Origin of the sequence: Pontibacter sp. H249 (assembly GCF_037892465.1) — a bacterium.
GTDB lineage: Bacteria > Bacteroidota > Bacteroidia > Cytophagales > Hymenobacteraceae > Pontibacter.
Genome location: NZ_JBBKTR010000001.1, coordinates 346,029 through 403,699 on the forward strand (window position 1 = coordinate 346,029; position 57,671 = coordinate 403,699).

The 57,671-nt window shown below is 46.7% G+C and carries 43 protein-coding genes, 1 tRNA gene and 1 pseudogene (2 of these 45 cut by a window edge); 17 read left to right on the forward strand and 28 right to left on the reverse strand.

What is annotated here, in order from left to right; all coding sequences use genetic code 11:
* Positions 1–368: the 5' portion of a serine hydrolase domain-containing protein gene (locus tag WG943_RS01405; protein ID WP_340406338.1), read on the reverse strand. The gene continues 688 nt to the left of window position 1, outside the view; the window shows 368 of its 1,056 coding nt (coding positions 1–368); the start codon lies at positions 366–368; the stop codon falls past the left edge of the window.
* A 210-nt stretch (positions 369–578) separates the two neighbouring features.
* Between WG943_RS01405 and WG943_RS01410 the strand changes: the two genes are divergently transcribed.
* Positions 579–887 (forward strand): putative quinol monooxygenase, encoded by a 309-nt coding sequence (locus tag WG943_RS01410; protein ID WP_340406339.1) that lies wholly within the window; start codon positions 579–581, stop codon positions 885–887.
* On the opposite strand, the gene WG943_RS01415 is transcribed toward WG943_RS01410, so the two are convergent.
* The 3 genes from WG943_RS01415 to WG943_RS01425 form a co-directional block, all read right to left on the reverse strand.
* Entirely contained in the window at positions 884–1,660 is a 777-nt protein-coding gene (locus tag WG943_RS01415) for a TIGR02757 family protein (protein WP_340406341.1), read from the reverse strand. The two genes, WG943_RS01410 and WG943_RS01415, sit on opposite strands and share 4 nt — an antisense overlap.
* A gap of 131 nt (positions 1,661–1,791) precedes the next feature.
* On the reverse strand, positions 1,792–2,787 hold the full coding sequence (locus WG943_RS01420) for a DPBB and LysM peptidoglycan-binding domain-containing protein (protein WP_340406343.1): 996 nt from the start codon (positions 2,785–2,787) through the stop codon (positions 1,792–1,794).
* Between the two features lie 19 nt (positions 2,788–2,806).
* Positions 2,807–3,577: a DUF4905 domain-containing protein gene (locus tag WG943_RS01425; RefSeq protein ID WP_340406345.1), complete on the reverse strand. Its 771-nt coding sequence runs from the start codon at positions 3,575–3,577 to the stop codon at positions 2,807–2,809.
* A 98-nt stretch (positions 3,578–3,675) separates the two neighbouring features.
* On the opposite strand from WG943_RS01425, the gene WG943_RS01430 reads away from it, so the two are divergent.
* From WG943_RS01430 to kdsB, 5 genes are all read left to right on the forward strand, one after another.
* Positions 3,676–5,028, forward strand: coding sequence for an NfeD family protein (locus WG943_RS01430; protein ID WP_340406346.1), 1,353 nt, complete (start codon positions 3,676–3,678; stop codon positions 5,026–5,028).
* Positions 5,029–5,161: 133 nt separating this feature from the next.
* Entirely contained in the window at positions 5,162–5,503 is a 342-nt protein-coding gene (locus WG943_RS01435; RefSeq protein ID WP_340406347.1) for a hypothetical protein, read from the forward strand.
* Positions 5,504–5,580: 77 nt separating this feature from the next.
* The gene (locus tag WG943_RS01440; RefSeq protein ID WP_340406349.1) at positions 5,581–5,919 is read left to right on the forward strand and encodes a hypothetical protein; all 339 of its coding nucleotides are present in this window, start codon (positions 5,581–5,583) and stop codon (positions 5,917–5,919) included.
* A gap of 71 nt (positions 5,920–5,990) precedes the next feature.
* Positions 5,991–6,698, forward strand: a complete 708-nt coding sequence (locus WG943_RS01445; protein WP_340406350.1) for a DNA alkylation repair protein — start codon at positions 5,991–5,993, stop codon at positions 6,696–6,698.
* 52 nt (positions 6,699–6,750) lie between these two features.
* Positions 6,751–7,488: a 3-deoxy-manno-octulosonate cytidylyltransferase gene (kdsB, locus tag WG943_RS01450; protein WP_340406351.1), complete on the forward strand. Its 738-nt coding sequence runs from the start codon at positions 6,751–6,753 to the stop codon at positions 7,486–7,488.
* A gap of 454 nt (positions 7,489–7,942) precedes the next feature.
* Here the strand turns inward: kdsB and WG943_RS01455 are convergent, their stop codons facing one another.
* From WG943_RS01455 to gap, 4 genes are all read right to left on the reverse strand, one after another.
* A complete protein-coding gene (locus WG943_RS01455; RefSeq protein WP_340406353.1) occupies positions 7,943–8,290 on the reverse strand; it encodes a translation initiation factor in 348 nt (115 codons plus the stop codon).
* A 64-nt stretch (positions 8,291–8,354) separates the two neighbouring features.
* Positions 8,355–9,248, reverse strand: a complete 894-nt coding sequence (locus tag WG943_RS01460) for a diacylglycerol/lipid kinase family protein (RefSeq protein ID WP_340406354.1) — start codon at positions 9,246–9,248, stop codon at positions 8,355–8,357.
* A 118-nt stretch (positions 9,249–9,366) separates the two neighbouring features.
* Positions 9,367–10,218 carry a universal stress protein gene (locus WG943_RS01465; protein WP_340406356.1) on the reverse strand — a complete coding sequence of 284 codons (852 nt, stop codon included), beginning with the start codon at positions 10,216–10,218 and terminating at the stop codon, positions 9,367–9,369.
* Positions 10,219–10,414: 196 nt separating this feature from the next.
* The gene (gap, locus tag WG943_RS01470; RefSeq protein WP_340406357.1) at positions 10,415–11,407 is read right to left on the reverse strand and encodes a type I glyceraldehyde-3-phosphate dehydrogenase; all 993 of its coding nucleotides are present in this window, start codon (positions 11,405–11,407) and stop codon (positions 10,415–10,417) included.
* 179 nt (positions 11,408–11,586) lie between these two features.
* On the opposite strand from gap, the gene WG943_RS01475 reads away from it, so the two are divergent.
* Positions 11,587–11,661, forward strand: a tRNA-Glu gene (locus WG943_RS01475).
* A 460-nt stretch (positions 11,662–12,121) separates the two neighbouring features.
* On the opposite strand, the gene WG943_RS01480 is transcribed toward WG943_RS01475, so the two are convergent.
* A complete protein-coding gene (locus tag WG943_RS01480; protein WP_340406358.1) occupies positions 12,122–13,963 on the reverse strand; it encodes a sensor histidine kinase in 1,842 nt (613 codons plus the stop codon).
* Positions 13,964–14,006: 43 nt separating this feature from the next.
* The gene (locus WG943_RS01485) at positions 14,007–15,032 is read right to left on the reverse strand and encodes a universal stress protein (protein WP_340406537.1); all 1,026 of its coding nucleotides are present in this window, start codon (positions 15,030–15,032) and stop codon (positions 14,007–14,009) included.
* Here WG943_RS01485 and WG943_RS01490 point away from each other — a divergent pair.
* Positions 14,964–15,128 (forward strand): hypothetical protein, encoded by a 165-nt coding sequence (locus tag WG943_RS01490; protein WP_340406538.1) that lies wholly within the window; start codon positions 14,964–14,966, stop codon positions 15,126–15,128. The genes WG943_RS01485 and WG943_RS01490 overlap by 69 nt on opposite strands.
* 95 nt (positions 15,129–15,223) lie before the next feature.
* Here WG943_RS01490 and WG943_RS01495 read toward each other — a convergent pair whose 3' ends face one another.
* From WG943_RS01495 to WG943_RS01535, 9 genes and pseudogenes are all read right to left on the reverse strand, one after another.
* Positions 15,224–16,327, reverse strand: coding sequence for a porin (locus WG943_RS01495; protein WP_340406359.1), 1,104 nt, complete (start codon positions 16,325–16,327; stop codon positions 15,224–15,226).
* 238 nt (positions 16,328–16,565) lie between these two features.
* Entirely contained in the window at positions 16,566–17,213 is a 648-nt protein-coding gene (locus tag WG943_RS01500; protein WP_340406360.1) for a K(+)-transporting ATPase subunit C, read from the reverse strand.
* A gap of 92 nt (positions 17,214–17,305) precedes the next feature.
* Complete coding sequence (gene kdpB / locus WG943_RS01505; RefSeq protein WP_340406361.1) at positions 17,306–19,357, reverse strand: potassium-transporting ATPase subunit KdpB; 2,052 nt, start codon at positions 19,355–19,357, stop codon at positions 17,306–17,308.
* 122 nt (positions 19,358–19,479) lie between these two features.
* Positions 19,480–21,177, reverse strand: coding sequence for a potassium-transporting ATPase subunit KdpA (gene kdpA, locus WG943_RS01510; protein WP_340406362.1), 1,698 nt, complete (start codon positions 21,175–21,177; stop codon positions 19,480–19,482).
* Positions 21,178–21,201: 24 nt separating this feature from the next.
* Positions 21,202–21,306, reverse strand: a complete 105-nt coding sequence (kdpF, locus tag WG943_RS01515; protein ID WP_340406363.1) for a K(+)-transporting ATPase subunit F — start codon at positions 21,304–21,306, stop codon at positions 21,202–21,204.
* Positions 21,307–21,320: 14 nt separating this feature from the next.
* A complete protein-coding gene (locus WG943_RS01520) occupies positions 21,321–21,671 on the reverse strand; it encodes a DUF7674 family protein (RefSeq protein WP_340406364.1) in 351 nt (116 codons plus the stop codon).
* Between the two features lie 18 nt (positions 21,672–21,689).
* Positions 21,690–21,791 (reverse strand): annotated as a pseudogene (locus WG943_RS01525) (hypothetical protein); the annotation flags it as partial.
* Between the two features lie 185 nt (positions 21,792–21,976).
* Positions 21,977–23,332, reverse strand: a complete 1,356-nt coding sequence (locus WG943_RS01530) for a sigma-54-dependent transcriptional regulator (RefSeq protein ID WP_340406365.1) — start codon at positions 23,330–23,332, stop codon at positions 21,977–21,979.
* Between the two features lie 685 nt (positions 23,333–24,017).
* Positions 24,018–25,511, reverse strand: a complete 1,494-nt coding sequence (locus WG943_RS01535) for a M61 family metallopeptidase (RefSeq protein WP_340406367.1) — start codon at positions 25,509–25,511, stop codon at positions 24,018–24,020.
* Between the two features lie 1,198 nt (positions 25,512–26,709).
* Between WG943_RS01535 and WG943_RS01540 the strand changes: the two genes are divergently transcribed.
* Positions 26,710–29,985, forward strand: coding sequence for a S41 family peptidase (locus tag WG943_RS01540; protein ID WP_340406369.1), 3,276 nt, complete (start codon positions 26,710–26,712; stop codon positions 29,983–29,985).
* A gap of 362 nt (positions 29,986–30,347) precedes the next feature.
* Here WG943_RS01540 and WG943_RS01545 read toward each other — a convergent pair whose 3' ends face one another.
* On the reverse strand, positions 30,348–33,836 hold the full coding sequence (locus tag WG943_RS01545) for an ABC transporter permease/M1 family aminopeptidase (protein WP_340406371.1): 3,489 nt from the start codon (positions 33,834–33,836) through the stop codon (positions 30,348–30,350).
* Positions 33,837–33,931: 95 nt separating this feature from the next.
* Complete coding sequence (locus WG943_RS01550) at positions 33,932–34,858, reverse strand: ABC transporter ATP-binding protein (RefSeq protein WP_340406373.1); 927 nt, start codon at positions 34,856–34,858, stop codon at positions 33,932–33,934.
* Positions 34,859–35,118: 260 nt separating this feature from the next.
* Between WG943_RS01550 and WG943_RS01555 the strand changes: the two genes are divergently transcribed.
* Together WG943_RS01555 and WG943_RS01560 are read left to right on the forward strand one after the other, a co-directional pair.
* Positions 35,119–36,156 carry a sensor histidine kinase gene (locus WG943_RS01555; protein WP_340406375.1) on the forward strand — a complete coding sequence of 346 codons (1,038 nt, stop codon included), beginning with the start codon at positions 35,119–35,121 and terminating at the stop codon, positions 36,154–36,156.
* Positions 36,125–36,853 (forward strand): LytR/AlgR family response regulator transcription factor, encoded by a 729-nt coding sequence (locus WG943_RS01560; RefSeq protein ID WP_340406376.1) that lies wholly within the window; start codon positions 36,125–36,127, stop codon positions 36,851–36,853. Before WG943_RS01555 ends, WG943_RS01560 begins: the two co-directional genes overlap by 32 nt.
* Before the next feature lie 98 nt (positions 36,854–36,951).
* Here WG943_RS01560 and WG943_RS01565 read toward each other — a convergent pair whose 3' ends face one another.
* The 4 genes from WG943_RS01565 to WG943_RS01580 form a co-directional block, all read right to left on the reverse strand.
* Positions 36,952–37,170 carry a hypothetical protein gene (locus WG943_RS01565; protein ID WP_340406378.1) on the reverse strand — a complete coding sequence of 73 codons (219 nt, stop codon included), beginning with the start codon at positions 37,168–37,170 and terminating at the stop codon, positions 36,952–36,954.
* A gap of 192 nt (positions 37,171–37,362) precedes the next feature.
* Positions 37,363–38,886: a calcineurin-like phosphoesterase family protein gene (locus WG943_RS01570; protein ID WP_340406380.1), complete on the reverse strand. Its 1,524-nt coding sequence runs from the start codon at positions 38,884–38,886 to the stop codon at positions 37,363–37,365.
* Between the two features lie 99 nt (positions 38,887–38,985).
* Positions 38,986–40,428: a SusD/RagB family nutrient-binding outer membrane lipoprotein gene (locus WG943_RS01575; RefSeq protein WP_340406381.1), complete on the reverse strand. Its 1,443-nt coding sequence runs from the start codon at positions 40,426–40,428 to the stop codon at positions 38,986–38,988.
* Between the two features lie 69 nt (positions 40,429–40,497).
* On the reverse strand, positions 40,498–43,686 hold the full coding sequence (locus WG943_RS01580; protein WP_340406382.1) for a SusC/RagA family TonB-linked outer membrane protein: 3,189 nt from the start codon (positions 43,684–43,686) through the stop codon (positions 40,498–40,500).
* Positions 43,687–44,123: 437 nt separating this feature from the next.
* Here WG943_RS01580 and WG943_RS01585 point away from each other — a divergent pair, with 437 nt between their 5' ends.
* From WG943_RS01585 to WG943_RS01595, 3 genes are read left to right on the forward strand one after another with little or no spacing between them, the layout of a single operon-like run.
* Complete coding sequence (locus WG943_RS01585; RefSeq protein ID WP_340406383.1) at positions 44,124–44,966, forward strand: UDP-2,3-diacylglucosamine diphosphatase; 843 nt, start codon at positions 44,124–44,126, stop codon at positions 44,964–44,966.
* Positions 44,963–45,949 carry a glycosyltransferase family protein gene (locus tag WG943_RS01590; RefSeq protein WP_340406384.1) on the forward strand — a complete coding sequence of 329 codons (987 nt, stop codon included), beginning with the start codon at positions 44,963–44,965 and terminating at the stop codon, positions 45,947–45,949. Before WG943_RS01585 ends, WG943_RS01590 begins: the two co-directional genes overlap by 4 nt.
* A gap of 50 nt (positions 45,950–45,999) precedes the next feature.
* The gene (locus tag WG943_RS01595; RefSeq protein ID WP_340406385.1) at positions 46,000–47,382 is read left to right on the forward strand and encodes a GH1 family beta-glucosidase; all 1,383 of its coding nucleotides are present in this window, start codon (positions 46,000–46,002) and stop codon (positions 47,380–47,382) included.
* Between the two features lie 161 nt (positions 47,383–47,543).
* Here WG943_RS01595 and glgX read toward each other — a convergent pair whose 3' ends face one another.
* Positions 47,544–49,673 (reverse strand): glycogen debranching protein GlgX, encoded by a 2,130-nt coding sequence (gene glgX / locus WG943_RS01600; RefSeq protein WP_340406386.1) that lies wholly within the window; start codon positions 49,671–49,673, stop codon positions 47,544–47,546.
* A 511-nt stretch (positions 49,674–50,184) separates the two neighbouring features.
* Between glgX and WG943_RS01605 the strand changes: the two genes are divergently transcribed.
* Both WG943_RS01605 and WG943_RS01610 read left to right on the forward strand, forming a co-directional pair.
* A complete protein-coding gene (locus tag WG943_RS01605) occupies positions 50,185–52,860 on the forward strand; it encodes an FG-GAP-like repeat-containing protein (RefSeq protein WP_340406387.1) in 2,676 nt (891 codons plus the stop codon).
* Between the two features lie 294 nt (positions 52,861–53,154).
* Entirely contained in the window at positions 53,155–53,286 is a 132-nt protein-coding gene (locus WG943_RS01610) for a hypothetical protein (RefSeq protein ID WP_340406389.1), read from the forward strand.
* A 67-nt stretch (positions 53,287–53,353) separates the two neighbouring features.
* Here WG943_RS01610 and WG943_RS01615 read toward each other — a convergent pair whose 3' ends face one another.
* A complete protein-coding gene (locus WG943_RS01615) occupies positions 53,354–54,271 on the reverse strand; it encodes a lytic transglycosylase domain-containing protein (protein WP_340406391.1) in 918 nt (305 codons plus the stop codon).
* 498 nt (positions 54,272–54,769) lie between these two features.
* Here WG943_RS01615 and WG943_RS01620 point away from each other — a divergent pair, with 498 nt between their 5' ends.
* Positions 54,770–56,161 carry a hypothetical protein gene (locus WG943_RS01620; protein WP_340406393.1) on the forward strand — a complete coding sequence of 464 codons (1,392 nt, stop codon included), beginning with the start codon at positions 54,770–54,772 and terminating at the stop codon, positions 56,159–56,161.
* A 135-nt stretch (positions 56,162–56,296) separates the two neighbouring features.
* Here WG943_RS01620 and WG943_RS01625 read toward each other — a convergent pair whose 3' ends face one another.
* Positions 56,297–57,671, reverse strand: the 3' portion of a protein-coding gene (locus WG943_RS01625; protein WP_340406394.1) for an acylase. 836 nt of this gene lie beyond the right edge of the window; 1,375 of the gene's 2,211 nt are visible here — the last part of the coding sequence; the start codon falls outside the window, past its right edge; its stop codon occupies positions 56,297–56,299.

Here is a 57,671-nt window from a genome sequence, read left to right on the forward strand (position 1 = left end):
CGGTTTTCTGGCACAAAATTCTCATAGTCTGGTAAGCCGGAAGTATGATTGATCAGCTGTTTTATACTTATGTTGCCACTCAAATGCGCCAGCTCAGGAAAGAAATCGCTCAGTTTATCTTCATACTTTAGCAAGCCCTGTTGCTGCAGTAGCTGCACACACATGGCTGTAAATTGTTTAGACACAGATGCCAATCGGAAATTAGTAGCCGGAATAATGCGTTCTCCTTTTAAAAGATTGGCTAGCCCTATGCAGTTTTCATACAGCACCTCTCCTGCTTTGGCTACAAGTATGGCTGCTCCGGGTTGGTTATCGGAGTAGCAGGTGTTTAGATGAGCGTCTAGTGCCTGTGCAAGTGAGTTTGCCATGTGGTGGTGCTTATACTTTTTGCTAAAGTATAAAATAATAGGTTGCTATACTTTTGAAGAGCTTAAATCAGTCCACTATATTTAACATAATAAACACACTAAGCATATAATTCTTTTTTTTCCTCTACAACTTGGGTTTGCTTATTTGCAGCACGATTTAATTTAAATATATTCAGGTCTGGTAAATAATTCTAAACCTATACTTTATACATGCAAAAATACGGTTTACATGGAAAGCTTCAGGCTCAGGAAGGCAAAGGCAATGAGTTGGCCTCTATACTGCTGCAGGCATCAAAGCTTGTATCAACAGCAAAGGGCTGTCACTTATACTTAGTTAGTAAGGATGCGCAAAACTCTGACAGTATCTGGATAACAGAAGTATGGGACAGCAAAGAAGACCACGACAACTCGCTGCAACTTGACGGTGTTGGATCCCTTATTTCTCAGGCTATCCCATTGCTGGCAAGCAAACCAGAAAAAGGGCTAGAGTTGGAGGTGCTTGGTGGTTTGCCAGCTTAAAACTTCTCTTCTATCCCCAGTCCGAAAAGAGCATAATCATACTTTACAGGATCAGTTGGGTCGAATACCCTGAGGTGTTCTGTTAACTCCTCGGCAGTTTGCCAATCCATGCCTTTGCGGGTAATCAGGCCCAACTTACGTGCCACGCGTTCTACGTGCACATCGCAGGGGCACACAAGGTCGGCAGGCTGCATGATGTTCCAGATACCGAAATCTACGCCGTTGTTGTCTTTGCGCACCATCCAGCGCAGGTACATATTAATGCGCTTACAAGCCGATTTACGTGCAGGCGTGGAAATGTGCTTTTTAGTTCGGTGCGGTGCATCCTCCAGGCTAAACACCAAGTCGTGGAAGTATGATAATCTGTCTTTCTGTGCTTTTATCTCATTGTGCACTCCGGTAAAAGCCGTTTCCAGGCTCTCGTGCTGGCTGTAGTACCACCTGAAAAAGTGCAGCAGGTATAGTAGGTCGGTATCGTTAAAAGTGCGGTGCTTAAAACCTAGAAAACGCGTCAGGTCTTGCTCCTGGTGGTTCAATATAAAGTCGTGCGGTGCATTATCCATCAGGTTCATCAGCTTTAGGCAGTTGTTGATGATGGTTTTGCGCTGCCCCCACGCCAGTATCGAAGCGAAAAAACCACTTATCTCTACGTCCTGCTTTTTAGTGAAACGGTGCGGTATAGAAACAGGGTCGTTTGGAATAAAGTTGGGCTGGTTATACTTTTCAACTCTATCGTCGAGCAAAGCTTTTATGGCAGCGTAATCTTGTTTCATGTGGTAAAATACGGGGATTTGGAGAATTGTTTACCTTCCTCCTAAAAACATGAGGGAGCAGGAGGAGGTAAAAAAAGCGCCTGAACATTACTGCCCAGGCGCCTCTTTATAACTTTATACTTTAGAAGCCCTTAAGGCATATAAGATACTTCTACTCTAAATTTTTGATCTACTGCTCCCAACTTCTGGTATGCCTTTTTAGAGATACGCACAATCACTTTATCATTGGCACCTGTGTCAGGCAGTTTACCAATTACACGCACGTAAACCACGTTGTTGTTCATGGCATTTTTCACCTGCATAATGGTACCAACAGGGGCTGTTTTATGTAAAGCAAGGTACTTGTTTGTGTCCGCCTTGGGATCAAGCATCTCGGCCATGCCACTTTCGATAATCTTTTTTACGCCTGAGGCTGTGCTCTCTGTTTCCTCTTCTTCAACACGCTCGTTGGCTGCTACAGGAGCAGTTGTAGGAGCAGTAGTGGCGGCAGGTACGGCAGCAGTAGTGGCAGTTGGTGTGGCAGTGGTGCTAGCAGATGCCGTTACCGTTTCAGTAGGTTTTGCCTTCGTCATTTCATCATCAGGCTCTGGCGTATAAACAGGTTTCTTGGTTGGGGTTGCTATACCTTTGCCTACAATAAGCTCAGCTCCTACACTAATATCATTGTCCTTCAGGTTGTTCCAACGCTTAATATCCTCTACACTAATGTTGTGCTGCCGCGAAATTGAGAAAAGTGTTTGCTTTGGCTCTACAGTGTGCAGCTTATTGCCGGCAGTATTTACAGTGTAAGTACGATTACTGGCAGCCGGAGCAGCCTGTACCGTTTTGGCCGTAGTTGCCACAGCTGTAGATATTGTTTTATACTTACGCGGTATCAGTACAATTTCGCCTACTCTTATAGAAGACTGCACATGCGGGTTTGCCTCCACTATCTGCGCAATCGGTGTGCTATATTTCCTGGAAAGTGCGTATAACGTTTCCTTCGGCTCTACCTTGTGCTGTACAAACAGCTTTCCGTTTTTGCGCTCCACACCAACCGAATCACGTACAGCTGTTACCCCAAAGGCATTAGCTGAAAAAGAAAGCAAGGGTGCTACTACAAGAGTAACTAGTAAAGATCGAACCATGGCTAAAAATTGTACTATGCTAAATTCTGTATACCTGTAATATCTGCTTATCTAGCAGCAAGTATAAATTGAGGTTAAAGATAAAAAAAGTATCTGAACCTATGCCACTTAATCCGCTGCCAAGTTTAACTTTTAACGATAAACCGCCATCTAAATCATATACAACCGCAAAATTATCTAATTCACCTGTGTTTGTATATTCATAGTAGCTTATTACAATACAAGAGCTTGTTTCGGTGTATTCTACTGCTTTTACTGGTGCCGCTCCAGACTGTGCCTTTAGAAAATTGCACACATCTTCAAAGTATGGCTCCCCTTCCTTATACTGCACCGGGTACACACAACCAGCGTACCTGCTGCGGCTGAACAAGGTAACGTTCTTCGCCGCCTCCTGTTGGCTTATACCTGTACCCAATATACTTCCAGTTCTGGCATCTACAACAGTAAGCGCATCCTCAGGGGCATCGGCTTTATAAACCAGCAAGCCATTTTCTGAGAAGCCATAGAAAGCCTCTTTCTGCAGCTCCCACTGCACTTGTCCTGTTTCAGGTGCCACTGCGGTTATCCCTTTGTGCTGCCCTGTTTTGCGGTCGCCGTAGCCATGCAGGTACACCAGGCCGTACAATGCATCCTCCAGCCCCTGCCACCAGGCTTTAGAAGGATTAAGATTCAGGCTACTTAACTTCAGGTCAGCTGCATCCAAAGTATAAAAATACGCCATGAGCAGGTCCGGGTCACGTACCTCCAGGGCCAATTGATTGTTAGCAGTATCTATGCGGATACGCCACACCGGCGCCTTAAAATCGTATGAATAGAGTAAAGAAAGTATAAGCTTGTGTTTTTTTGTTATCTTATTGCCAGATTGAACCTCAACCGGCCCCCTAAATTATGAAAACCTATCCAAAGCATTTACATACAGTATTCTTTTGCATGCTCTGCCTGCTGCTTAGCCCCCTGCTGCTGCTGGCCCAGAACAAAAAGCAAAAGGTATTTATAATGGAGATCAAGTCTGAAATTGACCCACGCACCAACCGCTACACCGAACTAGCATTTAATGAGGCTACGGCTATGGAGGCAGATCATGTGTTGCTGGTACTGGATACTTTTGGAGGCGCCCTGAACGATGCCGACGAAATACGCACGCGCATACTAGAGTACCCGAAGCCGGTGTATGTGTTCATCAACAAAGATGCAGCCTCGGCTGGTGCCCTCATCTCGCTTGCCTGCGATAGCATTTACATGGCTCCTGGTGCCAACATTGGTGCTGCCACAGTTGTAGGTGCCGACGGTCAGGCGGCACCGGGTAAGTACCAGAGCTACATGCGTTCTATTATGCGCTCTACAGCAGAGGCCAACGGCCGCAACCCGCGTATGGCAGAGGCCATGGTAGAACCAAGCGTAGACAGCACCCTATCTGCTGGTCAAGTGCTCAGTTTAACCACATCAGAGGCTATAAAGTATGGCTTTTGCGAAGGTGTGGCCAACACAGAGCAGGAGGTTCTGGCAAAACTAAACCTGGCTGATGCCGAAATTATACGTTACCAACTAAGCACCACTGATAAGGTGATTTCTTTCTTCCTGAACCCGTTTCTCAGCGGTATACTTCTGCTGATCATCATAGGTGGATTATACTTTGAGCTGCAAACCCCAGGAATTGGTTTTCCGTTGGCAGCAGCTGTGGTGGCTGGTATTTTATACTTAGTGCCTTATTACCTCAACGGCCTTGCCGAGAATTGGGAGATTCTGCTTTTTGGGGTAGGCATTATACTTATCCTGCTAGAGATTTTTGTAATACCTGGATTTGGCGTGCCGGGCATTGGCGGCATTGTGATGGTGCTGGTGTCGCTGGTGCTGATCATGGTAAATAACCAGAACTTCGACTTTACCTTTGTGCCTTCCGAACAGTTAATGAAAAGCCTGATCTCTGTAGTGATTGGCATGGTGGGTGCCGCCGTTTTTATAGCCCTCTCCTGGAACAGGTTAGTAGGAAGTAAGGCTATGCAGCGCCTGGTGCTAAACACTACTTTCCAAAGCAACGAGGGCTACCGTTCTGCCAATTTTGCAGAGCAGCTTATCGGTAAAACCGGTATCGCCCACACCCGCATGATGCCAAACGGACGCGTAATGATTGATGACATATTATATGATGCACAGGCCCGCGATGGATTTATTGAAAAGGGTGAGCCAGTGCAGGTAATAGATCAAAGTACATTCTCGCTACGGGTGAAGAAGGTGGGTTAAATAATTATGAATGATGAATTGGAAATTATGAATTAAAAGCTGCAGTTGCCCTGGCGTTTTTTTCAGATAAACATAGCGCACTTTGCGGTTAGTAAATAATAGTACACCTAAAGCGTCTAACTAAAAACCATACATGAAACTAGCACCCATTTTTCTAACCTTACTAGCAGCCTTTACTATGTCAGCTTGCCAGAACACGAATCAGCCTGAAAACGAGGGCATCACTACCACTGCCACCTTGCTATGGAGCGGTGAGATTGCTGCGGATGGCTGCGGCTTTGAGATTGAAATAGACGGTAAAAAATACCTGCCGGAAAACGAAGATGCCATACCAGCAGCCTTTAAAGAAAACGAAACATCAGAGGTAAAATTAACTTACTTGCCCCTGGAGAACCAAATCGACCGCCGTTGTGGTATGCTGCCGCAGCCACGTGTGATGGATGCAGTAAAGGTTATCTCGGTTACAGCGCTCTAAAAATTTCTGTAACACCTTGCAACCAAAGCTGTTTTTAAGGAATCTTCTTTATAAAATATAAACAGCTTTACCCCTACATGAGAAAATTAAACGCCCTGTGCCTGTTGCTGATTTCTTTATTTGTGTTCAGCTCGTGCGAGAAAGAAGACGAAAGCTATACTACTGAAACAGTTGACGCCGTTTTAAAGTGGTCGGGCAACTATGCCGTGGATGGCTGCGGCTTTTTTCTTGTGGTTGGGGAGCAGCAGTATAAATTCGTTAACGAAACCACTATACCTGAAACCTATAAAGAAAGTGGCTGGGACGGTACTGCAGTAGAAGTTAAAATGATAAACTACAATAAAAAGATAATGGCAGGTTGCCAGGTTCCTGTTGAGGTAAACTCTGCCAAAATTCTGGAGATACGTAAAAAGTAATAACTGTTTATTTGTGTAAGCAGCCGGGCCGAAGTATATTGGGACAATACTTCGGCCCTTAATTTTTGTGTATGACCACAGCAGATATTATGCAGCAGCTTGCTAGCCTTGGCAGCGAAACCACCAAGAATACATTTCTGAAACATGGTGCCAGAGAGCCTTTCTTCGGCGTAAAAGTAGGTGACCTAAAACCCATCCAAAAGAAGCTAAAAAAGAACCATACTTTGGCTATGGAACTGTTTGCCACTGGAAATTCTGATGCTATGTACCTGGCTGGCCTAATTGCCGACGAGAAAGCCATGACCAAAGAAGATCTGCAGCTATGGGCTGAACAGGCTTACTGGTATATGATCAGTGAGTATACTGTAGCCTGGGTGGCAGCAGAAAGTCCTTATGGTTTTGAGCTGGCCAAGGAATGGATACAGTCTGATAACGAAAGGCTTGCTACTGCCGGTTGGGCCACCTTATCCAACCTGGGAGGCATTAAGCCGGATAACGAACTGGACCTGGATTACCTGAGCCAGCTACTGGACCATGTGCAGCAAAACATACATAACAGCCCGAACAGAGTGCGTTATACCATGAACAGTTTTGTGATTGCTATGGGCGCCTTTGTTCCAGCCTTAACAGACAAAGCAAAGGCAGTAGCAGCAGCCATAGGTAAAGTAGAAGTATACATGGGTGAAACCTCCTGCAAAGTGCCTGTTGCCTTGCCATACATCGAGAAAGTAGAAAAGATGGGCCGCCACGGCAAGAAAAAGAAAATGGCCCGCTGCTAAAATTCCTGCACTTGCGTACCTTTGGCAAGTATAAACTTAACCACTACAAACTATGGAAGTACTCGGAATTATACCCGCCCGCTACGCCAGCACGCGTTTCCCTGGCAAACCGCTAACCGATATTAACGGCAAAAGTATGATACAGAGGGTATACGAGCAGGCTAAAAGCGCAAACCTGGCAGAGGTGCTTGTTGCCACCGACGATCAGCGTATTTTTGAGCACGTGCAAAGCTTCGGGGGCAAGGCCGTCATGACGGCAGAACACCACCAAAGTGGCACTGATCGTTGCTTTGAAGCTTACCAGCGGTACAACCAGCCTTTCGAGTACGTGATAAACATACAGGGCGATGAGCCTTTTATCAAACCAGAGCAGATAAACCTGGTAGCTAACTGCTTCCGCAATCCACAAACCCAATTGGCTACTCTGATAAAGGAGATCGAGTCTCCGGAAGAGCTGTTCAATATAAATTCTCCGAAAGTAGTCATCAGCAATACAGGAGACGCCTTATACTTTAGCCGTCAGCCTATCCCCTACTGCCGCAACGTACCCAACGATATCTGGCACCGCCAGCACACCTATTACAAGCACATCGGTATTTACGGTTATCGTGCAGACATCCTGGAGCAAATTACACAGCTTCCACCATCAGCACTGGAGCTTGCCGAGTCGCTGGAGCAGCTGCGCTGGTTAGAAAACGGGTATAAAATAGCCACTGCCATCACAGAGTTCGAAACGATTGGCATAGACACTCCTGAAGATCTGGAGAAAGTTAAAGGGTTTGGGAGTTAAAGAGTTGGAGTGGTGGGAAATGTAGAGAAGCAATATTTTGCGTCTTTTTCTGCCGTGAGTTCAACGATAGAGAAACTTGTGGTATGGCAACTCCTCTCAAGAGGTAGGGTTGTTTCATGCTGTAAAACAACAGTCCATGGTGCGAGGGTCCACCCTCGTGACTAGCTATAGTGTGGGCCTCTGGCCCAGTCGAATCGCAGATTCAACATTATAGGAAGACTCGGAAATAATTTCCGCGCCAGAAATGAGAAAAAGATACGTCCCCACTATCTAACAAAGTATAATTTCTGCTCGCGCAGAAAGCCAGTTGCAAACTGGCCTCATGTACAGCCAAGTTGCGCTGAAGCTAAACTTGCGGCATGGCATGTTCTTACTTTATCGCCTGCCGCAAAGTATTGCGTCTATACAGTTCCTACCTCTCTAACTCCCAAACCCTCAAAATCCCTAACTCAAATTATCCTCCTACACGTTTGGCTTTATAGCCAGCTGCCTGGAGCGTTTGCATAACCTTGTCTCTAAAGTCGCCTTGTATCAAAATCTCACCATCTTTAGCTGAGCCACCTACACCGCATTTGTTTTTAAGCATTTTACCCAGCTCTTTCAGGTCATCATCGGTGCCTATAAAACCTTCTACCAGTGTTACCTGCTTACCTCCTCTCGACTTTTTGTCGAGCATCACTTTCAGGTTCTGCTGCTGTGGCGGCAGCGTTTCCTGCTCCTGCTCGTTTTCATATTCGTAGTTAAAGTCAGAGTTGGTAGAGTATACTACTCCCTGGCGGCCTTTTTTATTTTTGTCTTTCATCTTCTTATTGTTTAGTCAAAATGAGAAACTCCTATTTTACCTGAATCAAATTTCTCCTTGCTCATCAATTTATACTTTTCGGCACCAACACTTTCAGCGAAAGCGGGTTCATGTGCACCTCAAATTCCGATGCTTCTCCCATAAAATCACCGTCCGCGTGATACATCATAGGCCTTTCGGCACTTACTTTTACGTGAGTTGTTTTAAAGTATTCGGCGCTGTCAGCATTGGCTAATTGCTTGGTAAGCATGCAGTAGCTCAGGTTTAGGGCTTTAACTAAGTCTAACGTACGCACCAGGCACACATCCAGCAAGCCATCTTCTATATCGGCGAGGGGTGCAATGTAGGCGTTGTTGCCGTACTGGGCGGCATTGGCAAAGGCCATTACATAGCAGTCTGTCTCCAAGGTGTTATCGTTGATGATGGCCTTAACAGGCATGTGTTTATACTTCAACACCTCCTTCATCACCAGTTCTACATAAGTTTGCAGTCCACGCTTTTTATTGCCGGCAAAAACAGAACTGATGTAAGCATCAAACCCGATGCCTGCCGTTGTGAAAAATGGGTGGTTGTTTATACTTCCGCTGTCTATGTTTACCACATGGCCTGTGTTCAGGGTTCTGATAGCGGCATCGAGGCTCATGGGTATCTTCAGGTGCCGTGCCAGGCCATTGCCGGAGCCTTTCGGTAATATGCCCAAAGCCGTCTCAGAATGTAAAAGTCCTCGTGCCACCTCGTTTACTGTACCGTCGCCGCCCACCGCCACTACCAGACCGTAACCCTTGTCAGCAGCCTCTTTAGCTAGTTGTGGGGCATGGCCTGCAAACTCGGTATATACTACCTCATGCTTATACTTTTTGGAGTCCAGCAAAATTTCTATTCGGTCAGCAACATTTACCCGGCTTTTAGTGCCTGATGTAGGGTTGATAATAAACCGGATGTGAGAAGGTGTAGGCATAATTTGCATTTATGGGCAATGCTGTAAAATTACCTTTTCTGGGCTACAAACAAAAAAGCCTGCCGCAAACAATGCAGCAGGCTATACTTTATACTTTCAGGAAAGGGCTGGTTGTACCTTACTTCAGGCTGAATGTAAGCACAGGTATATTGGTGTGATTTACCAAATCCTCAGCTATACTTCCGCTTAGCAGGTGCGCCAGTCCGGTTCTGCCATGTGTGGCCATCATGATCATATCGGCACGGATATCCTCGGCAAAGTGCAGAATTCCATCTTCTTCCATTACATCGTTGTATACATTTATAGTATAGTTCTGTAGGCTGTACTTTTGAGCTGTATGCTCCAGCTTTTCTCTAATGTTGCTGCTCGACTCAAAAGCGCCGGGTGTGTTAATATAAACAAGATGAATTCTGGCTCCGAATAGCTCCTGAAAAGCCTTGAATTTATCTACTGCATGCCTGATCTCACGTTTAAAGTCAGAGGCCAGCACTATTTCATTTACTACAAAATCAGTGTCTCGCTGTTTAACGGTTAGTACGGGGCACTCTGCAGTACGCACTACTTTCTCTGTATTAGAACCCACCAAAAACTCATCTAACCCACTTGATCCTTTAGAGCCCATTACCACCAGATCAACAGCATCTTCTCTTATGGTTCTCTTAATTTGGTTGATTGGCCTGTTCACCTCTACCTGCTGCACCACATTTACACCGCTATGGTCAAAAGAATCAGCCAGTTTAGCCAAATCCGCTTTTGTTTTTTCCAGAAGCTGCAACACATAAACATGCTCCATGTTGTTAGGCTGCATGGTAAGATCACCGGTTGCACTGAAACCAGAACCATACGGCACCTCTACTGCATGCAAAAGTTTGATTCCGGCACCTGTTTTACGCGCAATGGCTATGGCTATTTCATAGGCATTTCTGGCTTGTTCCGAAAAATCGGTGGGCACTAATATTCTTTGAATCATTGGCTTAGGTTTTAGTGGAATATTAAGTTACAAAAGTATCTTCATACTTTAATGTAATTTATGACATGTATTAGTTCTAAGGCTGATTATTATCAGTTTATACTTTATACAGCTTTAACCAGTTGCTATATCCCTTAAAATACAAAGGCCCACCCCTTTCAGGGCAGGCCTTGTAATTTATACTTTCAAGCTAAGCTTAGCCAATTCTGGCAATAAGGTCAGCAGCTCTGTTAGAGTAACCAGCCTCGTTATCGTACCAGCCTACCACTTTTACAAGTGTCTCGTTAGCTGATGTCATCTCCGCATCGAAAATGCAAGAGTGTGGGTTGCCGATGATATCGATAGAAACGATCGGATCTTCAGTATACTCAAGGATACCTTTCATTTGGCCTTCAGCAGCCTTCTTCATGGCAGCATTGATCTCCTCTTTCGTAGCAGCTCTTTTCAGAACGCAAGTAAGGTCTGTAAGTGAGCCGGAAGGAATTGGAACGCGCATTGCCACGCCATCCAGTTTACCTTTCAGGTGAGGCAATACAAGACCGACTGCTTTAGCAGCGCCAGTTGATGTAGGAACGATAGAGTAAGCAGCAGCACGCGCTCTTCTCAGGTCGCTGTGCGGTGCATCCTGCAGGTTTTGGTCAGCAGTGTAAGCGTGTACAGTAGTGATATAGCCTTTCTCGATACCAAATGTATCGTCAAGTACTTTAGCCATAGGCGCAAGGCAGTTTGTAGTGCATGATGCGTTCGAAACTATTGTCTCTTCGCCTGTCAGTACATCTTCGTTTACACCTAATACAACTGTTTTAATATCTCCTTTGGCAGGAGCAGAAATTACTACTTTTTTAGCGCCAGCCTCCAAGTGGCCACCAGCACCTTTTTCATCTACGAAACGACCAGTAGACTCCAGCACAACGTCAACGCCAAGTTTGCCCCAAGGCAGGTTCTTTGGCTCGCGCTCAGCTGTGATCATAATTTCCTGTCCGTTTACAATAATTCCATTAGCAGATGCTTCTACAGTACCGTCAAAACGGCCGTGCACTGAGTCATACTTCAGCAGGTGAGCCAGCGTTTTAGTATCTGTAAGGTCATTGATAGCTACTACTTCAACATTCTCTTTCTGAAGCAGGGCCTTAAATGTAAGTCTGCCGATACGGCCAAAACCGTTAATTGCAACTTTTATTTTAGACATGGTATCTAAGTTTGAGAGTTTTTTATTTGATGGTGCGAAGTTACGATTACCCTAGTGTAAAACCAATATTTTTTTCCACTCTGGTTCCTAGCCCCTTACGTAATATCTGAAAAAAAATATGCGTTAAAGTTTTGCATGAATTAAAAGCGCCGTATATTTGCACCACAATTAGACAGAACGGCCCGTTCGTCTAGGGGTTAGGACGCCAGATTTTCATTCTGGTAACAGGGGTTCGATTCCCCTACGGGCTACCACAGTATAAAGCCGCTCCACGTCAAATGGGGCGGCTTTTTTGGTTTTCAGAGTAACAAAAAAGATTTTAAAGGTTGTTACTTATACGCTTCAGTTCTTTTCTCCCAAAAGTTTTTATTTGTATTACAGGAGCCCCCGCCATTCCTAGAAGGCCAGGCCATATCATCCTCTTAATTTCCTTTCCTTGGCTCTGCACATCAACTACAGACACACAAACAAAACCTATTGCAAAAGAAAAGCTCTTTTACACATTTCTTGGTCTTTATTTTATTGTGGTGTGGTTTATTTATTGGATAAGCTAAACCATCACATCAAAAGCACCTGTTACCCTTTATGATGCACATATTCATTCTCTTGGCAGGAAAAATAGGTCGTGGTAGTTCAGGAGACTTTTAGTGATACATTACCTTGTTATAATCCGGTAATCAACTCCTGTTAAGGGAATCAGCATGTACTGTCAAATCATTTGCTAACCTTTTGATGAGCCTCCGCATACATAGGTAACGAAACTATAAACGTACTCCCGGCACCCAGCTCGCTCTCCACCCAAATGCTGCCGCCCTGCGACTGAATGAATTCTTGTGAAATGGAAAGCCCAAGGCCGGAACCTCCCTTATACTGCTCCTTGCCGGGTATCTGCACAAACTTCTGGAATATCTTATTGTGGTTTGATGGATCAATACCCGGTCCGTTGTCGTGTACTTTTATCAGCACCTCATGCTCTTTGTCTTCTGTAGAAATGGTAATAACATCGCCTTCCGGTGAGTAGCGCACGGCATTGCTGAGAAGGTTGATGAGCACCCACGTAGTTTTCTCTACATCGGCTACCACGTCTGTCAGCTGGTTTTCTATACTTACCTCCAGCCGCAGTTGCTTGGGCAATAGCTGAAGGCTTATAACCTCCTCTGCGTAATGAATGATGTCAGCCACCTTTGCCTGCTGTACTTTTAGCTGAATATTGCCTGATTCCAACCGCGATACATCAATAAGCTCTCCCACTATTTTCTGTAGCCTGGTAGTTTCTTGCTTTAGCGTCTGGATAAGGTATCGTTGCTCAGTGTTCGTCTCTCCCACTCGCTGGTCCTGCAGCAGTTTTAAGCTATAACCCATAGAGGCCAGTGGAGTCTTAAGCTCGTGCGACACGGTGGCCAGAAAGTTCGATTTTGCCTGGTCCAAGCGTTTGAAATCACTCACATTGCGCAACGATACGATATAGCCTGTAAGCTCGCTTTGCTCCTTCAGCTCGTTGTAAGTCACAATTTCCAAGGTGCTTTTGCGGTAGTAGGCTTCCTCATTGCCTTGCGTTACGGCCAGCACGTGGTCATCGGCGGTTCTGCCAATCATAATGTCTTTCACCAACTCCCGGTAAAGATTGTTTTCATTCTCCAACTCCTGCGACTGGCGCCCAACTAGCTTCTTACGCTCCAAGCCCAGCAGTTCACAGGCCACAGGATTTGCTTCGATAACCAACAGGTTGTGGTCCAGTAGCAGAATGCCCTCGTCCAGGTGCTGCACCAGTAGTTCCATGCGCTTTTTCTCCGTCAGCAGCTCATTCAGGTTCGAGAATTCAAATTCTTTTAGCTTCTTGAGCATGCTGTTGTATACTTTAGCAACTTTACTAAACTCATCGCGTCCCTTAGTAGGCAGCTGTCTCGAGAAATCCTTCTGTGAGGCAGCCTGAATGGAGTCCACGATTCTGTTGATGGGTTTAGTGATGGCGGCTGGCACAGTGAGCAAAAAACCAAGGGTGAGCAGCAGGGCCACTGTCAGCGCAATCAAAGTATAGATTCTTGTCTGCTGTGCGATCTGCTGCGCCTGGTCGCTTTTGGAGATCATGGCATCCATGTTCATGCTGAGCATCTGGTCCAATTGGTCGCGCAGCAAACGGTAACGCGGCAACAGCTCCACGTAATAGGTATTTTCATCCACGTCACCATTTAGTAGCGCGCTGTAGCTCTGGAAACCTTCTGTCATGTCGTTCACCAGCTCTCCCTCACCCGGTTCGGTTACGTTGCCCTGCTCCTTGCGAAGGTTATCTTTAAACACAGCGATATTTTCGCGGATGACAATAGTGTTCACCTCAGGCGTTACATCAGAGAAAAGCAGCTGCTGCTGGGCAGTCTGCATCTTATCGAGCGAGGAAATCATGTGCTTCCCCACCTGCAGGGTATAAAGGTTGTCTTTCAGGATGTTGCTGGCCGCTTTATCCAGCTTGTTTACATTTACCACCGAATATACCCCAATCGCTAAAAGCACCACCAGAATGGTCAGGTATCCGAGGGTAATTTTTGTTTTTAATTTCATGACGTTATTTCCATGTGCAGCCGGAGCTGATGTATTTTTTCACTTATGCCTCTACACTTATCAGAAAAATATCCAGGTCCAGTTCCGAACCCGCAACCTTACGGATGATGCGGCGGGTCTGGCTCACCTTAAACCAGTCGCCGAAGCTTTTGCGCCCCGTCACGCCGCAGATGAGCAGGGTAGCCTGTTTCTCCCGGGCCACCTGCAGTATCTCCTGGGCCACGTTCTTTCCTTTCAGCCGAATGATCTGGGCGCCCAGTTGCGTAGCCAGCTGCAGGTTGTTGATCAGGTGCCGTTGCTTGGCCAGCCCAATCGTGTCTGTATTTTCCTCCGGCGTCTGCACATACACCACATACCACTTGGCCCGGAAGCGGTCAGCCAGGCGCGAGGACTTGCGGATAATCTCCTTCGCCGCCTTTTCGTTCGTGTTGATGCAGGCCACGAGCTTGTCCAGGTTTTTACGCGAGGCCGTTTCCACCTCAGAATCAATCCGCTGCATCAGGTGGTTAGACACTTCCCGCAGGGCCATCTCACGCAGCTGCAGGAGGTTATCCTTCTGAAAGAAGTTCTTCAGGGCCGCTTCCACTTTTAATTTATCGTAGATCTTGCCTTCTTTCAGCCTGTCGAGCAGCTCCTGTATCGTCAGGTCGATGTTCACGATCTCGTCGGCGGCTTTCACTACTTTGTCCGGCACCCGCTCCGTTACCTCCACCCCCGTTATCTTCTCGATCTGGTAGTTCAGGCTTTCGATGTGCTGGATGTTCACGGCACTAATCACGCTGATGCCGGCTTTAATGAGCTGCTCCACGTCCTGCCAGCGCTTTTCATTCACCGAGCCCGGCACATTGGTATGGGCCAGCTCATCCACGATCACCACCTCAGGCCTGCGCTGCAGCACGGCCTGCAGGTCCAGCTCCTCCAGCATCCGCCCTTTGTAGAAGATGGACTTGCGCTTCATCACCGGCAGTCCCTCCAACTGCGCTACGGTCTCTACCCTTCCATGCGTCTCCACGTAGCCGATGACCACATCCACTCCATGCTCCAGCAGTTCCCGCGCTTCCTGCAGCATGCGGTAGGTTTTGCCTACTCCCGCTGCCAAGCCAATATACAACTTAAAGCGCCCCTTCTTCGACTCCTGCAGAAGGCGCAGGAAGCGCTCCGCTGATCTGCTGTTACTAAGCTCCTCGCTGCTCATGTATCATTACCATGCTTTTACTATATGAGTACAGGCAGGTAAGTATACCTGCCTATACATCAACTTTAGAATTTTAGGGCGAATGAGGTAACCAGCAACAGGTTGTTGTCCTTTACTCCCTCCTCTCCCACGAATATCCTGTATTCGGAGTCGTAGCCTCTGGCCTCGAAGCGCCACAGGAAGTTCGGTGCGGGAATGTAGTCAAAGTTAAGCGAGGCGCTGGAGGTTTGGAAGCCGTTGGGGGTGCCGGTAGCGATGATGATCTGGTTTTCGTCGTTGTAGTGCTCCACGCGGCCCGCCACGGCAAACCGCTCGCTCAGACGGTAGCGCGCCAACAGCAATCCTGCGTACCAGCTTCCCTTCTCGCTGCTGTCCCACAGCTCCTGACGGCCGTAGTCTACGCTGCCAGCTATGTTAAACCTGTCGGAGAAAGTATAGGCGGCGTAAAAGTTGTGGAAGTAGCGGCGCTTGGCGTCCACCTCAACTAATTCATCGTCTTCCGGCGCCTCGTTGCCATAGTAGTTGTTGTAGCTCAGCGTCAGCTTATCCGTCGGCGTATAGCTGATGCCGAAGCCCAGCGACTTGGCGTCGTTCGTCTCCCGGATGTTCTGCCAACCGTTGAGCACCAGGAACTTCATCGTCACCTTGTCCGACACCTCGGCCGTCAGCTGGGCGCCAGTTTCAAAGTATGGGGAGTTCTCGGCCATCAAGGCGCGGGTATATATCTCGTTATTGATGGAGAAAGTGCTCTCGTAGCCGATGTGCGAAGGCAGGATTCCTGCGTCCAGCCATACACCCTCAGCTAATTTTACACCGGCGTTGGCCTGGGCGATAAGGCGAGTCAGTTCGTTGGGCTCGGCAGCGTAGTTGGACTGCACGTAGGTACCCGTGTGCAGCGCCAGCGTAGCCCGTACTTTGTCCGTGGCATAATCTGCCTGCAGGAAGCCCCAGTTCAGGTTAAACTCGTTGTGGCGGAAGGCCTGCGTGGTGTAGAGGCGGTCTTTGCCAAAAGGCTCAGAAAAATCATAGGCATAGTACACGTCTACACCGCCGCTAATTTTAAATGGCTTTTCCTCTTCTTGCATGCCCAGCGAGTCAATAGTTTGTGCATTGGCTGCAAAATTGATAAAAAGGTAAAGGGCTAAAAGTATTCCGAATAGATATTTCATTTGATTTATGATCTTGTTGTGAGCCGCATGGTTACGGCGATATGTTCTAACTCAAGTTGCGATCAATATTTTAACTGCAAAGAACCCACCCCTCCCCCCTCCAAGGAGGGGAATCTTTTTCAATTTTTAAAAGTCCCCTCTTAGAAGGGGTAAGTTGAGTTCTCAACGGTAGCCAAACGGTATGATGACTTTGTCGCAGCTTAAACTATATAAATACTTATTTTATAAATTAACTTATCTATGGCTGTGCGCTCAACTTATCCAGCGCCACATTCAGCTTTAGCACATTTACTTTCTCCGGCCCGAGCACACCTAAAAACGGTGCCTCTATCTGCGCCTGCACCAATGCGCGTACCTGATCTACCGGCAGATTGCGCTCACGGGCAACACGCTCAACCTGCACCAGCGCGCCCTGCGGCGACAGGTGCGGGTCCAACCCGCTACCGGAAGCAGTTACCAGCTCCGCCGGTACCTCCTCACGCTTTACTGTCGGGTTCTTCTCCAGAAAAGCATCTATTCTATCCTGTACTTCTGCCAGGTAATCTGGGTTGGACGGACCTTTGTTAGATCCTCCGGAGCCGCCGCCGTTATAGTCCACCGCCGATGGGCGGGAGTAAAAATAGCGATCTTCTGTAAAGGACTGCCCCACGTTCTCAAATCCTACCACGCGGTCGTTCACGACCACTTGCTTTCCCTCTCCGCCGTTCGGAGCCGCCACTTTGGCTATAGCCCAGATCGAAAGCGGGTACAGGAACACGAAGAAGCCAATGCACAGCACCGTCAGGACCAGGCTCTGCTTCAAAATGCCACCTGTTCCCTTTTTTTCAGGCTTAGGGCGCTGAACCTGTCTTTCTTGAATGCGGTTTTCTTTTACTTTAGTTTCCATGATGGATATTTTCAATTTTTGTACTTCTACTTTGTCTTGAAAGAGAGCCGGCTGAAAACCCCGGCTCCTTCTGTTTATTTTTGATCAAAACACTACCCCAGTCCCATGACTACCAGCAGCATATCAATAGCCTTGATGCCGACGAAAGGCACGAGCACACCGCCCAATCCGTAGATGAGCAGATTACGGCGCAACAGGGCGCTGGCCCCGATCGGCTTATAGGCCACACCACGCAGCGCCAGCGGGATCAGGATCGGGATGATGATGGCGTTAAAGATCACGGCCGAAAGTATGGCCGACTGCGGACTTCCTAGGTTCATGATGTTAAGCCCCTGCAAGGCAGGGATAAAGGCGATGAACAGAGCCGGCACGATGGCAAAATACTTGGCCACGTCGTTGGCAATGGAGAAGGTGGTGAGCGTGCCGCGGGTGATGAGCAGCTGCTTGCCAATCTCCACGACCTCTATCAGCTTGGTCGGGTCATTGTCCAGGTCCACCATGTTGCCAGCCTCCTTGGCCGCCTGCGTACCCGAGTTCATGGCCACGCCCACATCCGCCTGCGCCAGGGCCGGGGCATCGTTCGTGCCGTCACCCATCATGGCCACTAGCTTACCGCTGGCCTGCTCCTTGCGGATGTAGTTGAGTTTGTCCTCCGGCGTGGCCTCGGCGATGAAGTCATCCACCCCGGCTTGCTCAGCGATAAACTTCGCCGTCAGCGGGTTGTCTCCCGTCACCATCACCGTCTTCACACCCATCTTGCGCAGGCGCTCAAAACGCTCCTGTATGCCTGGTTTAATGATGTCCTCCAGCTGGATCACGCCCTGCACTTCTTCATTCTCGGCCACCACCAGCGGCGTACCACCGTTGGCTGCAATCTTCTCAATCGTTTCGGTTACAGAAGGATGCATCATGTACCCTGCATTTTCCGTCATTTTTCGGATGGCGTCGAAAGCTCCTTTGCGGATGCGGGTACCGTTTGGCAGATCAATGCCGCTGGAGCGGGTTTCGGCCGTAAACTTGATGAAGCTTACCTGGCGCATATCCGGCTGCGGCACACTCACCTTCAGTTCCTGCGCCAGCTCAACAATCGACTTGCCCTCAGGTGTTTCGTCAGCCAGAGAACTTAATACAGCCTTCTGGATAAAAGCGTCCTTATCCACACCCGGTGCAGGGTGAAATTTAGTAGCTTTACGATTACCGATGGTGATGGTGCCTGTCTTGTCGAGCAGCAGCACGTCGATGTCGCCGGCGGTTTCCACGGCCTTACCGGATTTAGTGATCACGTTGGCGCGAAGGGCCCGGTCCATCCCCGCTATACCGATCGCCGACAGCAAGCCCCCGATCGTCGTCGGGATAAGGCACACAAACAGCGCTATAAGGGCGGCAATCGTCAGCGGTGCGTTCGCATAGTCCGCAAAGGGCTTCAGCGTCACGCATACCAGCAGGAACGTCATGGTAAAGCCTGCCAGCAGGATAGTCAGGGCAATTTCGTTGGGTGTCTTCTGGCGGCTGGCGCCCTCCACCAGGGCAATCATCTTGTCCAGAAAGGATTCACCTGGGGCCGTGGTCACCAATACCTTGATCTGGTCCGAGAGTGCTTTAGTACCGCCCGTCACGGAAGAGCGATCGCCGCCTGCCTCCCGGATCACCGGGGCCGACTCGCCTGTGATGGCTGACTCATCAATAGAAGCTAATCCTTCCACAATCTCTCCGTCTGTCGGGATCACCTCTCCGGCCGTCACAACGAACACATCGCCTTTCTTGAGTTGGGAAGAGCTGATCTGCTTCACGTTTCCTTTCGCGTCGATCATGTTGGCAGGCGTTTCCTCGCGGGTCTTGCGCAGCGAGTCGGCCTGTGCCTTGCCACGCGCCTCGGCGATAGCCTCGGCGAAGTTAGCGAATACCAAGGTCACCAAAAGGATCAGGAAGATGGTGATGTTGTAGCCCAAACCTCCCTGTGAGGTATCCCCAGAGAAGAGCAGGTAGAGCGTGACCAATAGCATTACGAAGGTACCCAGCTCCACCGTGAACATCACGGGATTTTTGATCATTTGCCTTGGATCGAGTTTCACGAAGGACTCCGCCAGCGCCTGTTTAACCAGCGGCCCTTCAAACAATCCGGTTTCTTTATTTTTAGTTGTCATTTCTTTAGTATTTAAGACGCAGACACAAAATGTATTGCCACATATTAGCCGAAGAGGAACTCCAATAAGAATTTATCTCTACCTCATTCAAATGCCGTGTCATCTCTTTCATCAGTAGTTTTTTAGTAGATGGTAAAGTATTCTGCAATAGGGCCAAGCACTAGCGATGGGAAGAAAGCCAGGGCCGCCACCACCCAGATCACGAAGAAGACCATTAGGCCGAAGGTGGCCGTGTCGGTTTTAAGCGTACCGGCAGATTCCGGGATATAGCGCTTGCGGGCCATGATGCCGGCGATGGCCACAGGTCCGATGATCGGCAGGTAGCGGCTCAGTATAAGCACAAATCCGGTGGTGATGTTCCAGAAAGGTGTGTTGTCGCCGAGGCCCTCGAAGCCGGAGCCGTTGTTAGCCGCCGAAGAAGTATACTCATAGAGCATTTCGGAGAAGCCGTGGAAGCCGGGGTTATTCAGCCAGCCTACCGACGGGTCCTGCACATACACATAAGCGGCCAGCGCAGTACCGGAGAGGATGAGCAGAGGGTGCAGCAGCGCGATCATGATGGCGATCTTCACCTCCCGGGCCTCTACCTTCTTACCCAGGAACTCGGGCGTGCGTCCCACCATCAAACCGGAAATGAACACGGCGATGATGACAAAGACAAAGAAGTTCAGGAAGCCTACGCCCACACCGCCGTAAAAGGAGTTGATCATCATGCCCAGCATGGTGTTCATGCCCGAGAGCGGCGTGAGCGAGTCATGCATGGCGTTCACCGACCCGTTGGAGGTAACCGTGGTGCTGGTGGCCCACATACCGGAGGCAGCGGCACCTAAGCGCATTTCTTTACCCTCCAATGAACCAAGTTCCTGATTGATGCCCATGTTGGTGATGGCAGGGTTACCGTTCATCTCAAAGTATACCGTAGTGATCAGCAGCATCAGGAAACCGGCCGTCATCGCACCGAACACCATCCAGCCCAGGCGCCTGCGCTCCAGGTAAAAACCAAGGGCAAAGGCCAGTGCGATCGGGATAAGGATAATTACAATGTTCTCGACCATGTTGGAGAGGTATGTCGGGTTTTCGAGCGGGTGCGCCGAGTTCACGCCGAAGAAACCGCCGCCGTTCGTGCCAACCTGCTTAATAGCGATCATGGCTGCGGCTGGTCCGCGCGATACCTGCTGCTCTGTTCCCTGCAGCGTGGTGACGGTCTCCTTTCCGGCAAAGGTCATTGGCGTGCCTTCCATGGCGATGATCACCGCCACGACTATACTTATCGGCAAAAGAATGCGGGTACAGCTCTTCAGAAAGTAGTCGAAGAAGTTGCCCAAGTGCTCGGTGCTGCGGTTGCGCAATCCGTTGAACACCACGGCGCAAGCGGCCATACCCGTGCCCGCCGTCACGAACTGCAGAAAGCACATCACGCCCAGCTGCGACAGGTAAGAAAGCCCGGTTTCGCCGGAGTAGTGCTGCAGGTTACAGTTCACCAAAAAGCTAATGGCGGTGTTAAAAGCCAGGTCCGGCGACATGGAGGGGTTGCCGTCGGGGTTCCAGAAAGGGTGAACACTTTGCGTCATCAGCAGGAACATGGCCCAAAAGAACCAGATCAGGTTGATGCTCAGCAGCGCGACCATGCTTTGTTTCCAAGTCATCTCGCGGTTTGCATCGATGCCGCTTACGCGGAATAAGAGCCGCTCTACCGGCGCCATAAAATCGAGCCAAGTGCGCTCTCCTTTGTATACTTTCGCGATGTACTTGCCCAGCGGCAGCCCAATGGCCACCGTGAGCAGGAACATAGCGATAATTCCTAATATATCAGTTGACATTTCTATTTTTTTGTGGTTGTGAACTTAGAATTTCTCGGGCCGCAGCAGCACGTAAAACAGGTAGCCGAACGTGAAGATGCTTAAGATGAATAGTGCGATCATATCTTTAGTTAAATAGATGAGTTTCATAGTCTGGAAAAGCGTTATGGTAGCTGGTTATGCGTCATTTGCTGCGAGCAACGCACCAGTGCAGGCCCCATCAGCAGGCGCCACTGCAGGGAATTGCCCCCGCTGTAAAGGTGCAGGGTATACAGGTAAGACACCTGCAGCGCGTGCCGCACCTGCTGATCCCCCTCCTGCAAGAGTTTGTTTGCCTCCCGGAAGCAGCGGCGGGCGCCGTCCAGGTTCAGCGTATCTAGAAAGCGGTTGGTGTAAGTGGCAAAGCAGGCCAATTGGCGGTGCAGGTTGCGTTTGTTTCCCTCCTGCTTCAGCTCAGGCTCCAGCTCGGGGAACTCCTGGCAGAGCTCCTTCGAAATTTCATGATGCTGTATCATAGCGTTCCTAAGAATTGGTTAAACGTTGTCGAAAAAGTCAATGGATTTGTAAAAGAGCCAGAAGCAGGCTACCCCGGCTCCCAGCAGTAAAATCGTCATCAGCACTTCGTTCATGATAGTAAATGTTTTGTTATGCCAGACCTATTGCCAATAGAAGTGCCAGAAGGGAAAACAAAGATGTAACTTTATTATAATTATTGATTATCAATTAGTTATATTGAAGTAAATTTTTAGGCGGGATGAAAGAAAAAAGCCGACCCTACCAAAATGGTAGGGTCGGCTTTTCATATTGGTAGGGTAAAGGCTTAATTTAAACCATACTCCTGCAGCTTACGGTAGAGGGTCGTCAGGCCGATATGCAGGCGGCGGGCAGCTTCGGTTTTGTTGCCGCCGCTTTGCTCGAGCACCTTCAGGATATGGCCCCGCTCCACGGTACTTAGAGCCGTATCGCTTTCAGCGGCCTCCAAAGAAGGGGCGGCGGACCAGAACTCAGAGGGCAGGTGCTCCGGCGTGAGCGTGTCTGTGTCCGCAAGTATAACAGCGCGCTCCATCACGTTCTTCAGCTCCCGGATGTTGCCCTTCCAAGGGTAGCTCTTCAGCTTCTGAATAAACTCCTCGCTCATACCCTGCAGGCGGCGGTTCATCTTTGCATTATACTGCTGCAGGAAGTGCTGGGCCAGCAGCGGAATATCCTCCTGGCGCTCCCGCAGCGTGGGCACTCGGATCTTAAACACCGACAAGCGGTAGTACAGGTCCGGCCGGAAATGATCGGCCTCTGCTTCGGCCTGCAGGTCCCGGTTGGTGGCCGCCACAATGCGTACGTTCACCTTAATGGGTTTGGTATCGCCGAGTTTGGTGAAGGTCTGCGTCTCCAGCACGCGCAGGAACTTGGCCTGCAGCTCCGGCGGCATCTCCCCGATCTCGTCCAGGAAAATGGTGCCTCCGTTGGCCTCCTCAAACAGGCCCTTCTTATCGGCCATAGCCCCGGTAAAGGCACCTTTTTTATAGCCGAAGATTTCCGACTCGAGCAAGTCCTTTGGAAAGGCGCTGCAGTTAACGGCCACAAAAGGCTTGCTGCGCCTCGGGCTGGCGCTGTGAATGGCCTGCGCGAAAAGCTCCTTTCCCACGCCCGTTTCGCCCTCCAGCAATACAGTAGAGTCTGTTGCCGCCACTCTTATTGTAAGTTCTTTAGCCTGTTTTAAGGCAGCTGTATGGCCGATGATGGTGTCTAAGGTAAACTTCGCTTCTACCTGCTTTTCAAGTTCGGCCACCCGCTTGCGCAGCCGTGCTTTATCAGCAGCCCTGGCTACGGTAACAATCAACTGCTCATCGCTGTCCCCCTTGGTCAGGTAGTCGAAAGCGCCTTGCTTCATGGCGCTCACTCCATCCTGTATCGTGCCGAAAGCCGTCATCAGGATCACCTCCGGCAGCGGGTACTTCTCCTTTATTTTGCGCAGGATGTTGAGTCCATGGTCGTCGGGCAGCTTCACGTCGCTCAGCACCACCTCCACTTCCTCGGCATGGTTCTCCAGCAGCTCAAAGCCCTCGCGGGCATTCTTGGCCTGCAGCACCTGATACCCTTCCAGTTCCAGCACGCGTGCCAGCACTTGGCGCAGGTTGTTCTCATCATCGATGAGCAGAAGCGTGGTTTGGTTTTGCATAGAAGTTAAAGCTATTTCTGGCAAAGCTAAAGATTTAGAAATAGTTTAAATAACAGTATGGCAAGCAAAAGTTAATAAATGATCCTGATTGTTATCAGGTTGTCGTAATTCGATAATTACTGGGTAGCTACAAATTTTCTAAAGCCACCAAATCTCTGTGGAAATGGTTCGATAATTCTATCCTTTGGCCTACTAAAAGCCGCTTCAGCTAAAACTGAAGCGGCTTTTTTGTTGGGTAAACTTCCCCTCCGGTTGATTGAGAACATTGCATAAGGTAAAGGCACTTGAATCAGCTTAACCAAACTCTGTATGACAGAGGAAATATCACTCCTAGCCATTGAGAATTCATGCTACAAGCTTCGCTGAAGGTACTGAACAGCCTATCTATCATTGCCCCAAAAACAAAAGGTTTCTTTCCGTGATTTAAAGGAATTCCCCAGAGAATCCCAGACTTCTTCTCTCGCGCTGTCGAGCAAGGCAACACTAAAAGAACTACCCGTCAAATGCCAAACTGAATCTTTTTCATGAATTCTTGGTACGGCGCAAAAATTTGTAGAGTATAGCTTCTTCGGCGATCTCACAGCCAGCCTTTTCAGGTCGTCAGGTAAGGCAACTTGAAATACAGTAGATCTCAACCCATCATCCCGCCAGTGAGCTATACCTCAAATGGTAGGGGCAGTTTGTTTTATCTTTCACTTTTTAATTGACCAAATAACCCCTCCATTATTTTTCGCTGCTGTTGGGTTTGATGCTCCTTTTTCGATATTATTAAATTTCCATTATCAATGTTAGCATCCAGTCCGGCCAACGTTAAATAGCTGTCGATTGGAATTTTTTCGGTGCCCGAAACATAGGAATTAAAGAACTCGGTTTGCTCTATTCCGCTTAACTCAGACATCATTATTTTAAGTTCTTCAAGTGTATAGTCATCATTGCTATTCCCATATTTATTGAATAAACTTCTCATTAAATCATCCATGCTTTTTGCATTGTTCGTGGCATCCCGGATAAGCATATCTTGCGCAATTCCCGCCAACATGCCACCTCCGTACACCAGCCCCCAATGCTCATGCTTCTCTTCTCCATTTGCCATTGCCAGTCTCCCGAGCCCGTTATCATCATGGTATCGTTTATAGAAAAAGTTGCTTAAGAAGTCTAAATAGGTTTCATCCGTCAAAAAACCGATATGATGCAGTGCCTTTAAGGTATAATAGTTTGTAAGGCCTTCCTTAAACCACTCGCCGTTTTCACTGTCCGGTCTAAAAGATTTGCCGTTCCATAGGTGGAAGAACTCGTGAGCAAAAATGAACCTGGAGATCGTCTTTGAGAATTGATCGGCATCTTTTTGAATCAATATACTGATGTTGTTTCCAATTACCTCGCCATCTGTAATGGACGGATGGGAACTAATGACTACAACCATTTTTTTGAATGGGCTATCTGGCGAAGGTCTGGGGATACCGCCCATAAGCTCTATGTAATAATCTAAAACACCTTCTGCCAGGCTTTGAAAAATGGCTTCCTCATTAATAATTTCAGTAGTACCAAGCGCAAAGACAAATTCAAAATCATCCCTTTTTAGAGAAATTTCTTTGTGTGTTCCTGCAAATATCATTGCGTTTGCCAGATCGGTGTTATCCCTTACCAGATAGGAAGAAGCAACAGCCTTGATATTTTTCCATGGTGTGGTGACTCTCCAGTTTGGGGGTAGCTTAAAATCAACTGTAATATTTTTTCGTTGTTCTCCGTTCATGATAAACAGCGTTCTTCCCGTATAAAATACGCCCCTGTCAGTTGTATATGCTACGCCATCTATACCTCCGTCCCATTCGTAGTCTTCATGGTCCAGATGCACATCATAGGTCAAGACAATCTTCTCGTGAAGTGGTGCGTTTATTTTCCATTTGGCACCGGGAATTTCTTCTAATTCAACTGGTTCCCCTTCATCGTTCACAGCCTTTATGTTATAAATGAATGTCGCCCATCCTTTGTCAAAATTGGTGGCTCCATGATCCATAAACAGGATACTGTCTTTTGGTGTAAACTCAACCTTCACTTTAGCGACTTTGATATTGTCCTTATCAAATGTGATTGAATAAGAAATAGCCTCACCGTTTTGGTCTTGTTTACACGATAAAATAAGTAAAGAGACAAATAAGACTGCGAAGATTTTTTTCATTGTTTTTGTTTTAGATAAAGCCTAGTCTTTTTTGGAATGTTACACATACCATCATATTTCTAATTGCACCTAACTTGTAGCTAATCGAAAACCTATTTGGCATATCTGCACTAAGTGCGTAATTGCTTTTGCCTGACTCCTGAAAGGTTTGATGGGCAGCAACTTAAGAAAGGTGTCCTTGTGCCTAACTTTATTTTGTACTGGTGTTTTTCGCCCTGGGTGATTTCTGCTTTGATTATTTTTCTTCCCTAGCTTCTCCTTTTTATACTTTCATCACACGGACTGGACACAGCAAGAGCAAAGCTGCTAATTTGAATAGGTGGTTTTTCATAAAATATGTATTCAAATATATTGTAAGGTCTTCTATGCTGGGACTAATGTAGTGGGTGGCTCTCTTCCGGTAAAACACAAGTGACTAAACCAGCATTTTATGTGACGAACCAAGCCTAAAGTATAAATAAGGTTATAATAATTTTAGAGGCGGCTGCGAAAGAAGGCCTCATTATAGCTTCTGTTTTTGTCTTTTATCTATGCCTGTTGATAGTTGTTAGCTATTGCTCCAGTTTATCAAAGGTTATAAGATGAGTTAACAATTTAGGTTAAGATAGAATGATAGGGGTATAGACCAAAGGGCATTTTTAAATAATAATGCGCTTAAACCCGTAACTCTCTCAGGCCAAAACATTCTACAAAAGCTTTCAAATCCCGGTGGAAATGGTTTGATAACCCCATCCTTCAGTCTACAATAGTAAAAAGGCCGCTCCAACTTAAATAGAGCGGCTTCTTGTTTAGCAAATTTACTTTGGGATGTACTTATTAAGCTTTTTCAGTATAAACCATACTTTACATATTATCAAATATTTACGTATTTCTCTTATATTGGGGAGCAGTACCCCCCTTACCCGTTACCGTTTTCACCACAGTTCGGCTGCGCTGCAGGTTTCACCTACGTTCCATGTCTCGAATCCCCTTCTAAACCAGCAGACCTTTTAGGTAGAGATGCTACATCTAAAAGAATCGAGGATATAATTTAGAATTATAGATTGATTAAACTGGAAGTAGGTTATCCTGTTTTAGTTTTTACCAGCTCCTGCATTCGCTCATGGTGCAAACTCTTATAAGATAAATTTAAACACTTTTCCTCAAGCACTAAGAAATCTCCATATCTTCCTTAAATTAGGGTTCTCAAGCAGAACCTATGATTAAAAAATTAGCACTATCAGCACTACTGGCAGCCGGATCAACTTTGTCGGTCGCCGCCCAAGATGCACCCTCCTGGATGCGTTATCCGGCTATTTCTCCGGATGGCAAAACTATTGTGTTCACCTATAAGAACGATCTTTATACCGTGCCAGCAGCCGGCGGTGTGGCCACTCCGCTTACCCTCCACGAAGCCCACGACTTTATGCCGGTGTGGAGCCACGATGGCAAATCAATTGCCTTTGCCAGTGACCGCTATGGCAACTTCGACATCTTTGTGATGCCAGCCACAGGCGGAGCGGCGCAGCGCATTACCTATCACTCGGCTAACGAGTTTCCGTACGAGTTTAGCCACGACAACAAAACCGTTTATTTTGGTTCGAACCGACTGGACGCGGCCACCAACCGCCAGTTTCCGACAGCTTCTCAGCCGGAGTTGTACCAGGTAGCTGCCTCTGGCGGACGCGTAACACAAATGCTTACCACCCCGGCCGAGGAGGTGAAACTTAGCCGCGATGGCAGCAAAATGCTCTATCAGGATAAAAAAGGCGGTGAAAACCAGTGGCGTAAGCACCATGTATCGTCTGTGACACGCGACATCTGGGTATACGACACCAAAACCGGCAAGCATAGCAAACTCACGACCTACGAAGGCGAGGACCGCAATCCGGTTTTTGCCGATAACGACAAGACCATCTACTTCCTGAGCGAGGCCAGCGGTACGTTTAACGTGTATAAAATGGCGACGCAGGGCCCTGCTAAACCAGAGCAGGTGACCAACTTTGAGAAGCACCCTGTACGTTTCCTGACGGCCGCCAATGACGGTACTTTAAGCTTTAGTCAGAACGGCGAACTGTACACCCAAAAGGCAAACGGACAGGCGCAGAAAGTAAACATCCGCATCGCTACCGACGCTAAAACAAATAACGAAAGCATACTGAAAGTCGGAAACGGCATCAGCAACCTGGCGGTGTCACCTAATGGCAAAGAGGTAGCCTTTATTTACCGTGGCGAGGTGTTCGTGAGCGCCGTGGAAGGCTCCGTGACCAAGCGCATCACCAACACGCCGGAGCAGGAGCGCAGCGTAAGTTTCTCACCAGATGGCAAATCGCTGCTCTACGCCAGCGAACGCGGCAAGAGCTGGAAGATTTACAAGACAGACATCGTGCGTACCGAGGAGCCTTACTTCTACGCCTCTACCCTGCTCGAGGAAACAGCCTTGGTCGAGAACGACAAAGAAAACTACGATCCGCAGTACTCACCTGACGGTAAGGAGATCGCCTTTCTGGAAAACCGCATGACCTTGAAAGTGCTCAACTTGGCCAGCAAGCAGGTACGCACCATTCTCAACACGAACGAACTGTTCTCCATGCGCGACAACGACCAGTATTATACTTGGAGCCCGGATGGAAAATGGCTGTTGTTTGAGTACTCTGAGCCGGGATTTGCTAATGGCGAGGTAGGTATAATCGCTTCCGACGGCAAAGGCAAGAAAATGAACCTGACCGAGAGCGGCTACAACGATTTTGCCCCGAAGTGGATGATGGACGGCAAAATGATGATCTGGAACAGTACCCGCGACGGTATGCGTGCCCAAGCTAACAGCGGCGGTGCACAGGCTGACGTATATGCTCTCTTCTTCACACAGGATGCTTTCGACAAGTATAGACTCAGCAAGGAAGATTATGCGCTTCTGAAAGAGCAGGAAGAAAAAGCGGCCAAAGAAGATAAGGAAAAAGAGCAGGATAAAAACAGAAAGAAGAAAGCCAAGAAAGACGAGGTTACTCAGAAAAGCGGTGTAGCGATCGATTGGGAGGGCATGCCTTACCGCAAAGCCAAACTGACTTTACACTCCTCCACCCTGTCGGATGCGCTGATGTCAAAAGACGGCGAAACGCTGTATTACCTTGCTAAGTTTGAGAAAGGCTTTAACCTGTGGTCAACGAGCTTGCGCTCTAAGGAAACCAAAATGCTGGTGACCCTGAACGCTAACCGTGCCCGCATGGTGTGGGACAAAGAGCAGAAGAATATTTTCTTGGAGTCTGATGGTAAGATTGTGAAACTGGACCCAAGCAACAGCAAGCAGGAGACAGTAAAAATAGACGGTGAGATGAATCTGGATGCCGCCGCGGAGCGTGCCTTCATGTTTGAACATGTGTGGCGCCGTACCAAGCAGACTTTCTATACCGCCGGTTATCACGGAGCTAAATGGGATGAGCTGAAAGCTGATTATGAAGCCTATTTGCCGCACATCAGCAACGACCACGAATTCTCTGAAATGCTGAGTGAATTACTAGGCGAGCTGAATGTATCGCACTCTGGATCCAGCTACAGCAAAAACGACCCGAACGGCGACGCCACCGCTTCGCTGGGCATTTTCTATGACCAGACCTATACCGGCAACGGCATCAAGCTGGACGAAGTAATCGTGGGTGGTCCGCTGAACAAAGCCGGTCTGGACCTGAAGGCAGGTATGATCATCGAGAAGATTGATGGCGAAACAATCACCCTGGACAGGGACTTAGCGCAATTCCTAAACCGCAAAGCCGGCAAGAACACGCTGCTGACTGTAACAGATACTAACGGGAAAAACAGAAGAGACATTACTGTGAAACCGATTTCGCAAGGTGAGGAAAACGCCCTGCTTTACAAGCGCTGGGTCCGTCGCAATGCGGACGAGGTGGACCGTTTAAGCAACGGACAGCTGGGCTACGTGCACATCCCGGGCATGAATGACCCAAGCTACCGTACTGTGTACGAAGAGGTAATGGGCAAATACGCCAACCGCAAAGGTATGGTAGTAGATACCCGCAACAACGGCGGTGGCGACCTGGTAGCCGATCTGGCCATGTTCCTGAGCGGCAAGAAGTTCCTGGACTATACCACAGACACCCGTTCTGCAGGTTTCGAGCCGTCTTTCCGCTGGACCAAGCCGAGCATCGCGCTCGCTAACGAAGCTAATTACAGCGACGGCCACTGCTTCGCCTTCAGTTACATGGATCTTAAACTGGGCAAGTTGGTAGGTATGCCGGTGCCGGGCACCTGTACCTTCGCCGGCTGGGAAATGCTTCAGAACGGGAATGTGCGCTGGGGTGTTCCGCCGCTGGGTGTAAAGGATATTCAGGGCCAGTACCTGGAGAACCTGCAGACCGAGCCGGACGTGCTGGTAGCCAACGAGTATGAACTGGTGAGCAAAGGCAAAGACCAACAACTGGAGGCAGCCGTGAAAGAGCTGCTGAAAGACATCGAAGCACAGGGAAGCGCTCAGAAATAAGCCACCTTGAGGTATACAAAACATAGGTCATCCTGAACTTTAGTTGCGGGGTACTTAAAGCGGTGTAGGGCCTCCCTACACCGCTTTGTTTTGAATGGCAGGATTGCCAAAGGAGATACCAGTAACAGCGCAACCGACTGCTTCAAACCCACCATAACTGAATAACATAGGAAAAGCAAGTACAACTATACAGAAACAGGTTGATAAAAGGCTTCTTATACTTACAGTTTATTCTTAGCTCGATATTCTGCGCATTGTAATTCCAATTTGTGGAAGCGACTTATGCAGGCTAAGCCTATGTGCTCAAAAACTCTCATCAATAAATCGAAGATCAGCTAAACACATATAACTATTTAGTGAGATCAGTTTTGCTGCAGTACATTATCGTCAAGTCTCAGGTCAATCATCAGGTGGTTGGGATCAATACCGCCGCGCTCAGGCTTTCGCGGCACTGTCACTTTTATAGTTTGCACACCAGACCGGATGCGGTGCGTCCGAAGATAGAGTGGCTCGTTTAATCCCTTACCTTCTTCATAAATGCCTACTTCCAGCCAATCATGCATCGGCACTTCGTTTTCATAACCCGTGCTGTCAACTACAATTTTTTGAGCCTGCACCTTTAGGGTTACCTGCCAATCGCCTGCTTTCGTTTGTGCGGCCGCAAATTGTTTTGTTTTAAGGCGCCAATATGTGTTTTGCTCAAATAGGTCGTGTAACAGGTAATTTAATGAATCAGGAGTAACGTGTTGTAGCTCTTGATAAAGATCAAGGGTTGATGGTAACGGCACCTCTCCTGAACTTTGTTTTTGGAGAAGATTTCGTAACGCACCGTTAACCATTTCTTTGCCTATGTACTTACTCAAGGCATGCATGGCAAGTCCACCCTTCCGATAGTATAAAAATTGTTCATTTGCTCTGATTAAGGATGCTGATGCCAGTGAGCGTGGCATTGCATAGGAGTTATGCAAGTAGCTCACATACTTTTGTAGATGGCTCTCGCCATAATTTTTCTCTAGCACCTGCATACCAGAGTATACAGAAAGAGCTTCAATCAGGACACCAGCTCCTTCCACATAAGCAGGTGTTAGCCTAGCCATTCCCCACCACTGGTGCGCCACTTCATGCGCCAAAATATAATAAGGTAAATCAAAGCCACTGGGACTATCATCGGGTTTCATAAGAGGATATTGTTCTCCATAATACACGATACCCGCATCCGCACTCGCTCCACTTCCAGGGCCAGCACCCTCTACCAGCGTAAAGTATTCAAAAGGATAAGCGCCAAACTGCTCGGTATAGTAAGCCAGCGACTCTTTTACGCTCCGAAGCATGCGGTCTATATTTTGGGTATGGTCGGGATGATAATAGATCCTGACCACAACATCATTCCATTTGCTTTCCTTTACTTTGTAGTTAGCCGACAGGATAGAGTATTCGCCACCGATGGGAACATTCGTTTTATAGTGAAAGTAACGTCGGTTTTTCTCTGTCCAGGTTTGTTGCAGTTTACCCGGCGCAACGGCTACTTCATTTTTTGCCGTGCTTATAATTGCTTCTAAGGTGGTTTGGTCTTTACTGAATGGCTTTTTACGTGCTTCCTGATTATAAAGAGAAGGTAATGCAGGGCGTGCAGCAAGCTTATACTTTTTTCTAGTAACCGCATCATTTATTTCCCTGTAGTGTTGGTACCCAATAGCTGGGAGCAGGTCGTAATTTGTAAAATAGGTGCCGTTCTCCACTACCAACTGTTTAGTGGCGCTATGCTGGAAACCCTGCTGTTTATAGTACACAACAAAACTTACTTGTAGTGAATCTCTTGGCTGTAGTGGTTGCTTTAATACATAAATATGGTAGCTGAGGTCTTTGTCTATAAGTACACCTGCAGCTGGCATAGTAAAGTTTACTTCACCAAATTCTATCCCCCATGCACCCCCGATATGTATGGAATCTATTGGTACTGTATCCTTATTTACGAGTGTGAAGGTACCACGAATGCTCGTTTCTTGTTTGTCAGGATAGAGCTCGACCTGCAGCTTTGTAGCTGTCAGTTGTGGTTGCGGCGTGTTTCTGTACTGCCCGTAGCGCCGCTCATACACTGCCTTCTGTTCCATAATGTCGGAGGCAGTCATGTAATTATTAAGTACATTCGTGTTATAGAAAACAAAGCTCCCCATGGTAAGGAGAAGCCCAGCACCGAGCATGGCAACCCAAGTTGTGGAGTATGTGAAATGGCGCTGAGCCATTTTCAGACGGCCTTTTAAACTTTGTTCTTTTCCCCGTACCCAAAGCAATTTAGCTGCCACTGCCAATAGCAAAGCCCAGGCACTCCAATATAGCTTAAACCACAGCCATGGCCCAAGAGTAGGTCCAAAGCCACGCATATCAGTATACCACCATCCCGGGTCAGCTCCAAAGACGAGCATTCTGTGCTCGATGCCAAATGTTGAAGGAAAGGCCATAAAGCTGAAGACCAACAGCACCACCAAATAACTTATATATTTATTATTCACAACTACGTGGACAACAAAAGCAAGCAGGGCAAAGAGTAGATAGTCTGTTAACTGAATTCCGAAGAGCGTCTGCATGTACAGGCCTATTTCTAATTTATCGTAGCCCATGATTAGCTGCATCCCTATACCTCCGGTCATAAGTAATACCATCCAAACTAAGATGATTAGACCTAAGCCCAGATACTTGCCTGCGAAGAGCACCCAATCAGGCACCGGTGCTGCATCAGCTATATCACTTAAACCTGCATCCCGTTCCCGCCATACGAGCTCGCCAACGTAATACATAATGAGTAGTGGAATAACTACCCAAGGGGAATTGACATTGCCTACAGGAGCAGCCAGATAATCTAGCACCTGCTGAGTGGTTGGGAGCAGCGGAATTCCAAATTCATTTAGGATGCTGTCGCTGAATACAGTGGAGACCAAGGCAATAGCACCAACCAGTGTAAGTCCGATAGGGTGTTTAGCTATTTTACCAAAAGATACCCAGGCGATTGTAAGCGCCTGACGGAACCAGGTTGCAAAGCCAAAACTTCGCTGAACCTGCGGAACACTAATAGTAATTTCCCTAATTATTACGGACTCAGCAGACGCTTTGGGTTGTGCTTTTGGACGCCATTGAAAACGACGCCACCAGTTGTTTGTAACAGGAGCAGAAAAACTGAAGCAGATATAGGTATACCACAATAACCCTACAGCAACACTACCCCACACAATACGATTCAGAAGAAACATACCTTCTAACTTAACTAGTCGCGTATTTTTTTCTGTTGCCGTCCATGTTTGCAACTCGTTGCCAACGATACCTGTAACACCAACCGGATCCAGTAATTTTACCACGTCCCAGTTTCCGAGCAGCTTTGCCACCGTTATAGCTAAAATCTGAGCAAAAAAAGCTAATAACAGACTAGCCATATAACTTGCCATCACCTGCCTACTAAGCGCTGCAAACGTGAACTGCAAAGCAGTTGCAGTAAAAGCTGTAGGTAATGAGATCAGGAAGAAAGCACTCAGATAAGCTGACGGTCTGAAGGGCAATAACTCGCCCTGATTCATACTTGGTAGGTAGAAGGAAAGTAGCACGCCTAGCGGGAACGAAAGTACCAGCAGCACATTTACTGCAAAGGCTGCTAAAAATTTACCACCCAAATAATTATGCTTCGAAACCGGAGTAGTATAAATTAGTGGGTGTATGCGTTTCTGTACGTCCCTGGCTGCTGCTTCGCCAGCTATGTTCGCGCACATTACAAGCCATATAAGGCCACCAATAACGGTGATAGCCGTAATGTGAAATGTATTGTTTGGATATACTCCATCGCCACGTGCGATGACTAGATTCATGACAAATGTAAATGCAAGCAGGACTACTAAATAGAGCCAGGTAGCGACACGCCCTAATTGGTAGGCAAACTCAGCACGAAAGATAGTCCAAAGTATCATAGCTGCACCTCCCTCTCCTGCTGCACTGACTGCTTTTGGTTATATCCTGCCATGGTGGTGAAATAGACATCTTCCAGATTTGGGGACACTAGTTCAAAGCCATTGCCGGGGTGTTCTTCGCTGTAGATATGTACTACTGTTCGTCCGCTTAGCAGTTTGGTAGAGACTACCTTATGCTCCAACTCCAAAGCTGGCAACTTACTTTTATGTACAATGCAGCGCCAGATCATTCCTTGCAGTTCCTCCACGGCTTTTAAAGGCTCTGCTTCCTTCAATATTTTACCTTTATTAATGATAGCCATATTGGTGCACAGCTCCGACACGTCTTCTACAATGTGCGTGGAAAGTATAACAATACTGTTCTCGCCTAACTCACTCAAAAGATTGAGAAAACGTACCCGTTCGGCTGGGTCTAGACCTGCTGTAGGCTCATCCACAATCATTAGTTTAGGATTACCTAGTAACGCCACTGCAACGCCAAAACGCTGCTTCATACCACCCGAAAAACCACCAAGTTTCTGCCTGCGCACGTCCCAAAGGTTAGTTTGTTTAAGCAAGGCTTCTACCACTTCTCTTCTGGAAGCCCGATTGGTAATGCCTTTGAGTACAGCGAAGTAGTCGAGCAGATCTTCCGCTTTGGCTTTAGGATAAAGTCCAAACTCCTGCGGCAGGTACCCTAGCGTCTGGCGCACTTCCTCCTGCTGGCGCAGTACATCTATTTCACCCAAGTGTATGCTGCCTTCATCGGGTTCCTGCAATGTGACCAGCGTACGCATTAACGTGGACTTACCGGCACCGTTTGGACCGAGCAGGCCATACATACCTGCAGGTATGTCCAGTGAAACATTGTCCAGCGCCCGAACGCCATTTGAGTAGGTTTTAGAAACGTTGCGGATAGAGAGATTAACTTGATGATTTTTCATAGTTTCTGCTTAACTTCTTTTGGTTTTATCAGGAAGAAAGTGAGAGATCTTTGCAGAACTTTTCCGCTGATTTTAGAATAAAGGAAGCTATGTCGTGTTAGGAAGCAAAAAGTAATATGCTACTGCTGTAAAGTAATCTACCAATAGCTGCATTGCTTCCGCCAAGACACTTGCAGGATCAGAATGCCGTTTGGCAGACTGGTATCAGGCAACCGCCGAGTTGGTAATTAGGGAGTAGCAGTAAAAGATATCTTTGTAGTATGAATCGAATAAAAAAGGTATTCACGCAGATCCATATTGGTCTCTGGATCCTGTTTAGTCTGCTGCTAGCCCTTCAACTAAGCCAGGATACAGTTCAGTGGCCTAAGTTAACCTTAGCAGTTTTGCTGACAGCTTTGTATGTCTTTTATAGCCATTTTATTCTTTTAACCCGCTATTTAGATAAAAGACAAAAGAGAGCTTATTTTCCCCGGCTTGTGGGAGTTATACTTACTGGTCCGCTTCTTTACATGTTTTTACATTACAAAAGGTTTAATACTTTAGACCTTTTTGCAGAGTATTATACCATCTCCCTGATCTCCATTATAATTCCCTTCATTTTCTTAAGTTGGCTGGCCAGGATTACAGAGAACTTGGTGTTCAATACAATCAAGAAAGAGCAACTGGAGAAACAGGCGGTGGAGTCAGAACTGTATTACTTGAAGTCACAGATCAATCCGCACTTTCTATTTAATACACTTAATAACATTCATACTTTAGTATACAAACAGGCGCCGGCAGCACCGGAAGCTGTGCTCCGTCTATCTTCCCTGATGCGCTACATGATCTATGAATCAAACTCCTCTACAGTTCCACTTTCCAGGGAAATGAACTACCTGCAAGATTATGTGAGCTTGCAGCAGCTTCGTTATAAAAAGAGCCCAGTTGTAGACCTGAAAATAGAAGGAGACACGGAATCCTGCCACATTGCCCCACTGCTGTTTATACACCTCCTAGAGAATGCCTATAAGCATAGTCCAGCCCGATTAGAACCAGGTGATGTAAAAGTTAGTGTAGAGATAAAAGAAAATACCCTTACCTTTTGTATTCAGAACCCGATAGGCAACAACGTGCGCAATACTTTGGAAGAACCGGGCGGCATTGGCCTGCCGAATGTTCGGAAAAGGCTAACCTTATTGTATCCGGGGAAGCATCACCTGGAGATTAATAACTCGGGCGAGGTATTTACAGTTACTTTAAAAATTTACGGTCTCCAACCTCAGACTCATGAAAGAGAAACTCAGTTGCTATATAATTGATGACGAGCATCTGGCCCAGGAAATACTGGAAGAATATATAGCAAAGGTTCCTTTTCTGGAGCTGAAAGGCACCTTTATAAGCCCACTTGAAGCAGCCGCCCAAATGGACAAAGATAAGCCCGACCTGCTTTTCCTGGACATTAATATGCCTGACCTGAATGGACTTAGCTTTATACCAATGCTGAATCCTAAACCGATGATTATCCTGACAACTGCTTATGACCAATATGCCTTAAAAGCCTTTGAACTGGAGGTGAAAGATTACCTGGTAAAACCTTTTTCGTTTGAGAGATTCTATAAAGGTGTATTTCGCTTGTACCAAGAACAAAGTGACCGGCAGCTACCAAAAAAGACCGAAGCTAAAGCAGAGCCGAAAAGTGAGCAAGGATACATTTTTCTGAAGGTAGGTCATCGCATTCAGAAGCTAGCTACCCAGGATATACTGTATGTAGAAGGCATGAAGGATTACCTGCGCATACATACCCCTAAAGAAAAAGTAATGATACTGTTGAGTTTTGCTAAACTGGAAGAACTGTTACCTACGCAGGACTTTGCTCGTGTACACCGTTCTTTTATGGTAGCCATTGATAAAATAGACCATATTGAAAAGAACAGAATTTGGATAGCAGAGCAAGTTATACCAATAAGTGAAACCTATAGTGAGAACTTTTACAAGAAGTTGAGAGGCCTGACCTAGAATGACTTATATATTATTTTAAATACATACTAATTTTAGCGCTACTACATTCTTGCGACTGTTCGATAACTCCATACTTTAGCCTGAAATTTATAAGTTTAAGATTGCAATTGTGGATACAACTTACCACAGTCGCTTCTGCTTTGCTTTGATAGCACGCTTTCATTATACCAAACCAGTTTACCAAAAGGATGCTCTACTAACACATTCTGATTTCTGAAGTTACCAGGTTTATAAGCTACAAATATGCCTGCTCCTGAAGGGGTTTCTAAGTGCGTACCCGATGCCAGGGTTTTAAAATTAATAGACTTTGACATGACGTTAATTCATAAAATAGAAGTTAATTAATACAACAAGTATTATTCTTTGAGAAGGTAGGAACTTAGTGTGTACTGATGGTAAAGCTACTGTAACCGTTATGTTACTATTGATTTACACAGAGCAATAGCAAAAGAAAAAGCTGCTCTAAACTAATAAAGCAGCTTTTTATACTTAAAAATAGGATTAGTTTACTTTGCCATACTTTGCACAGCCTGCAGTTTCAGCTCTTCTTTATACTTTGTACCAAAGCGATCAGTAGCAACTACCGTTATACTTGACTCAGCCGCCGACGGCTTGGCAAAAAACATATGGTCTGTTAGCAGAGGCTCTACCCATTTATGTTTGGCTGGTTTGGCAGCTCCTTCGTGTAGTTGTACAGACAATGGGTCTTTGGCAGTTTCACGCTGCATCTCTCCCATCAGCTTGCCATCCTCCAGCCACTCCACTTTCCACTCCGGGTCCCAGTTCCAGACATTGGCTGCTACGTGCTCCGGCTTTTCTGCCACAGCACCCACAGGGTAAATGCGTAGCTGGTGCTCTTTCGGCAGACCTGTAGCCTTGTAATACCATTGCACATCAGAGCCGTTTACTTCGTATACCCCGTAGCCGCTTGGCGTACCGTCGTAACAAATCGGGCCGGTCCACCAAGCACCACAAACGGTGCCGTGTACGTGCTCTTTGATGTTCTCTTTGTCTACAATCTTCTCGTTAAAATGCGTGTGCCCCGACATGATGTGTGTTTTGTATGGTTTCAGGATGCGGTACAGTTCTTTCCTGTTAGAAACCACACCACCGATAGATTCCTCTTTCTCTTTGTTGCGGATGTGTTGCTTTGTGTAAACCGGAATGTGAACATTTACAACCACTGTAGAACCAGGTTTTACATGAGCCATATCCTGCTCCAGCCATGCCAGTTGCCTCTCTGTTAAATAGCCGATATACTTCTTAGCGGTACCGATAAAGAACACGTCATCCAGCACCACATAATGTATATCACCACGGTTAAATGAGTAGTAGGTTGGGCCGAATAACTCCTTAAACTTCTCTGCCGAGCCTTCGTCGGTGCGGGCATCCAAGTTCATGTCGTGGTTTCCGATTACTTGGAAAAAAGGAACACCCGTAATGGCTAGTGCCTCCTGGTAATCATCAAACAGCTCAAACTTATCCCATACCAAATCGCCACAGCCGATGCCATGAAACAATGTATCTTTCGGGTAGCTCGCCACCAGCTGCTTCAAGTCCGGTGCCGATTCCTTCTTTAGCTGTGCAGCATCTGCCTCTGAAATAATCTGCGGATCGGCCCATACTACAAAGTTGTGTTTGGTATCGTCCTGCGCCAGCTTCTTCAGTTCAAAATCTGCTTTAAAGCGGCCCTTACTGGCATTAATTTTTCTATAGAAACGGGTGATACTCTTCTCGTTATTGAACTCGTAGCCGCGCGGTATAGAGATGTAAACGAACTCAGCGGTTGCGTTGCTTTCAAACTCATACTTTCCGCTAGCATCAGTAAGCACCACATTAATACCATCCGTAACAGCTACACCTGCAAGCCCTTTGCCGTTTGCGTACACTTTGCCGCTCATTGTAACTATAGAAAGGTCTTTGCCTTTTGCTAGTGCTTTCGTTTTTGCCTGCAATATGCTCGGCGAAAGTGTAAAGCCTACCCCTGCAAGGCCTAAGGACTTAAGAAAGGTTCTTCTTTTCTGTGACATGGATTTAGTAAGTATAAAAAGATGTGAAGTTGAACATGAAAAGAAGCGGGCACTTAAAGCACCCGCCTCAATAATTGAAAAGTGTATTCTAAATGCTTTTTATTTCTCCCACCAGCCTTTCACGTTGATCTCGTCGCCACCCATGGCAGCTACCACTTTATCGTAATTGGCTTTGTTATAGATCTGCACTAAGTCAGGGTATTTAAAGCGCACCGGCACCTGCTGGTTGTTTAGCATGGCAGCAGTCTTTGGCAAAACCGGAAAACCAGTGCGGCGGTACTCAAACCACTGTTGGTAGTCATTAAAGTACAAAGCATAGTACTTCTGCAGCATGATGCGCTCCAGCGTACCATCATAAGCCGCTTTCGGATTGGCGAAATAGTCAGTAGGAAGCGTGGCACCCCATTGCTCAACTGCAGCCTTCACGCCTTTTTCGTAGAAGCTTTTGGCAACGCCAGCAATGTGGCCCTGCATGGCCAATTCTGCTTTTATAAACTCCACCTCAGCATATCCCATTATCACAGAAACCATTGGGGCCGTAACTAATGCTATGTTGTGATTAGAAGGTATAAAATCGAATTGCGAGTCGCTGCCGGCATAAGCACTTGGTATACCTTTGTATCCGATAGAAGTCTTTCCGTCTTTAGACTTAGCCTGGATCATGAACTTCTCACGGCGCGGATCTTTCAGTTCGTTCAGGTTGTTCACAAAGAACTCTGACATGGAGCGAAAGGTCGTGAAGTCAATGGCGCGGCCCCATGGCGAAACAAGCGGCGTTACACCTGTAATCTTAAGTATAGCTGCCTCTTCGTTTTTAGTAAAGATTGGGTTGGCAGCAGGGTTGTTGATGATCTCCGCCATCTTTGCATAAGCGTTCATCTCCGTACGCTTTGATACACGCAGCAACAGCCGCAGGCGCAAAGAATTGTTGAATTTTCTCCAGTTGGCAACGCTGTTATCAAACAAAATATCTTTGCCATAGATCATTGGCTTTGAGGTATCATAAAGCGTGTTTGCCCGCTCCAGGTCAGCCAGAATTCTGGTGTATACTTCCTTCTGGGTATTGAAGGCAGGGTGCAAAATTTTCTCATCACCGCGTGCAGCCTCAGTCATCGGCACATCGCCAAAGCTGTCGGTTAATAAAGAGTAAACCCAGGCGTTAAGCGTAAGGGCTATGGCTTGATAGTTCTTGTCCTCTACTGCCACCGCAGTAGTTTCCATTTCTTTAATGTTCTTGATCCAGCGGTAGTAGTTATTCCAGGTAGAGTTACCGGCTGCTTCGCTGATGTCGTAGCGGTGCTCTCCTCCTGATGGGCTTGGGTAAGGCAAACCTACCTGCATAATCTCAAAGGTAAACGCATCGGCACGCGAGGTATTGAAGCTGGCCATCTCGTAGATGATCGGGTTGAGCAAAGTGCCCGGGCTAATCTTGTCGATTTTATTCGGGTCTACATTCAGCTCCTCGAAGTCATCGGTACAAGAGATACTGATAGTGCCAAGTGCGGCCATTAATACAAACAGGTATTTCTTTATCGTTGTCATATAATTTAGCTTTTAGCAGAGCCGCCACTGATAGATTGCGGTGGTCCTGCATACCTTTCTGAGTCTGGATTAGAATTTTAGGGTTACGTTCATGCCATAGGTTCTTGGCGTAGGCAACTGGCCCATCTCTATACCTGGAAGTGCTTGAGAACCGTTCAATGCGGCTGTCTCCGGGTCGAAGATTGGGAAGTCGGTGATCATGGCAAGGTTACGGCCATACACGGCTACACTTGCACCCTGGATGAACTTCGTTCTCGCGAGCAATTGCTTTGGCAGGCTATACTCCAGTCTCATCTCACGCAGCTTCAGGTAAGAGGCATCAAAGGAGTTAGACTCTACGTTGGCACGGCGGTAGTACTCTCTGTAGTAATCCACAGGAAGCACATCCTCTGTATTAGGAGAATAAGTTCCGTCACCGTTGTCTACTACACCATCACCTATGATGAAGCCTTTCTCGCGGCCCATGAGCGTGTGCTCCAGCTTACCCATTTCGCTCATTTTGTGGTGCGTTTGAGAGTAAACGATACCGCCGTACTGGCCATCCAACAACATACTGAAACGCAGGTTCTTATAAGACACCTCATTGTGTAAACCACCTTTCCAGTCGGCATAGGCGTTGCCGATGTACTGGATTTCATCAGGTCTCTCTGGCAGACCATTTTTGTTATAAACTATCTTGCCTTCAGGATTGCGAACAAAGCCATAGCCGTAGATATCTCCTGTAGTACCGCCCACTTTAGCAATGATAGTCGCGTTTCCGCCATACCCGATGATCTGGCTACCATCCATATCTTCTGCCAACTCCAGCACCTCGTTGTAGTTCTTAGACCAAGTAAGCGTAGAATTCCACTTCAGGTTGTTGTTATCCAGCAGTTTACCAGTTACTGCCACCTCTATACCCTGATTCTGCACCTTCCCTGAGTTAAGGAAAGCTTGCTTATAACCTGTAGTTGGGTCAAGCGGAACGGCTACAATCTGGTTACGGGTAATATTTCTGTAGAAGTTGATGTCCATACCGAAGCGTCCACCGAAAAGCTTGTACTCTAAACCTGCCTCATAGTTGGTAGCCATTTCCGGCTTCAGGTCTGCGTTGAACAAGGTATAATCCGCAACGGCAGAACCGGCAAATTCACTTGGAATGTAGTATCTGTTTGTCTGGTAAGGATCACCACCGTTACCCACTTCCGCAACTGAAAGTCTAAGCTTGGCATAAGAAACAGCCGTTGGCAATCGGAACAGGTCCGTAAGTATAAAGCTGGTGTTAATAGACGGATAGAAGAAAGAACTGTTCTTTACCGGCAGTTTACTCGACCAGTCGTTACGTGCTGTTACATCTACAAAAATCTTGTCGTCATAAGAGAAAGTCATTAAGCCAAACACGCTGTGAACTTCGCTGTTACGCTCGACAGTGCGCATCATCGGGTTATTTACGCCATTCGAAAGCCTGTAAACACCAGGTACTACTAAGGCATCTACATAACCTTCTGTGCGCTTGTACTGCGAAGACATGATGTTACCGCCCAACATCGCTCGTACATCAATTCTGCTTGTGATCTTGTCTTTGTAAGTCAGCATTGCGTCGGTGTTCTGCTGCAGGTCAAATATTGTCTGCTCCTTAAAGTAACCTTTCTGAAAGTTGGCTGAGCTGAAAGGGCGCTGCATGGCTCTGTCTTCGGTGCTCATGTCAATGCCGGAGCGTATCATCAGGTCCAGTTTGGGCGTGATTTCGTAAGTGGCCGAAATGTTACCCACGGTGCTGTAGTTGTCCACGCTGTTTGTCATATCGTAGGCAATTACATAGGGGTTATCAATAAAAGGGCTGAACGGGTGTAGCTGCTCAACTTGGTTCTGCCCCTGCCTCCATCTTGGCTCGTACCAGGCCAAGTCTATACTTGGGTTTTGGAAAATCATGAAGTATGCGATGGACTGGTTGTTGTAACCTGTGGCAGGCAAATTATCGCTTTGCTTATGCGCAAAGTTTACTTTGGAGTTAAGGCGCAGCTTGTCTGCTACTTTGTAGTTCAGGCTAAGTGCGGTGTTCAGGCGCTCAAAACCTGTGTTCGGCATCATCCACTCATTTTTAGTGTGCGTGATGGATGCTCTGGCAGAACCCTTTTCGTTGCCGCCTTCTATGGCTACGTTGTTGGAAATGGTCTGCCCTGTTCTCCAGAAGCCCTTGATGTTGTCTTTATAAGGTCTCCAAGGTCTACGCTCCGGCGACTGCCCTTCTGTAGCAGGATCATACTGGTAGTATAGCTGGCCGTCGAACTTAGGACCGTATGCGCTACTTGTACCACCTGTGCTATTTCCGTCTTCTGATGGACCATAAGAGTAGTACAGCTCTTTATCCTTGTTCAACTGCTTGCCTGTACCCTGACCATATTCATACTGATAATCCGGCCATTTAAGTACATCATCAAAGCTGATGTTGGTGTTTACTGTTACACCCAGTCCCTTTTTGTTGCGCGAGCCGGATTTAGTAGTAATAATAAGGGCTCCATTAGCAGCCAGATGCCCATAAAGTGCAGCGGCGCTGGCTCCTTTTAGTACCGTTATACTTTCAATATCATCTGGGTTGATGTTAGCGATACCGTTACCAAAATCAACCGGTACATCGTTACCAGATCCTGCACCGTAAGCATCGTTTACGCCCGCTGTGGTAAGACCAGTGTTCATCGGTACACCATCCAATACAATCAGCGCCTGGTTGTTGGCGGGGTTAAGTGAGTTGTCGCCTCTTAATTTAATAGTTGTAGTGTTAATAGGACCAGAACCCGCAGAAATAAGGCTTAAGCCGGCCACCTTTCCAGATAAAGCACTGGCAAAGTTATTCGGGCGTGCCTCCATTAGTTGCTCGCCACTTACTTTTGTTACTGCATAGCCAAGTGCTTTTTCATCACGCTCAATACCCAGGGCTGTTACCACCACCTCGTTCAGTTGCTTCGTATTCGGCTGCAGCTGGATGTTGATTACATCGCGGTTCCCAATGCTTGTCTCCTGGCTTAGGTAGCCAATAAAGCTAAACACCAGCACCGCTGTTTCATCTTTCACATTCAGGCTGTAGTTACCGTTCATGTCGGTAACAGTACCGTTAGCAGTACCCTTTACCGCAATGCTGGCACCGGGTAGTCCAAGCCCTTTCTCATCTTTAACCGTACCCTTAACCGCGCGTGTTTGCGCAAAGGCACTAAAGCAGCATAGCAAGGCGAGGCCCCAGATTATGCTGTACCTACAAATTGTAAAGGTTCTCATCCGCATAGTTTTTTGGTTGATTTTGCCACAAAACTATGCTGAAGGGATTACGCGAATATTAATGCTATACTATGTTTATATTAATCATTTGAGATTGCACAGCAGGATAAATTCACAAAAACTTCACATGAACAATATTTCATATAATAGCAAAAACATTACTGGTATTCCCGATTACCTGTACCGCTAAACTAAACTTAACGAAAGCATAACCACCTCATAACCTGCAGCTAACACCACAGACGTAATTTAGTAGCGTAGTTCGGAATAACCTTTAGCCAGGGGAGTCAGAACCTAAAATCATATGAAAATGAAAAAGGCAAAAACACTTGCAGACATTATTACAAGTAAGCTTCTAGACATTCTCCTGTACAGGCTACACTCCTTCTACTCGCCATTTAAATTTAACGGAGACTAAAATTATACTCACCCACGCCTGATATATGGCAAGAAAAAGAAAAGTAGAGGTTGTTGTCATATCTGATGTGCACCTCGGCACCTATGGCTGCCACGCAAAAGAACTGCTGGCTTACCTCAAAAGTATAAAGCCGGAAACTATTATACTTAACGGCGACATCATCGACATCTGGCAGTTTAGTAAAAGCTATTGGCCTGCCTCTCATATGCGGGTTGTAAAACACCTGATGGGGCTCATTGCCAAGGGCACCAAAGTATACTACATCACCGGCAACCACGATGAAATGCTACGTAAGTTCGTAGGCTTCAAGCTTGGCTCGTTCCAGATCGTAAACAAACTGGTGATGGAGCTGGATGGCAAACGCGCCTGGATGTTCCATGGCGATGTATTTGATGTAACCATGCAGCATTCTAAGTGGTTGGCGAAGCTAGGCGCACATGGCTATGACTTGCTTATCCTGCTCAACCGCATGGTAAACTTCTTCTGCCTGAAACTTAACCGAGAGAAAGTATACTTATCGCGCAACATCAAGAATCGGGTAAAGAGTGCTGTGAAGTTCATCAATAACTTTGAGAAAACAGCCTCCGACATCGCCATCTCCAACGGTTACGACTACGTAGTTTGCGGCCATATTCATCAGCCGGAACTTCGCGAAATCACGAATAACGAAGGCAGCGTTACCTACCTTAACTCCGGCGACTGGATCGAAAACCTAACGGCTTTAGAGTATGACAAAGGTGCCTGGAGACTCTACAAATTCCGGGAGAACCTGGATGCAGTGGTAATGGATATGGAAGAGGAACTTGTGCCGACCAATATACAGCTGTTCCAGAGCCTGATGGTCGAATTTAACCTGAAATCAGCTTGAGAATATTATACGCCATTCAGGGCACCGGTAATGGTCACCTTACCCGTGCCCTGGACATTTTGCCTGCCCTACAAAAGCGCGGAGAAGTGGACATAGTGGTAAGCGGCAGCCAGGTAGACCTGAGTTTGCCCTATCCTGTAAAGTATAGATTGAAAGGACTTGGTTTTGTTTTTGGGAAGAACGGCGGCGTAGACTTTTACAGGACATTTGTAAAGGCAAACTCACGGGCCTTTTACAAAGAAACATGCCAGCTCCCGGTAAACGAGTATGACCTGGTGATATCTGACTTTGAGCCTGTAACGGCCTGGGCCTGTATGCGTGCAAAAAAACACTGCGTGGGGCTGAGCAACCAGGTGGCGGTGCTAAACCAAAACGTGCCCAAGCCAAAAGAGACAGACCACATGGGTAAGTTTATACTTAAGAATTACGCCCCTACCACAGCACAGTATGGTTTCCACTTTGATAGGTTTGACGACACCATCTTTACCCCGATCATACGCAAGCAGGTGCGGGAACTGGAGGTAAGCAACCAAGGGCACTACACCGTATACTTACCCGCGCACGACGATCATAAAATCATAAACAAACTCTCCCGCTTCAAAAGCGTGGAGTGGCAGGTTTTCTCCAAACACAACAAGCAGCCGTTCCGGCATGAGAACATTTCGGTACAACCCATTCACAATGATGCTTTCCTGCAAAGTATGGCCTCATCGGCAGGGGTGCTTTGCGCTGCAGGATTCGGCACGCCGTCAGAAGTTTTATACTTGCAAAAGAAGCTGCTGGTAGTGCCTATGAAAAACCAGTATGAGCAGGTTTGCAACGCAGCCGCTTTAAAGCACATGGGAGTAGCAACAATTAAAAGCCTTAAGAAAAAACACCTGCCCAAGATACATGAGTGGCTGGTACATGGCGAGCCGATACGGGTGCATTACCCTGATGAGACAGATGCCATTGTAGCACGTATAGTGCAGGAAAACATATAAGTATAAAGTATAGCTTTCGTGCAGCAGGAGCCGCTTCTGCTGCTTTTCATATGACACACAATAGCACAGCAAAAGTACAGGATCAGCCTGTATTGAACAGATCGGACTTCGGTGAGAACTTTGCGTGGGGAGTTGCCACAGCAGCTTACCAGATAGAAGGGGCACACGACACAGCAGACAAAGGCGCCTCTATCTGGGATGTTTTCACGGACAAAAGAGGTAAGGTAAAGCAAAACCACCACGGTAAAATTGCCTGCGACTTTTTTAACCGCTACCCCGACGACCTGATGCTGATGCAGGAAATGGGCATCCCGAACTTTCGCTTCTCGCTTTCATGGTCACGCCTGATGCCTGCCGGTACAGGTAAAGTCAGTCAGCAAGGGATAGACTATTACAACCGCCTGATAGACCATTGCCTGGAGTTGGGTATAACGCCCTGGGTAACCTTGTACCATTGGGATTTACCGCATGAGCTGGAGAAAATAGGCGGCTGGCCAAACCGCGACATCGTCAGCTGGTTCAGTGAATATGCTGCGCTGTGTGCCAACTCCTTCGGCGATCGGGTAAACCATTGGATGGTGCTGAACGAGCCGATGGTGTTTACCGGTGCCGGTTACTTTTTGGGTGTTCATGCACCGGGCCGCAGAGGCTTTGGTTCGTTTATTCCTGCGGTGCACCACACCGCCCTTTGCCAGGCCGAGGGTGGCCGCATTTTAAAAAGTATACTCCCCAATGCAGAGGTAGGCACCACCATTTCCTGCTCTCATGTAGAACCCCTGCGCCAATGCGAAAAGGACATAAAGGCAGCACAACGAGTTGATGCACTGCTTAACCGCTTATTTCTGGAGCCTGCTCTTGGCCTAGGTTACCCCCTGGACGACCTGAAATTTATGCGCCGCATTGAAAAGTACATGAAACCCAACGATGAAGCACTGCTGCAGTTTGACTTCGATTTTATAGGTATACAGAACTATACCCGCGAAATAGTTAAGTACTCGTTCTGGACACCATTTCTGCAGGCCAACCTGGTGCCGGCAAAAAAGAGAAACGTGCCTTATACCCTCATGAACTGGGAAGTATACCCGAAGGGCATCTACCACCTGCTGCACAAGTACAGCCAATATAAAAACATCAAAAAGCTGCTCATTACAGAGAATGGTGCCGCCTTTGCTGATGAGCTAAAAGACGGGCAGGTAAATGACCAGGAGCGTGTAGTTTTTTTGCAGCGCTACCTGCAACAGGTACTGCGTGCCAAACAGGAAGGTGCCAACGTGCATGGCTATTTCGTGTGGTCTTTCCTGGACAACTTTGAATGGGCAGAAGGCTACGATCCCCGCTTTGGTTTGGTACATGTAGACTATGAGACGCAGCAACGTACCATTAAAAACTCCGGACTTTGGTATCGAAACTTCCTGATGAACAAAATCAAATAACTAATAAAGCAATGTAAGATGACATTATCTGTACTGCTATAACAGTTATTTGATTTTGTAAGCGTTTTGTTAAAGGTCAATATCAATTCTGATCTCCTGAAATACAACCACACCATTGCCAGATATTCTGATAGATTTATAAGTATAAACACACTAAACATCTAGTGCTGAGGATGATGCATTATTATCACTGCTCTGGCTTGTACTTGTATAGTTTTACCGGCGGTATATACTTTACCCTCTTCCTCTATTCTGCTTTCGTTTGTATCTAGTACTTTAGTCCATTGGTCGCCATACTTTTTAGGTGGTAGTTTAAAGGATAATGGCTCTGAGTGTGCATTAAACATCACATAGAAATTATCATCTACAATTTGCTTCCCCACTTGGTTTAGCGACCTTATACCACGGCCGTTCAGGAACACTGCCAGCGACTTTGCATAATCATGATTCCAGTTCTCTTCGGTCATTTCGTTACCGCTGGGCAAAAACCAAGCAATATCCTCTAGCCCTACACCTTTGATCGGCTGTCCTTGAAACCAGCGGCGGCGGCAAAACACAGGATGCTTTTTTCTAAAGTCGATAAGGCTTTTAGTAAAATTCAAAAGCTCATTATCAGCTTTATTCCAGTCTATCCACGAAATTTCGTTATCCTGGCAGTAGGCATTATTGTTACCATGCTGTGTGCGGCTTAACTCGTCTCCGGCCACCAGCATCGGCACCCCCTGCGATAAAAATAAAGTTGTCAGGAAATTTCTCTTTTGTCTGTTTCGCAGGGCAATAATTGAATCATCATCGGTTGGCCCCTCTTCCCCACAGTTCCAGGAGCGGTTATGGCTTTCACCGTCGTTGTTATCCTCGCCGTTTTCTTCGTTATGCTTCTCATTATAGCTAACCAGGTCGTGCAGGGTAAAGCCGTCATGGGCCGTTACAAAATTTATACTTGCCGTGGGGTTACGGGAGTCGTCGCGGTACAGGTCTGAGCTGCCGGTAAAACGCTCTGCAAACTCTCCTAGCATACTGTGTTCTCCGCGCCAGTAATCACGCACGCAGTCACGATATTTACCATTCCACTCGGCCCAACCCGGAGGAAAATTACCTACCTGATAGCCGCCTTCACCTACATCCCAAGGTTCCGCAATCAACTTTACCTGGGAGATAACCGGGTCCTGATGGATGATATCGAAGAAAGAGCCTAGATGATCTACTTCATGTAACTCTCTGGCCAACGCAGAAGCCAAGTCAAACCTGAAGCCATCGATGTGCATTTCAGTTATCCAGTAGCGTAAACTATCCATGATCAGGCGAAGCACGCTTGGCATCATGGCGTTCAGGGTGTTGCCTGTGCCAGTGTAATCCATATAATAGCGTTTTTCTTCTTCTACCAGCCTGTAGTAAGATGCATTATCGATACCCCGGAATGATATGGTTGGCCCCATGTGGTTACCCTCTGCCGTATGGTTATAAACTACATCAAGTATAACTTCAATACCCGCTTTGTGCAGCTCTTTTACCATGTTCTTAAATTCTGTTACCTGCTGCCCCTGTACCCCATTTGCGGAGTAGCGTACATCGGGCGCGAAATACCCAATAGTATTATAACCCCAATAGTTGGTTAACCCTATATCCTGTAAATGTCGGTCTGTAACAAAGTGGTGCACGGGCATCAGTTCTATGGCAGTGATACCAAGCTCCTGCAGGTATTTTATAGTTACGGGATGTGCAATGCCAGCATAAGTACCTCGTATTTCCTCCGGTATATCAGGGTGCGTCTGGGTTAGTCCTTTTACATGCGCCTCATAAATAATGGACTGGTGATACGGTATTTTCGGCCCCTGTACACCTTCCCAATCAAAAGCAGAATCGATGACCACGCATTTAGGTAAGTAAGGGCCGCTATCTGCTTCGCTGTAGCTCAGGTCTTCATCGGAGTCTCCCATCGCATAACCAAACAGCGAATCGTCCCAGGAGATGGTACCTGCAATGGCTTTGGCATATGGGTCTATGAGTAGTTTATTGGGGTTAAAGCGATGTCCATTCTCAGGATCATAAGGTCCGTGAACGCGGTAGCCGTAAAGCTGCCCTGGCTTTACATCAGGTAGGTAAGCATGCCATACATGATGGGTCCGCTCCTGCAGTTTTACCTGCTCCGAAGCCTCTTTGCTCTCTTTAGAGTCAAAAAGGCAAAGTATAACCTCATTAGCGTTTTCTGCATACAGTGCAAAATTAACTCCTTTACCATCCCAAGTGGCTCCTAGCGGAAAAGGGTTGCCAGGGTATTTTGTTAAACTCATAGGTTTGTTTCAGAATTGTGTCAGAATATTACTGACTTGTACAGTTAAGATTCTGCATTTACGCAAAGCACAAAAAAAAGGAGACTTTCAATTTTACCGTACGCCTGCATTAGCATTTTATCCATAAGCCACACTTAACCGGCAAGAATGTACAGTTTATACTTTTAGATAATTGCCAATACATATGTTTGATGATGGGATAAGCAGAGTCCGGCGATTTACAATATACAATTCATTATAGCTGTGGAAAGCTACAGTAAGAACAAAAAAACAGACTGCTCAACTAAATTCAGTTAGTACAACCGGCACAGGCTCTGAGTTTTCCCACTGGATTTGTTATCGAGTTAACTCTTACTTAACAGGGATTTATGAATACCTATTTTGGGGTATTGGAGTGATCATCGTATTACTCTAACTTTGATAGTTAATTCTTCAGATTCAAAACTTACAACTAGTATTTGTAGGCTTTGAAAACAAAACTCTAACCCAATCTTCACCCTAATTAAGCTTTATGCAAAAAAATCTACTCACCCTTGTGCTCTGTTTCCTGGGACTTGCGGTACAAGCGCAGCTAACTGCTCCTAGCCAAGATCACATCCTTCGATTCAGTAACAGTGCCGTATTTGCGCCAATCGATCCAAAGCTAAACCTTGGGTCAGAGTTTACTATGGCGGCTTGGGTATACCCTACAGCACGGCAGCCTTATGGTTTTATTATGGGTAAACCTAACACAGATCGTAGTGCTGATCCTTATATGACTTACATGCTCGGTTGGGATAGTAACGGAGATAAGGTGGAATTTGTGCAAACCACTGGTGCTGCTGGTACTTACAATGCTATAATGTCTCCAGAAGCGATACCATTAAATAGCTGGACACACGTAGCAGCAACATTGGGTAATGGTACTATGCGCCTGTATGTAAATGGCCAGCTGGTTGGGAGCATGGCAAGCCCAGGAGCACCACAGGTTAACAACGTGCCTTTTGGTATTGGTGGCGGTGTAGATAAAGGCAACTACTGCTGTGGCTCCAACGCGTACATTAAACAGGCTGGCGTATGGAACAAAGTCTTAACCGCTACAGAAATAGCAGGAGTGGCACAAGCAATACCAGCACCCAGCGCTACAGGTCTGGTTGCCTTCTGGAAGTTAGACGAAGGTAGTGGTCAGGTTGCCCAAGATTTATCCAATAACCAATTACATGCTACCCTGGGCACTGCACCTACTACCGATAACAACGATCCTGTTTGGGTTGATAATTTTTATTTCTCAAATGAGCCTTTCTTTAACGTGAAGGCTACTACCATATCGCCAGCTCTTCCGCATGCTCTGGAAGATATGTATCCATTTGACATCAACCAGGATGGAAGAGTTGAGTTTATAACTGTTTCAATTTCCTGGCCTCCAACTCCTTACCCTGGTACTTTCAGACCATTTCAGGTACTTGGCACTAATGCTGATTTAACTGTATCAAACCAAACCTCAACCTATTTTAAAGAGGCAGTGCAGATGGTGCATCCAAGGCATATGGCTATGGCTGATTTTGATAACAATGGCAAAATGGACATTATCGCCATCGGACATGGGACTGATGTTCACCCATTTCCGGGTGAGCAAAGCCTATTGCTATTCGGGCAAGCTGACGGCTCACTTAAAAATGTAACGGCTACCAACCTGCCACAGGCGATTGATTTTACGCACCATGTTTCTATAGGAGATATTGATGGCGACGGCGACATAGACATTTACATGGCTAACATTGGAGGAGGCCACAATAGTCCACGCTTTTACTTAAACAATGGCAGTGGTGTATTTACTGTTGGCACAAATAACTTGCCAGCTCAAGTATCAGATAAAAGCAATGGTGTTTATACTTCCAGCGCACTAGCTGACCTGGATGGTGACGGTGACCTGGACCTTTTTTTGGGAGGCGATGAACGAACCCCCAGTAACTTGGTATTGCTGAACAATGGCAGCGGCATTTTTACTATAAAGCAGCATGCTGCCGATAAAAAATTACTCGCAGCAAATTGGATCACAATTGCCTTATCTGTAGCGGACTTTGACGGTGACGGTGACCTGGATGTTATCACGTCCAATACTCCGGGCGAGCCTTTCTATAAAGGTGCTTTCCTGCAGTTGTTGCTGAACGATGGCAAGGGAAACTTTACCGACGCCTCCGATCGGATTACACAGCAATTCTCTTCAGAAGGCTGGGTAAAATGGGTAGATGCTACTGACCTGAACAATGATGGCATTCTGGACCTGGTACTAAGCAGCAATGGGGGCACCAACAACAGTATTTTTATTGGTGTTGGCAACGCACGCTTCAAGCAGGCTCCTATCATGCTGCCACCTTCTGATGGCCCTTTAAGGGCTACAGATGTAGATGGTGACGGCGATCAGGATCTGGTATCTGTAGCTGGAAATACAGCTTATGTAGCTGAGAACGTTCAACCACTAGCCTTATCTACTGCACCGTTAAACATACTTGGTACAATTAACCTCTGTGAGGGATCTACCGATGGTCCTTTGCTAAGTACAACAAGTAACCCCAACTACACTTATACCTGGCTTAAAGATGATCAACCGATTGAGAATGCAACCACATCAAGTTACAAAGTAACTGCCCCAGGCAAATACCAGGTTGTAACTAAAAACCTCGATTACCCAAGTATAACCAGCCTTGCTGCCACCGTAGTTACTGCTGCTTTACCAGTTGCAACAATTTCGCAATCAGGCAATCTTTTAACTGCAAGTGAGGGGACATCTTACAAATGGTATAAAGATGAGGTTTTGCTAAACCACACGGCAAGAACTTATACACCAACAGTTCCTGGAAATTACAAGGTAGAAGTTTCAAATGCTGCCGGCTGTAGCGCCCTGTCTCAAAGCTACGCCATCACCCTTACAGCCTTGCAGGAAGAGATAATTGTAAAGCATACACAGGTATTTCCAAACCCAACGGCCTCAAAAGTTAACGTTCAGGCAGGCGGGCCATATGTAGGCAAAATAACTGCTTCTCTTGTTAACAGTAACGGAAAGGTGCTTCAGAAAAAACAGCTAAAAAAGAGCGGAGACTTAGATTTTTCATTTGAAGTTGGCAAATATGCCGGTCAACTGTTTTATATACTGCTGGAAACTGAAACTGGCGTAACATCTTTTAAAGTATTGAAGCAAGAAAGGTAAATGCTACCTAAGTGTTCCTAAAATCCAGAGGATTATCACAAGATTCATTAAACAGTAGAAGCCGCTAGTTTTTAAAAGCTAGCGGCTTCTTTATTAACTTAGAAATTAACCTAAGCAGCTTTAGCCAGTAGTTTACAGAGCTATCAAGTTATTTACTTTACTCAGATTTAAATCCTAAAGTATGACCGAAGTTATGGCAATGCCAACATGCAGTTTACTTTAAATAAAGGAGACCGCCTGCAGGTGGAAATGTTCTCTTTGGATAAACCAGTCTACAATTTCTGATTTGCCCTAATGAACCAGCAAAATTCCAGCGGCGGACCTTTTGAAAGTACACCCGCCAATGCACCAGGTAATATTTCAGGCGGGGCAATTGGGTATTTTTTAGCCTCTTCAGTAACAGTGATTGAGCAGGTAGCAGAGTAAAAAAAGTATAAGGGCCACACTACAGATGTAGTATAGCCCTTATACTTTATATTGTGTTAAGATTAGGCTACTGAGGTAATTCTATTACATACTCCTTGCCCTGCGGCACAGTAAGCTTATAATCTTTGATCCAGGGGTTATAAAGGCGTAAAGTCTTATAATTAGTACCCTGCTCCAGTGCAAACGCCGGCAGATCTTTTATACTTTCGGTAACGACTAAAGGCTTGGAAGGCAGCGGCTTGTAACCATGCTCTTCTGCAAGTTCAAAGCCATACTTTTGCGGGTTGCCCAGCACCTCTTTCAGTGCCAGAATTCGGAAGATATAACGAGAGGTTTCGTCGTTCATGTAAAGGTCATAGAATGAGCTTACCCCTTGCCTCTCCAGTGCACGCGCCAAACCTCCCATGCCACGGTTATAAGAGGCCGCTGCATTAGTCCAGGAGCCAAAGCGTTTCTTAGCTGATTTAAGATATCTGATAGCTGCCAGCGTAGACTTCTGCACATGAAAGCGTTCGTCTACCTCTCCGTTTACAACCAGCCCATAGCCACGGGCAGTATCCGGCATAAGTTGCCAGAAGCCTGCTGCGCCAGCTGGTGATGTAACATGCCCGAAAAGGCTTTCGGCCAATGCTAAGTACACAAAATCTTCTGGTATATCATGCTCCTTTAGCATCGCCTTAATTTCAGGCACATAACGCTGCATTCGCTTTAGCCCTAGCAAGGTGGTTGCATGCAAATAAGAGTTTACGAGCAATTCACGGTCTAAGCGCTCAGCCACATCGGGCACATGCAGCGGCACAGGCTCTCCGGCAAAACTCATGGCTGTTGGGAGAGGTGGTGGCGCAAAAACTTTACTATCGGATCTTCTCTCAGTGTTTCCATCAGCCATATCAGTTCCGAACTGCGCCTGCTGCTGGCTGCAAAGCTGCATCGCAATTAAAATAATTACCGTTACCCACACGTATTTCCAAATCTGCTGTGCCATACTTTAGTCCTTTCCTGTTTGTTCCCACGTATTCAGAATAACTGTCTTTACCCTGACTTAGTCTTTAAGTTAAGGAAAAATTACACGGTAATATAGCCATTCACCAAATTCTGGTAGTATAATAACATGATTTACTGATAGATTACAAATTTTAGCAGTTCATCTTAATCTCTCACACCTGTTAAAGTATAAATTCAGTTGTGGTGCTGGTTCGTTCAGTCTAGATAAGTTCAAGTGTTATGAAAGTGATATTTGTGGTTACGTTAATCTAAATTAAACTCTGATTCCAGAACATGGCTCTGATACAAAAGTCCTCGCTGAATACTTTTCTGCGCACCCACGTTTAAAGAGGAAATGTACACCCTTCGCCACCTCCTATTTAAAGGCATTGGCCTATTATATTTGCTCCTGCTAACTCTTGGCTGTGCAAGAAAAAGCTTTTACAACGAAACTCCCGTTACCGATCCAGTTACTTACAAACAGTTAAAACAAACACCTGTGACTATAGATAGTGTGACAGTACAGGCTGGTGCACATTACAAGCGTGGCCCTATTTACCGCTTTTTCTGGGGTAGGCGCCACCGCGATGCCTGGACAACACCCATACACGTGCCGGTTTTAGATCTGGATACAACACATGGTGGACTAACAGTAGAAAAGATAGGTGGAGGCATGCAAACTATAAATGCTACCATGGGAGCAGGAAACGGACTTGTATACTCACTTCGAACAGTAGATAAACGACCCGAAATAAAACTACCGGCATTAGCTCGCAAAACTCTACTTGCAGATTTGGTACGCGACCAGACATCTGCGCTGCACCCTTATGCGCCACTGGTGGTGGCTCCCCTAGCCAAGGCGGCAAATGTGCCTACGCCCACACCGTGGCTTGTGTATATAAAGCCTAACGAAGAGCAATTAGGGAAACACAAAGAATTACTTAGCGACAGGCTTTACATGCTGGAAGAAAAATTTACAGACGAAAGAGGTCTGATCGGTGATCTTTCAGAAGGCCATGATATTATCAGTACTAAAAAAATGCTCACCAACCGCTTTACCCACCACAACCATTTTATAGACAAAACAGCTTATTCCAAAGCCAGGCTCCTAGACCTGTTAATAGGTGATCGCGACCGACATGAGGGCCAATGGAACTGGGCTGTATTTAAAACCTCTGGCCACTATTTATACTATCCCATACCTAAAGACAGAGACAACGCATTTTTTCGGTTTGATGATGGCCTGCTTTCCTGGTTGCTGAGCCGTAAGTGGGCAAACCGCAAGTTCAAAACCTTTGACGAAGATTTTACAGATATAAAGGCACTGATGATCAAGTCGGAGTTTTTAGATACACGGATTTTAGCTGGAGTAACAGCACAGCAATATGATTCCATTGCTCAGTTAATGCAAAAAGAGATAAGCGATGAGGTGATACAGCAGGCAGTACAGAAACTGCCACCAACATTATACGCGCAGCAGGGAGAGCGGCTGGAAAATGACCTTAGAAGTAGAAGAAATGAGCTACATAAGGCTGCCAGAAAATTTTATGAAGTGCTGGCAAAAAAGCCACTGATTATTGGTACAGACAAAGAAGAAATTTTTGAGGTCAAACGCCTAAACGACAATTATACAGAGGTAACTGTTCGCAGTGCAACTGATGGCAATGTAACTTTTAGGAGAACATTTTATAGAGGGGAGACACATGAAATTACACTACACGGACTATGCGGGAACGACGTATTTAATATAAGTGGTCAGGTAAAAAAAGGATTAAAAGTTATTATTATGCCTGGATTAGGAGAAAATAAAATTGAGGATAACTCACTTGTACGAGGACAGAAAAGAAACACAGTGGTGGTGACTTCAGTTAAGACTCTTAATAAACTGTAAATTTATTCCCAAAGTATAAATTAAGTGGTTTGTTGATTGTGGCTTCATTGCTTTATAAAGCAGGATTAAGTTCTTTAAATAAAAGGGGCTGAGTTTTAACTCAGCCCCTTTCCATGTTTATACTCAAAGGTAAAACTATTTATTTACCTGCTGTCCCGGGTGGTAAGTAGCTTTGGCACGTTTTTCCACATCCTCGCGGTAGTAAGCCACATCCTTAAATTTTACGTCAGCATAGCGCTGTGCCTGATCATCGAAGTGCGGAGAATTAGGGTCGCCGCTCTGGCCACCGGCAAGTATACTTTTGGCCTTTACCTTATCTCCGAACTCTACTACGGCTACAAAGCTGTTGCCAGAGGTGCCGTAAAGGCGCTTGGTGTTGTAGCTATTGGCACCATAAGAGGCCAGTGCTCCCCAGTTACCAGAGGCCATACCAATTGGCAGACTAGGCAGGTTATCGTTGAAAGGCTGCTTTATCTCGCCGTTGATTCGCTGGAAACGGTTGATCTCGCCCCACGGTGTGTTCCACTTTCCAAAGTCCTGCTCCAACTGGGCAACCGTCTGGCTGAAGATATCTAAACGCTCCTGCTCCGGTGCCTGCTTGGTGTAGTACTCAAAGCGTTCCATCAGGTTAAGACCTTTTGGAGCGCTGCCTTTACGCAGCAGGTTAGTAGCATAAAAATGCGCCAGAGACATAGCCACAGATTCTTTAGAAACAGCATAATTCCAGTTACGCATCACCTCTATGGCAGCCTTAAGTTTAGGATCTGTTGGTTTTTGCTTGTCGTAGGCTTTCACCAGCCCTGGTATCAGCACCTCAAAACCCGGTAAGTATGGATCATAGGCTAGTTCTATGAGCTTATCTAAAGTTAAATTCTCAGCTTTTTCGAGCAAACGAATGGCATGAACTCCTCTGTAGTTTTCAGGGGATGGCGCCATATACTTTGGATAATCTTCTGGCTTAGGGCTATACTCGCCGGCAGCTGTGTATGGTGTAGAGTTACAGTTCTGAATCCAGCCGGTTGGTGGGTTTATAATTCTGATTGTCTCCTCCAGCGGATGAAGTCCGTTCCAGTCTGTTTTTGGGTCGCTGCCATCAACTGGTTTGCTATAGTCTAAGGAGTTGTCGCGCACCGGAAAGAAGTTGCCGTGGTAGTAGGCAATATTTCCGTCGGCATCAGCATATACAGTACCGTTAGAGGAGTTGGTGCGGATCTTCATCATCTCGTTAAACTCCTTGAGGTTGCTTTTCTTGGTACGGGTATATGACTGGATCAATGCATCAACCGGCTTCCACATCAGAGCAGTGGCTACCCACTTGTCGCCATTTTTGTGAGTGATAGGGCCGTGATGGGTGCGATAGGTAGTAAAAGTTTTTTCCTTCAGCTCATCGCCAACTTTGTAAGCCAGCTTTACTTCTGCAGTTTCTACAGGGCGCAATTCAGAGCCATACTTATAGTATAGTTTGCCACCCTGCTTCACAATGGTTTCTTCAAACTCATCTATCACATCG

Bases quoted from the DNA above. Each gene is read 5' to 3' on its own strand.
- WG943_RS01410 (WP_340406339.1), top strand. From the start codon at position 579: ATGCAAAAATACGGTTTACATGGAAAGCTTCAGGCTCAGGAAGGCAAA.
- WG943_RS01415 (WP_340406341.1), bottom strand. From the start codon at position 1,660: ATGAAACAAGATTACGCTGCCATAAAAGCTTTGCTCGACGATAGAGTT.
- WG943_RS01420 (WP_340406343.1), bottom strand. From the start codon at position 2,787: ATGGTTCGATCTTTACTAGTTACTCTTGTAGTAGCACCCTTGCTTTCT.
- WG943_RS01430 (WP_340406346.1), top strand. From the start codon at position 3,676: ATGAAAACCTATCCAAAGCATTTACATACAGTATTCTTTTGCATGCTC.
- WG943_RS01435 (WP_340406347.1), top strand. From the start codon at position 5,162: ATGAAACTAGCACCCATTTTTCTAACCTTACTAGCAGCCTTTACTATG.
- WG943_RS01440 (WP_340406349.1), top strand. From the start codon at position 5,581: ATGAGAAAATTAAACGCCCTGTGCCTGTTGCTGATTTCTTTATTTGTG.
- WG943_RS01445 (WP_340406350.1), top strand. From the start codon at position 5,991: ATGACCACAGCAGATATTATGCAGCAGCTTGCTAGCCTTGGCAGCGAA.
- kdsB (WP_340406351.1), top strand. From the start codon at position 6,751: ATGGAAGTACTCGGAATTATACCCGCCCGCTACGCCAGCACGCGTTTC.
- WG943_RS01455 (WP_340406353.1), bottom strand. From the start codon at position 8,290: ATGAAAGACAAAAATAAAAAAGGCCGCCAGGGAGTAGTATACTCTACC.
- WG943_RS01460 (WP_340406354.1), bottom strand. From the start codon at position 9,248: ATGCCTACACCTTCTCACATCCGGTTTATTATCAACCCTACATCAGGC.
- WG943_RS01465 (WP_340406356.1), bottom strand. From the start codon at position 10,218: ATGATTCAAAGAATATTAGTGCCCACCGATTTTTCGGAACAAGCCAGA.
- gap (WP_340406357.1), bottom strand. From the start codon at position 11,407: ATGTCTAAAATAAAAGTTGCAATTAACGGTTTTGGCCGTATCGGCAGA.
- WG943_RS01480 (WP_340406358.1), bottom strand. From the start codon at position 13,963: ATGAAATTAAAAACAAAAATTACCCTCGGATACCTGACCATTCTGGTG.
- WG943_RS01490 (WP_340406538.1), top strand. From the start codon at position 14,964: ATGCGTCTCCACGTAGCCGATGACCACATCCACTCCATGCTCCAGCAG.
- WG943_RS01485 (WP_340406537.1), bottom strand. From the start codon at position 15,032: ATGCTGCAGGAAGCGCGGGAACTGCTGGAGCATGGAGTGGATGTGGTC.
- WG943_RS01495 (WP_340406359.1), bottom strand. From the start codon at position 16,327: ATGAAATATCTATTCGGAATACTTTTAGCCCTTTACCTTTTTATCAAT.
- WG943_RS01500 (WP_340406360.1), bottom strand. From the start codon at position 17,213: ATGGAAACTAAAGTAAAAGAAAACCGCATTCAAGAAAGACAGGTTCAG.
- kdpB (WP_340406361.1), bottom strand. From the start codon at position 19,357: ATGACAACTAAAAATAAAGAAACCGGATTGTTTGAAGGGCCGCTGGTT.
- kdpA (WP_340406362.1), bottom strand. From the start codon at position 21,177: ATGTCAACTGATATATTAGGAATTATCGCTATGTTCCTGCTCACGGTG.
- kdpF (WP_340406363.1), bottom strand. From the start codon at position 21,306: ATGAAACTCATCTATTTAACTAAAGATATGATCGCACTATTCATCTTA.
- WG943_RS01520 (WP_340406364.1), bottom strand. From the start codon at position 21,671: ATGATACAGCATCATGAAATTTCGAAGGAGCTCTGCCAGGAGTTCCCC.
- WG943_RS01530 (WP_340406365.1), bottom strand. From the start codon at position 23,332: ATGCAAAACCAAACCACGCTTCTGCTCATCGATGATGAGAACAACCTG.
- WG943_RS01535 (WP_340406367.1), bottom strand. From the start codon at position 25,511: ATGAAAAAAATCTTCGCAGTCTTATTTGTCTCTTTACTTATTTTATCG.
- WG943_RS01540 (WP_340406369.1), top strand. From the start codon at position 26,710: ATGATTAAAAAATTAGCACTATCAGCACTACTGGCAGCCGGATCAACT.
- WG943_RS01545 (WP_340406371.1), bottom strand. From the start codon at position 33,836: ATGAATCTAGTCATCGCACGTGGCGATGGAGTATATCCAAACAATACA.
- WG943_RS01550 (WP_340406373.1), bottom strand. From the start codon at position 34,858: ATGAAAAATCATCAAGTTAATCTCTCTATCCGCAACGTTTCTAAAACC.
- WG943_RS01555 (WP_340406375.1), top strand. From the start codon at position 35,119: ATGAATCGAATAAAAAAGGTATTCACGCAGATCCATATTGGTCTCTGG.
- WG943_RS01560 (WP_340406376.1), top strand. From the start codon at position 36,125: ATGAAAGAGAAACTCAGTTGCTATATAATTGATGACGAGCATCTGGCC.
- WG943_RS01565 (WP_340406378.1), bottom strand. From the start codon at position 37,170: ATGTCAAAGTCTATTAATTTTAAAACCCTGGCATCGGGTACGCACTTA.
- WG943_RS01570 (WP_340406380.1), bottom strand. From the start codon at position 38,886: ATGTCACAGAAAAGAAGAACCTTTCTTAAGTCCTTAGGCCTTGCAGGG.
- WG943_RS01575 (WP_340406381.1), bottom strand. From the start codon at position 40,428: ATGACAACGATAAAGAAATACCTGTTTGTATTAATGGCCGCACTTGGC.
- WG943_RS01580 (WP_340406382.1), bottom strand. From the start codon at position 43,686: ATGCGGATGAGAACCTTTACAATTTGTAGGTACAGCATAATCTGGGGC.
- WG943_RS01585 (WP_340406383.1), top strand. From the start codon at position 44,124: ATGGCAAGAAAAAGAAAAGTAGAGGTTGTTGTCATATCTGATGTGCAC.
- WG943_RS01595 (WP_340406385.1), top strand. From the start codon at position 46,000: ATGACACACAATAGCACAGCAAAAGTACAGGATCAGCCTGTATTGAAC.
- glgX (WP_340406386.1), bottom strand. From the start codon at position 49,673: ATGAGTTTAACAAAATACCCTGGCAACCCTTTTCCGCTAGGAGCCACT.
- WG943_RS01605 (WP_340406387.1), top strand. From the start codon at position 50,185: ATGCAAAAAAATCTACTCACCCTTGTGCTCTGTTTCCTGGGACTTGCG.
- WG943_RS01610 (WP_340406389.1), top strand. From the start codon at position 53,155: ATGAACCAGCAAAATTCCAGCGGCGGACCTTTTGAAAGTACACCCGCC.
- WG943_RS01615 (WP_340406391.1), bottom strand. From the start codon at position 54,271: ATGGCACAGCAGATTTGGAAATACGTGTGGGTAACGGTAATTATTTTA.